The 57,671-nt window shown below is 45.2% G+C and carries 50 protein-coding genes and 3 tRNA genes (2 of these 53 cut by a window edge); 19 read left to right on the top strand and 34 right to left on the bottom strand.

Features of this window, described 5'->3' with window-relative positions:
- A protein-coding gene (locus MY523_RS05525) for an IS110 family RNA-guided transposase (protein WP_250657799.1) crosses the window boundary here: on the top strand, positions 1-970 show its 3' portion. The gene continues 74 nt to the left of window position 1, outside the view; 970 of the gene's 1,044 nt are visible here — the last part of the coding sequence; the start codon falls outside the window, past its left edge; its stop codon occupies positions 968-970.
- A 485-nt stretch (positions 971-1,455) separates the two neighbouring features.
- On the opposite strand, the gene MY523_RS05520 is transcribed toward MY523_RS05525, so the two are convergent.
- The 4 genes from MY523_RS05520 to ltrA (MY523_RS05505) form a co-directional block, all read right to left on the bottom strand.
- Positions 1,456-1,818, bottom strand: a complete 363-nt coding sequence (locus MY523_RS05520) for a hypothetical protein (protein WP_250657798.1) — start codon at positions 1,816-1,818, stop codon at positions 1,456-1,458.
- Between the two features lie 143 nt (positions 1,819-1,961).
- Positions 1,962-2,684: a DKNYY domain-containing protein gene (locus tag MY523_RS05515; RefSeq protein ID WP_250657797.1), complete on the bottom strand. Its 723-nt coding sequence runs from the start codon at positions 2,682-2,684 to the stop codon at positions 1,962-1,964.
- Positions 2,685-2,774: 90 nt separating this feature from the next.
- A complete protein-coding gene (locus MY523_RS05510; RefSeq protein WP_250657796.1) occupies positions 2,775-3,485 on the bottom strand; it encodes a hypothetical protein in 711 nt (236 codons plus the stop codon).
- 124 nt (positions 3,486-3,609) lie between these two features.
- On the bottom strand, positions 3,610-4,899 hold the full coding sequence (gene ltrA / locus MY523_RS05505) for a group II intron reverse transcriptase/maturase (RefSeq protein ID WP_250657795.1): 1,290 nt from the start codon (positions 4,897-4,899) through the stop codon (positions 3,610-3,612).
- Between the two features lie 282 nt (positions 4,900-5,181).
- Between ltrA (MY523_RS05505) and MY523_RS05500 the strand changes: the two genes are divergently transcribed.
- Together MY523_RS05500 and ltrA (MY523_RS05495) are read left to right on the top strand one after the other, a co-directional pair.
- Complete coding sequence (locus tag MY523_RS05500) at positions 5,182-5,439, top strand: hypothetical protein (RefSeq protein WP_250657794.1); 258 nt, start codon at positions 5,182-5,184, stop codon at positions 5,437-5,439.
- Between the two features lie 645 nt (positions 5,440-6,084).
- Complete coding sequence (ltrA, locus tag MY523_RS05495; RefSeq protein WP_250657793.1) at positions 6,085-7,434, top strand: group II intron reverse transcriptase/maturase; 1,350 nt, start codon at positions 6,085-6,087, stop codon at positions 7,432-7,434.
- 68 nt (positions 7,435-7,502) lie between these two features.
- On the opposite strand, the gene MY523_RS05490 is transcribed toward ltrA (MY523_RS05495), so the two are convergent.
- The 7 genes from MY523_RS05490 to MY523_RS05460 all read right to left on the bottom strand — a co-directional run bounded on the left by MY523_RS05490 (position 7,503) and on the right by MY523_RS05460 (position 14,575).
- Positions 7,503-7,883, bottom strand: coding sequence for a hypothetical protein (locus MY523_RS05490; RefSeq protein ID WP_250657792.1), 381 nt, complete (start codon positions 7,881-7,883; stop codon positions 7,503-7,505).
- 111 nt (positions 7,884-7,994) lie between these two features.
- Positions 7,995-9,326: a group II intron reverse transcriptase/maturase gene (gene ltrA, locus MY523_RS05485; RefSeq protein ID WP_250654866.1), complete on the bottom strand. Its 1,332-nt coding sequence runs from the start codon at positions 9,324-9,326 to the stop codon at positions 7,995-7,997.
- 35 nt (positions 9,327-9,361) lie between these two features.
- On the bottom strand, positions 9,362-9,526 hold the full coding sequence (locus MY523_RS05480) for a hypothetical protein (protein ID WP_250655470.1): 165 nt from the start codon (positions 9,524-9,526) through the stop codon (positions 9,362-9,364).
- 368 nt (positions 9,527-9,894) lie between these two features.
- On the bottom strand, positions 9,895-10,305 hold the full coding sequence (locus MY523_RS05475; protein WP_250657791.1) for a hypothetical protein: 411 nt from the start codon (positions 10,303-10,305) through the stop codon (positions 9,895-9,897).
- A gap of 319 nt (positions 10,306-10,624) precedes the next feature.
- Positions 10,625-11,782, bottom strand: a complete 1,158-nt coding sequence (locus MY523_RS05470; RefSeq protein WP_250656289.1) for an IS91 family transposase — start codon at positions 11,780-11,782, stop codon at positions 10,625-10,627.
- Positions 11,769-12,626 (bottom strand): tyrosine-type recombinase/integrase, encoded by an 858-nt coding sequence (locus MY523_RS05465; protein WP_250656290.1) that lies wholly within the window; start codon positions 12,624-12,626, stop codon positions 11,769-11,771. Before MY523_RS05465 ends, MY523_RS05470 begins: the two co-directional genes overlap by 14 nt.
- A gap of 590 nt (positions 12,627-13,216) precedes the next feature.
- Complete coding sequence (locus tag MY523_RS05460; RefSeq protein WP_250657790.1) at positions 13,217-14,575, bottom strand: hypothetical protein; 1,359 nt, start codon at positions 14,573-14,575, stop codon at positions 13,217-13,219.
- Between the two features lie 171 nt (positions 14,576-14,746).
- Between MY523_RS05460 and MY523_RS05455 the strand changes: the two genes are divergently transcribed.
- The 4 genes from MY523_RS05455 to MY523_RS05440 are packed head-to-tail and all read left to right on the top strand — an operon-like array spanning position 14,747 to position 18,761.
- Positions 14,747-17,389, top strand: coding sequence for an intermembrane phospholipid transport YdbH family protein (locus MY523_RS05455; protein ID WP_250657789.1), 2,643 nt, complete (start codon positions 14,747-14,749; stop codon positions 17,387-17,389).
- Positions 17,390-17,428: 39 nt separating this feature from the next.
- The gene (locus MY523_RS05450) at positions 17,429-17,617 is read left to right on the top strand and encodes a YnbE family lipoprotein (RefSeq protein ID WP_370301384.1); all 189 of its coding nucleotides are present in this window, start codon (positions 17,429-17,431) and stop codon (positions 17,615-17,617) included.
- A 10-nt stretch (positions 17,618-17,627) separates the two neighbouring features.
- Entirely contained in the window at positions 17,628-17,948 is a 321-nt protein-coding gene (locus MY523_RS05445; RefSeq protein ID WP_250657787.1) for a YdbL family probable chaperone protein, read from the top strand.
- Positions 17,949-18,761, top strand: coding sequence for an enoyl-CoA hydratase-related protein (locus tag MY523_RS05440; protein WP_250657786.1), 813 nt, complete (start codon positions 17,949-17,951; stop codon positions 18,759-18,761).
- Between the two features lie 134 nt (positions 18,762-18,895).
- Here MY523_RS05440 and MY523_RS05435 read toward each other — a convergent pair whose 3' ends face one another.
- A complete protein-coding gene (locus tag MY523_RS05435; RefSeq protein WP_250657785.1) occupies positions 18,896-19,807 on the bottom strand; it encodes a hypothetical protein in 912 nt (303 codons plus the stop codon).
- 240 nt (positions 19,808-20,047) lie between these two features.
- Here MY523_RS05435 and MY523_RS05430 point away from each other — a divergent pair, with 240 nt between their 5' ends.
- Complete coding sequence (locus MY523_RS05430; RefSeq protein ID WP_250657784.1) at positions 20,048-20,584, top strand: hypothetical protein; 537 nt, start codon at positions 20,048-20,050, stop codon at positions 20,582-20,584.
- Positions 20,581-21,768, top strand: a complete 1,188-nt coding sequence (locus MY523_RS05425; protein ID WP_250657783.1) for an iron-containing alcohol dehydrogenase — start codon at positions 20,581-20,583, stop codon at positions 21,766-21,768. The genes MY523_RS05430 and MY523_RS05425 overlap by 4 nt, the downstream gene beginning before the upstream one ends.
- A gap of 134 nt (positions 21,769-21,902) precedes the next feature.
- Here MY523_RS05425 and MY523_RS05420 read toward each other — a convergent pair whose 3' ends face one another.
- From MY523_RS05420 to MY523_RS05405, 4 genes are all read right to left on the bottom strand, one after another.
- Positions 21,903-25,040 (bottom strand): efflux RND transporter permease subunit, encoded by a 3,138-nt coding sequence (locus MY523_RS05420; protein ID WP_250657782.1) that lies wholly within the window; start codon positions 25,038-25,040, stop codon positions 21,903-21,905.
- Between the two features lie 18 nt (positions 25,041-25,058).
- Positions 25,059-26,225, bottom strand: coding sequence for an efflux RND transporter periplasmic adaptor subunit (locus MY523_RS05415; RefSeq protein WP_250657781.1), 1,167 nt, complete (start codon positions 26,223-26,225; stop codon positions 25,059-25,061).
- Between the two features lie 100 nt (positions 26,226-26,325).
- Positions 26,326-28,842, bottom strand: coding sequence for an ABC transporter permease (locus MY523_RS05410; RefSeq protein ID WP_250657780.1), 2,517 nt, complete (start codon positions 28,840-28,842; stop codon positions 26,326-26,328).
- 37 nt (positions 28,843-28,879) lie between these two features.
- On the bottom strand, positions 28,880-29,554 hold the full coding sequence (locus tag MY523_RS05405; protein ID WP_250657779.1) for an ABC transporter ATP-binding protein: 675 nt from the start codon (positions 29,552-29,554) through the stop codon (positions 28,880-28,882).
- Between the two features lie 41 nt (positions 29,555-29,595).
- On the opposite strand from MY523_RS05405, the gene MY523_RS05400 reads away from it, so the two are divergent.
- Positions 29,596-30,321: an arylesterase gene (locus MY523_RS05400; protein ID WP_250657778.1), complete on the top strand. Its 726-nt coding sequence runs from the start codon at positions 29,596-29,598 to the stop codon at positions 30,319-30,321.
- An 84-nt stretch (positions 30,322-30,405) separates the two neighbouring features.
- Here MY523_RS05400 and MY523_RS05395 read toward each other — a convergent pair whose 3' ends face one another.
- Together MY523_RS05395 and MY523_RS05390 are read right to left on the bottom strand one after the other, a co-directional pair.
- On the bottom strand, positions 30,406-31,353 hold the full coding sequence (locus MY523_RS05395; protein ID WP_250657777.1) for a YheT family hydrolase: 948 nt from the start codon (positions 31,351-31,353) through the stop codon (positions 30,406-30,408).
- Positions 31,354-31,398: 45 nt separating this feature from the next.
- Positions 31,399-32,301, bottom strand: coding sequence for a universal stress protein (locus tag MY523_RS05390; RefSeq protein ID WP_250657776.1), 903 nt, complete (start codon positions 32,299-32,301; stop codon positions 31,399-31,401).
- A 224-nt stretch (positions 32,302-32,525) separates the two neighbouring features.
- On the opposite strand from MY523_RS05390, the gene MY523_RS05385 reads away from it, so the two are divergent.
- Positions 32,526-32,601, top strand: a tRNA-Asn gene (locus MY523_RS05385).
- A 105-nt stretch (positions 32,602-32,706) separates the two neighbouring features.
- Positions 32,707-32,783 (top strand) — tRNA-Pro (locus MY523_RS05380).
- Positions 32,784-32,862: 79 nt separating this feature from the next.
- Here MY523_RS05380 and MY523_RS05375 read toward each other — a convergent pair.
- On the bottom strand, positions 32,863-34,182 hold the full coding sequence (locus MY523_RS05375) for a M18 family aminopeptidase (protein WP_250657775.1): 1,320 nt from the start codon (positions 34,180-34,182) through the stop codon (positions 32,863-32,865).
- Positions 34,183-34,376: 194 nt separating this feature from the next.
- Between MY523_RS05375 and MY523_RS05370 the strand changes: the two genes are divergently transcribed.
- A complete protein-coding gene (locus MY523_RS05370) occupies positions 34,377-34,871 on the top strand; it encodes a hypothetical protein (RefSeq protein WP_250657774.1) in 495 nt (164 codons plus the stop codon).
- A 50-nt stretch (positions 34,872-34,921) separates the two neighbouring features.
- Here the strand turns inward: MY523_RS05370 and MY523_RS05365 are convergent, their stop codons facing one another.
- A complete protein-coding gene (locus tag MY523_RS05365; RefSeq protein ID WP_250657773.1) occupies positions 34,922-35,419 on the bottom strand; it encodes a hypothetical protein in 498 nt (165 codons plus the stop codon).
- A 393-nt stretch (positions 35,420-35,812) separates the two neighbouring features.
- Between MY523_RS05365 and MY523_RS05360 the strand changes: the two genes are divergently transcribed.
- Positions 35,813-36,463 carry an outer membrane beta-barrel protein gene (locus MY523_RS05360; RefSeq protein WP_250657772.1) on the top strand — a complete coding sequence of 217 codons (651 nt, stop codon included), beginning with the start codon at positions 35,813-35,815 and terminating at the stop codon, positions 36,461-36,463.
- Between the two features lie 106 nt (positions 36,464-36,569).
- Here MY523_RS05360 and MY523_RS05355 read toward each other — a convergent pair whose 3' ends face one another.
- A complete protein-coding gene (locus MY523_RS05355; RefSeq protein WP_250657771.1) occupies positions 36,570-37,634 on the bottom strand; it encodes an RNA-guided endonuclease InsQ/TnpB family protein in 1,065 nt (354 codons plus the stop codon).
- A gap of 21 nt (positions 37,635-37,655) precedes the next feature.
- Here MY523_RS05355 and tnpA point away from each other — a divergent pair, with 21 nt between their 5' ends.
- Positions 37,656-38,072 (top strand): IS200/IS605 family transposase, encoded by a 417-nt coding sequence (gene tnpA / locus MY523_RS05350; RefSeq protein WP_250657770.1) that lies wholly within the window; start codon positions 37,656-37,658, stop codon positions 38,070-38,072.
- A 76-nt stretch (positions 38,073-38,148) separates the two neighbouring features.
- Here the strand turns inward: tnpA and rlmKL are convergent, their stop codons facing one another.
- Entirely contained in the window at positions 38,149-40,389 is a 2,241-nt protein-coding gene (gene rlmKL / locus MY523_RS05345) for a bifunctional 23S rRNA (guanine(2069)-N(7))-methyltransferase RlmK/23S rRNA (guanine(2445)-N(2))-methyltransferase RlmL (protein ID WP_250657769.1), read from the bottom strand.
- A 387-nt stretch (positions 40,390-40,776) separates the two neighbouring features.
- Between rlmKL and rmf the strand changes: the two genes are divergently transcribed.
- Positions 40,777-40,986, top strand: a complete 210-nt coding sequence (gene rmf, locus MY523_RS05340) for a ribosome modulation factor (RefSeq protein ID WP_250657768.1) — start codon at positions 40,777-40,779, stop codon at positions 40,984-40,986.
- Between the two features lie 165 nt (positions 40,987-41,151).
- Here rmf and MY523_RS05335 read toward each other — a convergent pair whose 3' ends face one another.
- The gene (locus tag MY523_RS05335) at positions 41,152-42,177 is read right to left on the bottom strand and encodes a quinone-dependent dihydroorotate dehydrogenase (RefSeq protein WP_250657767.1); all 1,026 of its coding nucleotides are present in this window, start codon (positions 42,175-42,177) and stop codon (positions 41,152-41,154) included.
- Between the two features lie 476 nt (positions 42,178-42,653).
- Positions 42,654-42,926, bottom strand: coding sequence for a PilZ domain-containing protein (locus MY523_RS05330; protein WP_250658778.1), 273 nt, complete (start codon positions 42,924-42,926; stop codon positions 42,654-42,656).
- A 311-nt stretch (positions 42,927-43,237) separates the two neighbouring features.
- Here MY523_RS05330 and MY523_RS05325 point away from each other — a divergent pair, with 311 nt between their 5' ends.
- Positions 43,238-44,419, top strand: a complete 1,182-nt coding sequence (locus MY523_RS05325) for a cation diffusion facilitator family transporter (protein WP_250657766.1) — start codon at positions 43,238-43,240, stop codon at positions 44,417-44,419.
- 67 nt (positions 44,420-44,486) lie between these two features.
- Here the strand turns inward: MY523_RS05325 and uvrB are convergent, their stop codons facing one another.
- Complete coding sequence (gene uvrB / locus MY523_RS05320; protein ID WP_250657765.1) at positions 44,487-46,505, bottom strand: excinuclease ABC subunit UvrB; 2,019 nt, start codon at positions 46,503-46,505, stop codon at positions 44,487-44,489.
- A 244-nt stretch (positions 46,506-46,749) separates the two neighbouring features.
- Between uvrB and MY523_RS05315 the strand changes: the two genes are divergently transcribed.
- Positions 46,750-47,934 carry a pyridoxal phosphate-dependent aminotransferase gene (locus tag MY523_RS05315; protein ID WP_250657764.1) on the top strand — a complete coding sequence of 395 codons (1,185 nt, stop codon included), beginning with the start codon at positions 46,750-46,752 and terminating at the stop codon, positions 47,932-47,934.
- 140 nt (positions 47,935-48,074) lie between these two features.
- Positions 48,075-48,150 (top strand) — tRNA-Asn (locus tag MY523_RS05310).
- A 274-nt stretch (positions 48,151-48,424) separates the two neighbouring features.
- Here MY523_RS05310 and pyrF read toward each other — a convergent pair.
- The 9 genes from pyrF to pheA all read right to left on the bottom strand — a co-directional run.
- Positions 48,425-49,126, bottom strand: a complete 702-nt coding sequence (gene pyrF / locus MY523_RS05305) for an orotidine-5'-phosphate decarboxylase (protein WP_250657763.1) — start codon at positions 49,124-49,126, stop codon at positions 48,425-48,427.
- A gap of 75 nt (positions 49,127-49,201) precedes the next feature.
- The gene (gene lapB, locus MY523_RS05300) at positions 49,202-50,374 is read right to left on the bottom strand and encodes a lipopolysaccharide assembly protein LapB (protein ID WP_250657762.1); all 1,173 of its coding nucleotides are present in this window, start codon (positions 50,372-50,374) and stop codon (positions 49,202-49,204) included.
- A gap of 8 nt (positions 50,375-50,382) precedes the next feature.
- Positions 50,383-50,676: a lipopolysaccharide assembly protein LapA domain-containing protein gene (locus MY523_RS05295; protein ID WP_250657761.1), complete on the bottom strand. Its 294-nt coding sequence runs from the start codon at positions 50,674-50,676 to the stop codon at positions 50,383-50,385.
- Positions 50,677-50,815: 139 nt separating this feature from the next.
- Entirely contained in the window at positions 50,816-51,112 is a 297-nt protein-coding gene (locus tag MY523_RS05290; protein ID WP_250657760.1) for an integration host factor subunit beta, read from the bottom strand.
- Positions 51,113-51,251: 139 nt separating this feature from the next.
- A complete protein-coding gene (rpsA, locus tag MY523_RS05285) occupies positions 51,252-52,931 on the bottom strand; it encodes a 30S ribosomal protein S1 (RefSeq protein ID WP_250657759.1) in 1,680 nt (559 codons plus the stop codon).
- Positions 52,932-53,077: 146 nt separating this feature from the next.
- The gene (gene cmk, locus MY523_RS05280) at positions 53,078-53,782 is read right to left on the bottom strand and encodes a (d)CMP kinase (protein WP_250657758.1); all 705 of its coding nucleotides are present in this window, start codon (positions 53,780-53,782) and stop codon (positions 53,078-53,080) included.
- A gap of 123 nt (positions 53,783-53,905) precedes the next feature.
- On the bottom strand, positions 53,906-56,176 hold the full coding sequence (locus MY523_RS05275; RefSeq protein ID WP_250657757.1) for a bifunctional prephenate dehydrogenase/3-phosphoshikimate 1-carboxyvinyltransferase: 2,271 nt from the start codon (positions 56,174-56,176) through the stop codon (positions 53,906-53,908).
- A 1-nt stretch (position 56,177) separates the two neighbouring features.
- Positions 56,178-57,293 carry a histidinol-phosphate transaminase gene (gene hisC / locus MY523_RS05270; protein ID WP_250657756.1) on the bottom strand — a complete coding sequence of 372 codons (1,116 nt, stop codon included), beginning with the start codon at positions 57,291-57,293 and terminating at the stop codon, positions 56,178-56,180.
- Positions 57,294-57,429: 136 nt separating this feature from the next.
- Positions 57,430-57,671, bottom strand: partial view of a prephenate dehydratase gene (gene pheA / locus MY523_RS05265; protein ID WP_250657755.1) — the 3' end only. The gene runs 856 nt beyond the window's last position; only the last 242 of its 1,098 coding nucleotides appear in the window; its start codon lies off the right edge, out of view; its stop codon occupies positions 57,430-57,432.

The raw sequence follows: 57,671 nt of genomic DNA, 5'->3' as shown, positions 1-57,671 counted from the left end.
CCTTGATCAGAAGGCTAACATTCTGATTCACAAGAATATACCGACTGACGCCCAAACCTTCCTTGATTTAATTCAGCCCTATCGGGAAGACCTTGTAGTCGGCGTTGAGTGTATTTTCTCCTGGTACTGGATTGCTGATGTCTGTCATCAACAGGGAATTAAATTTATCCTCGGTCATGCTCTTTATATGAAGTGCATTCATGGCGGTAAAACTAAGAATGACAAAATCGACTCCGAGAAGATTGCCCGCATTATGTTGGGCAAGAACTTTCCTATGGCATATGTCTACCCGCCTGAAGCTCGCCCTATCCGTGATCTGATGCGCCGTCGTTGCTACCTGGTTCATCTAAAAGGTGAAGTGCAGGCTCATATCTCCATCACCAACTATCAGTACAATTTACCGCCGTTCGAAAAGCAGATTAGTAAGAAAGGCAACCGCCTTCATATTATCGAACGCTTTAAAGACCCCGCGGTACGAATGAATGTTGAGACTGATATCGGCACGATGGATATCTTGCAAGAGAAAATCGTCGCCATTGAGCGCTTTATCGTTAAACATGCCAAGCAGTACGACCCTCGCGCGTTCTATCGTTTGCAAACTGTGCCGGGAATTGGATTAGTTCTCGCGTTAACCATTCTATATGAGATTCAGGACATTCATCGATTTCCTACCGTGCAGGACTTCTGTTCATACTCTCGTCTGGTTAAGTGCGCCAAAGAATCTGCAGGTAAAAACTACGGTTATTCCGGTGGTAAAATTGGCAATGCTCATCTCAAGTGGGCCTTCAGCGAAGCGGCTGTGCTGTTGATACGAGAAAGCCCTCAGGCAAAAAAGTTTATTGAAAAGAACTCTCGAAAACACGGTAAAGGCAAGGCAATCTCCATGCTAGCCCACAAGCTCGGTCGTGCGGTTTATTTTATTCTCAAGAGGAATGACGCTTTCGATATTAAATATTTTTTTAACGCTTAGTTTAGGTACAACATACTGAGCCCCAACGTATAACTGTTGGTGTCAAGCGTGAGCCAGAGTATAAGGGGTTAACGTCCTAAGTCTTGAACTTCACGCCTCTTAATTGGACGATACGCGAACCACCTCTGCCTTGAATGGACAGTATGTTGTACCGCCCTGATTTGTTTTGGAACTGCCCCTTGACCGAGTGAGCTGTAACTGGACGCAGGTTGTAAAGCGAGCCCGACTTTTGAAGCGCCGGAACCAAGGGTAACCGATTGATTTCTAGGGTATCGCCTTGGCTTCAAGGTAGGTACATACTGAAGGGAAACCTTCAGCAGAACCTCGATAGATGTTTGTGAGCAGTTCTTCTGAGCTGACTACGGTGATGAAAGAATCGACAGCAGTAGAAAAAACAGGACTCAGGGGACAGTTAAAATTCCGAGTCCTTTTCCTTGGGGGCCTACGGAGATTTGTGCCCTTGACAAACACCGGTCATATAGATGTTAGGCATTTTTCTTTGCCGGTTCTACTGAACCAATACATTGTACTTTACCATCAAACTCGGTAAATACATCTCCCGAAAACTCATTATTAAGTTTAAATGTAATTACGGGTAAATCAGTTGGTTCTACACAGATATCTATACCTGACTCATTTAAACTAATTGAAAAGTCATGTTCGCCCTGCTCTTTTAATTCTGAAACAACGATACCCATTTGACTTTCAATACCTTCAATTGAAGATGGGGAAAGCATAAACACACATTCTCCCTTTTGTATGCCTTGCTCAATTGATAACAACATAAAACCAGCATGGTCATTTTGTTTTGACCATAACACTAATGCCTTTGGGAGTTCTAAATTCATTTATTGTGCTTTCCTTGTGAATTCACATTGCCTAACGCCAAGCACAACGGCGGAATAATTTGGCGGGGCTTTTTGCGTTTCTTTGCAAAAACCGCGACAGATTATGGAGTCCGTTGCTGCTTTTGGTTAGGCCTTTATTGGCACTATGTTCGGGATTTAATACGGACATAGTCGGCCTCTGATATTTCATTGTCATTTCGATAGAAATGAACATGGTCTTTAGCTAGGAAATTAAATAATGGGTCTACTTCGAAAGTATCAATAATTGCATTTTTGACTACACGATTGCCGGAGAATACCTTTTTCTGATCCTTGCTGTAATGGCCATCTAATTTTACCCACGAATCTAATTTAGCACCAACAAGACGAAAAGAACCAAAAAATACTGACTTGTCATCTTTTCCAAAGAGTCCATCGTTTAGTGACATGAAAGTATCTGGATTCGCTTTTGCCAGCTTTTTTGGTTTACCCTGAAAATTAAAATAGTAAACGCAATTTTTATCTTTGGCATAGCCAAATGGTACTTTACCACCGCCACTTAGTTGCTTATAACCATCATCACAAACCATCAAACTCTCAGCGTCAGCATCTTTTATTTGGCCTCCTAGAGTCCAAACTCCTTGGCCATCTGTAACGTAGCAATAATTTAAAACCTTTAAGGAATCAGAAATCGCGCCACGTAATTTACGCCCCATGCAATAACAATTTTTCCTATCTCTTGCGAAGCCATTTTCAAAATACCTAAAGCTTGGCAAATGCGCACCTTTAACAGTTTCTCCTGCACATACTATTGCATCTCCTCTATCCCAATAGTCATCACTACCTCTTCGAGGAGATGATTGGCTAGGTATTTTTTCATGGAGCATACTCTAGAGCTTCCTTTCTTTTAGGGCCTAACGCCTGCAGCAGAGGCAAAATGCGAGCTTGCGAGTATTTTGTCCTGCTGCCTGCACTTGTTAGCCTCCCAACACCACAGCGAGTAACAGCGCCAAAAAAATCACAGCAACCGCTACCCATTTGGTGCTTTTACTATTTTTGCGGGTGTTAGATGGCTCTGGAAGAGCGTGTTTAGCATTAGCACCCATGCCAATACTATTTAGAAACTCCTTTTCTCTTTGCTTTCTCTTACCTTTCAGTTTCAATTCATATTCAACCCAAACATCATTATGCATTTTATGAAGTGTTGTATGCTCATCTGGCTCTCCCCAGCTTTCGGTAAGCCACTTGATGTCTGTTTTATTCAATAATGCTAGTTTTTCATAGCCAAGTGATTTGTAGGAAAAAGGAAGTCCTTTCAGTTTCTTTCCAGGAATTGACTCGATCACATTATAACCAGGCTCTTTGAGCACTTCTGAATAGGGGATTGAAAAAGAGTTAATGGCGGCCAGCCAATACAAAAGAGCGAGCTCTTCATCATAGGAGGCTTTTTGCTTTCTTTTGTCCCGTATTAAAGCTCTTGTAGCAATCGCTGCCTCTCTAAAAGAAGCGGGTAAGGGCATATTTTCTAAAGCAACTGCCAGTCTCTTTACAGGCTCTCCTCGTAGCTGTTTGATTCTGTCGGCCCAGAACTCACCCGATTGCAATTCGTCACGATGGCGAGACCAAAAATCACCAACATGTTTTTCTGCGTCTAAATCTGTTTCAGTTTTATGCCAAGACTCGCTCATAGTTTCCTTGGGAGGCGTAGTGGTAGAACGGCCGGTTACCCAAGCCGCCCCCACGCAGATCCGGACGTGCGGAACTACCGCATCCGGCTCCTCAGTTATATATTCGCTCGTGTAATTCACGTGCCTAATACCAATCTACAAGTGTCATTCTCTTGCTCACTCGTATTGGTTCAACTTGAAAATATCCTAACATATCTTTGAAACTACTCCAGTTATAGCTTCTTCGCTGACTTCGCCTGTTTAGCCATTTATACAAACTATGCAAAACATAAGTGTATAAACGGGCAAGGCTCCGACTGTTTGAAGGTAAGCCAAAGTAGTTCCGAAAGCCCATCAGTTTTCGTCTCAAGACAGGCATAATCTCACGTAGCGGCTTAGAGCGATTATATTTTATCCACCGGTAAAACTCACTCATTGCACCCTTCTGTTTCTTCGGTGCTGTTCGCCTTCGCAAACGCGGTTTGCCATTCACATCTTGACTCCAGTAGAACTCAAAGCCAAGAAATTGAAAACTGCGCTTTCTTCCAGGGTGAAACCGACTGAAGTGCTTCAAATGTGTTTTATCTGGTGCCACTTCTAACCCAAATTTACTGAGTCGTGAAGGTAGATCCTGATAGAAACTCTCTGCGTCACACTTCCGTTGAAAGGCCACAACAAAGTCATCCGCGTAGCGGATCAACATAGCTCTGCCATGCAACTGAGGCTTCACTTTCTTTTCAAACCAAAGGTCAATCACGTAGTGAAGGTAGATGTTAGCTAACACTGGGCTGACGACACCACCTTGCGGTGTGCCCGCCACCGGTTTACTAAACACTCCATCCGGTGATTTCACTCGTGCCTTCAGCCACTGTTTAATCAGACTAAGAAGCGCTTTATCGTCAATCCGTTGTTCCAGCATTTGAATTAACCATGCATGATCCATATTATCGAAGAAGCCTTTGATATCAGCTTCAACGATATAACCATAACCCTGAAATTGCAGATTAAGGGCTAAGCTATTCACGGCTTGATGTGCGCTCTTGTTCGGTCGATAACCGTAGCTGTTTCGCAGAAAGTCTTGTTCCCAGATGCTTTGCAGTATCTGACTAACACTCTGCTGAACCACTTTATCATCAACTGTTGGCAGCCCTAGTGGCCTCTGTTTACCATTGGCTTTGGGAATAAAGACTCGCTTGATAGCTGATGCTCGGTACTGCTTATGTTTGAGCTGATCAGCTAGGCGATTAATATTTTCAGGCAAGTGCTTTTGGTAGTCTGGGATTGTGGCCCCATCAATACCGGCTGCTGTTTGCTTGTTAAGTTGCCCCCAACTTTGATACAGAAGATCAGCACTTAGCAATCCATATAAGTTCTGAAATCTGTGCTTGGGGTGGCTTTGTGCTTTAAATGCGATAGTGTGCAATGAGGTTGTCATAGTGATTCCAGCCCTACTTTGTCCGGACTATGTGTCTGTTGCACACTGTGATATAACTGTCAGTCCCTTCGCCATGTAGACGGTTTTCCCGCCCTCGGACTACTATGAACTGATCCGACTTCCGAGTCGCCATCGTTAGTCTTGCTTTTAAGCTTAACATCCCTACCTGTTCCTTCAGGAGCATACTCGGATCTCTCAAGTTCCTAATGCATCTCTTCATACATGCCACGGCTTGATAACCCCGCTGGCTCTCCACAACCTCACCACTAACGGTTGCTTTGCATGGACTTCGACGGCGTTACAAGCCTCATCAACCAGAACTTTATTAATTATCGGAGCGATACCAGCACTTCAGGAACACGCATTCCCTATGGCCTATATGATTCTCTGTGTACGCTTCACCTGCTTTGTTCGTCCAGTGGTCAGTGGACGCATCCACTGACAGGAAAGTACTTTCTCTCCCTGAACTCCGCGACCGGCGCAACACTCGATACGGGTGAGTGGCTAACCCTTACCCGGCAGGGACTTTCACCCTGCTAGATGCATCAAGCTTCGCTTGACGCACTAACGCCCGGCTCACCGAGCAAATTTTTGATGGCGGCTTTTGTGCGTCTTTTTGCACAAAAGATGACAGCAGAAATTTGTCCGGTGCAGCCGCTTGTGTACGCCCAGCATGGGCATGAACTAATGAGGTGAAAGTCCTCTGTAGGAAGGTCACCATCCTTAGCGATTAATATCGTTATTAGATGCTAACTACTAGCGAATGGCAAGGGCTTAACCGCGAGGTTTGGTCTGAAGGAAGCCGCTAGCAAAACTGCGAGCTGATGAACAAGAACATCATATGAGGCGTAGGCTGAAGGCGAGTTGGCACAAGACGACGAAGCCATGTGATCTAACGGCCACCGTAAATGATGCAGTTGCGCAGGGAAAGTTCATGTTCTTATCTGGGGAGATCTGCTTAACAAGCGATCGGTCAATAACCAGTAAGGCTCTGGTATAGAAGTGCCTTGGCTCTTTGGACTCATCAACCAAAGAGAGCGAACTAGATGAAAACCGATAGCGCCAGCAGGGGTAACCTTGTGGGTGATTAAGCAGAAGTCAGCAGACGGCATAGTAGCCCAACGCCCATCGTAATGGATGGGACATGGTGAAGGCCTGAACACTTAGTTGAATAAAGGAGGAGCCTTGTCAGACTTGAATACACGAACACCGACCGGTGAAGACGTGACTCAGCGTACTGGTATGAAGCCAGCCTTTAGCGAAAATCTACTTGAACAAGTACTACGCCCTGAGAACTTTCAGGCAGCATGGAAACGCGTTCGAGCTAATAAAGGGGCCGCTGGCATTGATGGTATGACCATCGATGAGTTCCCCGCTTGGGTTAAAGCAGGCAACTGGATTAAGGTGACAACTGATCTCGAAACAGGTCAATACTCACCCTCTCCGGTCAGGCGTGTTGAAATCGATAAACCAGATGGCGGTAAACGGCAATTAGGGATTCCCACGGTCACAGACCGTGTTATTCAGCAAGCCATTGCCCAAGTCCTAACACCCATTTTCGACCCAGACTTTTCGAACAATAGTTTCGGGTTTCGTCCAAATCGTAATGGGCAACAAGCGGTTAAGCAGGTTCAAGGCATCATCAAAACGGGACGCCGCTTTGCTGTTGATGTTGACCTGTCTAAGTTCTTTGATCGAGTTAACCACGATTTATTGATGACGCACCTTGGCTACAAAGTAAGGGACAAGCGTCTTCTCAAATTGATTAAGTGTTACCTCCGAGCTGGGCTGACCTTAAAATTGAATGGCGATAACCAGCTCTATAGTGAGAGTCAAGAAGGTGTTCCGCAAGGCGGGCCATTATCGCCGTTACTCGCTAACATCATGCTCGACCCGCTAGACAAAGAACTAGAGAAACGAGGCCACCAGTTCGCTCGTTATGCTGACGACTTTACGATTTTAGTGAAGAGTAAGCGTGCTGGCGAACGGGTTCTTCGGAGTATCAGTGGATACCTGCAACGCCGTTTGAAATTAGTCGTTAATACGACCAAAAGCCATGTCGTTAAAACCAGTGAAAGCAAATTCTTAGGGTTTACCTTCAAAGGAGGACGCATTCAATGGCACCCGAAAACGCTGCTGAAATTTAAGCAGCAAATACGGCAACTAACGAACCGTAACTGGGGCGTGTCGATGAAATACCAACTCTTCAAAATCAGCCAGTACTTACGAGGTTGGATTAATTACTTTGGTATCGCCAATTGCTATCAACTTTGTGTCGATCTGGATCATTGGATTCGACGCAGAGTGAGAATGGCTTATTGGCGACAGTGGCGAAAGCCACGAACCAAGGTACGAAGTCTGATGAGGCTAGGTGTTCATGTCCAGGCCGCAGTCGCGTGTGGCATTACCAGCAAAGGCCCATGGCGTAGCGCTAAGACCCCAGGGATCAATCAGGCTTTATCTCTGGATTACCTGAAATCTCAGGGGCTTTACTCGTTACGTGATGGTTGGATTAAGCTTCACTATCCTGAGTGAAACGCCCTGTGCGGACCCGCATGCAGGGTGTTGTGGGGGCTGAGGGTTAGAGACCCTCGGCTACCCGATTAAATTTTTCCAAGCACTTTGCCTGCATACTTACTAATTTTAAGTTTGTTTAAGAACAAAAGGATGTTTGGCATTAAAAAACCACCAAGCAATATATAAAACATGATTGCATATTCATTTGGCGGCGTTTCTATCATGAAACCTTTTATGTAGAAACTAATTAGAGCACCGACAAAGAATCCTAACATGGCACATGAAGATAAAAACCATAGTCTCTGCTGAACAGACCTTTTTGACCTTTTGAGTTCAGGCTCTTCTTGATCAATGGGAATCCACTCTAAAGGAGGGATTCGCGTTTCTCCAAATTCTTGCCATAACCCGACTAGTAATGCTGAACATGCAGACCACATTGCATGAATAACTATAAAGCCGATATCCATGGAATTACTCTCCTTTGAAATTTAATCGGGATAGGGAGACACCTCACGATGCCTCTCCCCCCACACCACCAGGCATACGGATCACGTACCATGGCGGTTCGGTTGATTGAGTTATTTGCGATCAACAAGTTCCGGTATACCCACTGCCACAAAGTACTTCGTTGGCAGTGCGTATCTTAACGCCGGACTCCCACTCAAACGCCACGGGCCATGCGCTGACTTCGCCGTGTTCCAGGCTAGCCATCTATCTATACCCCGTTTTCTTAACTGCCGGTAGCCTGATCGTCCCCATTGCTTCCAAAGATAGCATCTTAACTTCCTCCGTACCCATTTAGCTAGGTCTAATAAAGGAGACTTTACTTCCGCTATACCAAAGTAAGCCTTCCAGCCCCGCATGTACGCCGAAAGTTCTTTGTAGATTGCTTCTATGGAACGCCCACGGGTTCGCTTGGTTATTTGACGGACTCGATACTTAAAACGTTGTATTGACTCGTCGCTCACCTTTCGCTTTCTTCGTCGGCTAAACGTTAATCCCAGGAATGAGCGATTCCAAGGTCGATCAACTGCACTCTTTTCACTGTTTACTTTGAGCTTTAGCCGGTTTGATAAGTAGCGTGTGACCGAGGCCAACACGCGCTCGCCTGAACGAGCACTCTTCACATAGATGTTACAATCGTCCGCGTAGCGCACGAACCTGTGCCCTCTCGCTTCGAGCTCTTTATCAAATTCATCCAGGAGCACATTCGCTAACAGTGGTGAAAGGGGGCCTCCTTGGGGCGTACCCTCTGAAGCTGGAACCCAAACGTCTCCGCTTAGTGCTCCTGCCTTTAGGAAGCTATTGATCAGCTTAAGAACACGCTTATCTTGGGTTCGGCGTTTAATCAGGCTCATCAGCTTGTCATGGTTCACTCTGTCGAAGAACTTCTCCAGATCCATGTCCACCGTCCACTTATACCCTTCATTGATGAAGTGTTGCGATTGACGGATAGCCTGATGGGCCGACTTGCCCGGTCTAAAACCATAGCTAAAATGGGAGAAGCTTCCGTCCCACTCTGCTTGTAAGACCTGGAGCAATGCCTGTTGGATTAAGCGATCTAGTACCGTTGGTATACCCAATTTCCGAACACCGCCTTTGGGCTTGGGTATTTCTACCTGTCTGACCGGTTGTGGCCGGTAGTTACCTTCCAGAAGTTGTTGATGAATCTTGGGCCAGTGTTGATTGACAAAGGCGGTCAGGTCGTCAACGGTCATCCCGTCTATCCCCGCGCTTCCTTTGTTGCGTTTGACTTGACGGAAAGCACGTTGGAGGTTTTCACGTTCCAGCACCCGTTCCATCAGTTGATCATTGATAACCGGAGCGTCTTCTTTGAATAACCCAACCTGGGTTTCATCCTGTTCGGATGCCATACCTAGATCCATTGTTTCAATAACTACTCTCTTCATTTAAACCCGATAAAGGGCACCGTTCGGGCCTTCCCTTAGACATTCACTTCTGGAAAAAAAAATCCAGCCGAGTAATCACCGGTACTATGCCCTCTGCTGACTTCTCCTGTGCGGTCGGAGTCAATTGCTCGACCCTCAGCGGTTTTCAGCTGCACGCAGCGTCCCAGCGCAACATCAGGAGACCTCCCAGGGTAAGACACTTAACTTTCCTCGCGTAGACGCCCAATTTATAAAACGTATCCCGATTGCAGATGGAGGGCTTAATGGTCACGTGCCCACTGGCCCCGAATACGTCACACCTCTTATTGGGTTCTTGTTCATCGCCCCGCGAATTTGCCTTGAGCTTCCTTCAGACCGCCCCTCACGAGTTGGCCCTTGCCCTTTGGCTAACCTTCGGCTCTGCGAATACCTGGTATCGGGACTTTCACCCAACTAGTTAAGTGCCATGCCTGGCACACACGCCTAGCTCTGCGGCATGGTACAGTTGGCGACTTTTTTGAGTGTTTTTTCAAAAAAGGTGCCCACTGTACCATGTCCGTTGCAGCAACTTGTTATGTGAACGTTGAGATCAAGCTTGATATTCAGAATTCAACCACCTGTTTAAGTAAGAATTAACGATTCCACCACATATAGTCGTTGGAATCGCAATTAGTGCTAAAATCAACAACACTTTATCAGTAAAATCACCTCTTTCATTATTATCAAGCAATAGCACAGCAATCAATAACGAAGATGATATTATTCCGCTTAAAAAACCGACGGCATAACTAAAACTTTTAATTTTGTCGGGAAGAATTAAAAACAAAATAAAGTTGATTACGCAAGTAACAACAGCAGGAACCATCCCAATTATATAACCCCAAACAAAAATAATTAAATGAAAGTCTCCAGCCTTTACTAAAACTACTATCGTACCAACAATAGGACCAAGAAATAAAAATACTAACAGGGATAGTACAATAGATTTAAAAATATTCATTCACCCCCCCCCTGCACATAACATCTTAGCGTTTATGCGCTGTGCGAAGCATGGCGCATAAACGTCTGTTGGACTAAGCCGCCTAGCACGGCTTCTTTATATAGGGATTGTATGAGGTGAGGTATGTGAGAGACAAGCAATCTTCTTGCTGCTCTATGATTTTTGCTGGCTAATCATCATTTCATATAGTCTTCTTAACTCTAAATACACCGACTTTTAGTTGTTTAAGTGATAAGCACTGTTTTTGTTCCGCACTTCTCCCCAGAGACGACCTCTGACGATTTTTATATCATATATTACCTTGACTGCTTTCTTTGGTTTAGATCATTCTCGGGCGCTCCTTTAATAGTGCAATCCATGGCAATATTCGGGTATCTATCGACTTACAGCGACTGCAATACCACACGGATGCACTTTTTACCTTTATATCATTTTCTTCTGTATCCATTGCGGAACGGGTCGTAGCATCCCGACTGTTTGTGTTCATCAGTTTTTTCCTGATGGCCTCTAGTTTAATTTTCCGGTACCGGTTCGATAGAAAACCATAATGTCTAATGCGCATAAATGCTTTGGGTAACACATGCTGCAAAAATCGCCGCAAAAACTCTATGCCGGCTAGCTGCATTATTTTATGCTGGCCATCCCGGTAGTCCTTCCAGCGAAACCGCACAGACTCCTCTTTTAGCTCTAGCAGACGTGATTCACTGATGGCAATTCGATGGGTATAACGGGCCAGGTAATCCAGCACTCGTTCAGGATTTCCATGACATGTTTTGGTGTAAACAACCCAGTTTTTCCCCATTAACTCATTCAGCAGTTTATCGACCTCTCCCTTGCGCGTTATGCCCTCCAACTCCCCGTTTCCATACGCTTGCCGCAACAAACTCACCATACGGCCCCGGTATCCCCTGGATAGGGCCTTAACCGGAAACAGGTACGATGATCGAGCGGGGTGCCATTGCTGAGTTTCCTGATTCCAGGCGCCTGCGGGAATAAGACAATGCAAGTGGACATGTTGATCAAGCTGTTGCCCCCAAGTATGCAGCACTGCTGTCATACCCAACTGCCCATCCAGGCGTTTCGGATCACTGGCAAACTGCTTTAGTGTTTGCCAAACAGCATTGAAGAGTAACCCGTAGATCTCTCTCGGGTGCAGCCTTACCCACCCGTTGAGTGAATGCGGTAGCGTAAACACCAGGTGGAAGTATGGGACTGGCAATAGATCCTGCTGCCGCTGGTCACGCCAAGCTTGAGAAGCCTGCTGCTGACATTGAGGGCAGTGCCGGTTTCGGCATGAGTAATAGTGAGAACGCTCAAACCCACAATGGTTACAGTGTAGCTGCACACCGCCCAAAACTCCGGTGCGGCACTGCTTTATGCAAGTGACTACCTGTTGCTGCTCTGGGCGCAAAGGGTACTGTTTCGAATAGGATGCTCCAAATTGAGCTAATACGTCAGACATTTTAATCGGGAGCATGATAGCCTCCCTTGTCCAATAAGTCGGCAAAACAGCTCCGACCAGCTTGATAGTGCGGCACCCAGTGAACATAGCGCATCGTGGTATGGATATCCTTGTGCCCTAACCAACACTGGAGCAAGTGAATCGGCAATCCCGCTTCCAGTTGCTGGGTAGCAAAGGCATGGCGTAGTGCATGAATACCGCCTTTTTTCGTGACTCCCGCCTGCTTTTTACTGCGGGTGTAGACTCTTTGGACAGTTGAAACTCCAGTGGCATGACCAAGATGGTTTGAATCAAACAGGTGCTCTCGGGGACGGTAGTGTCTCCAATATTCTCGCAACTGTTCCAATAGCCTTGGCGACAGCGGAACAAACCGATCTTTAGCGCCTTTCCCTTGCTCGACCCGGAGCAACTGACGCTCGCCATCGATATCCTTAATCCGTACGGCCACCACTTCACTGACCCGTAAACCACAGCCATAACACAACTTCAACTGAGTTCGGTGTTTGAGGTTCTGCGGAGCATTCACAATACGCAACGCTTCACTACGACTTAATAGTTCCGGTATCTGTAGCGGGCGACGAGGATAATGCAGAACCAAATGATAAGGGGGTCGTTTTAACACATGGTGAAAGAAAAAACGGATGCCGTTCAGTTGCAAACGACAGCTGTTTGCCGCCAGATTCTTCTCTTTCACCAAGTAAATCAGATAACGCTGAATCTCATCCTGCCCCAGTTGATCCGGTGAGCAATGATAGTATTGTGCCAATGACTGGACACTATATAGGTAACTTTGCTGAGTGCGGGGAGAAAATCTCTTGACCAGCATAAGGTCAATCATTTTCTGACGTAATGGAGTCATCTCTTATCTCCTTTAGAATCAGCCGATATTGGCTGGAGATAAGTTTGGTCGAACAATGAGATCTTGCAGGATGTCTGAGGCTAACGAAAAGCTACCGCGAAGCGGTTTAGTTCAACAGTTTCTTATACAGTTGCTGTAATTTACCGTATTAGACAGCTGCTGTATAACATATTCAAGTGGTACTATGATTTGTACTGACTCAAACAGGGTTTATATCCTTCGCGCGCTGCGAGCTTTATTAACAAACCCATTATTAAACAGCAACATAGCCACACTAAATAACACCATACTAAGCGCTCAATATTCCGATGAGTTACCCATAATTCGTAATTTTCTTTCTGAATTATACGTCACCGTTTGACAAGGGAAAGACTCATAACAGCCTCTGTTAGTGAGCTGTGCTCGTACCCATAAATCACAAAATACTTCATAGGTCGCTTCAATTGGGCTATTTTTAGACTAGACGGTGCCCACTTCATTAGCCATGTGGTACACGCGTTATTCTACTCAAGTATCCCTCTCAAAATCTAACGCCCGTCCTTTGATGGGCAAATGCTGAGTGGGTCTATATGCGGCAAGGCTAAGTGATGCTAGACATTTTTAACATTGGCCAGCAGCTGAGCCGCCCTGCCTCTTAACGTAGGACTTATTCTTTCAGTGCACATCAACAGGGTTTGAAGAGGAATTGATGGATAAGCCTGATCTCTCAGGTAATGAACAAACTTGAGGATTTTAAACGCATCAAACCACGTATCCATCTGCCTAGAGAATTGGCTCTCATCGTTCGATTGTTTAACTGCGTGTTGCCATGCTGCGAAAAACCCTAAAGCGTCTAACACGTCAGCTTCTATTAAGCCTTGGAAGCCGAGCGCAGCCACAATATCTGCTGCCGAACTAAAAGATTGCATATCACGAACCTGCCAACTCTTTTTTATCACCGCAATGGCTGTTTTTAGCTGAGTGAATATTTCTGGATGATAAAAGAGGTATTCCGCAACAGGATCCGGGCTCTGAGCAATTTTATTAAGCGCTGGCCCTGTGCCAAAAGGCACCCTATGGCTTGGCCTGGCAGACACGGTGACAACCGGTGCTTTTAAACTCTCAACCACCCCTACTTTTGCGAGTTTATTGAGCAGATAAAAGTCTTCTCCTGCTGAGCGTTTTGGAAACCCTCTTACCTGAGCATAGGCTTCAAAGTGAACCGCAATTAAGCTGCCAATCGTATGGTACGCATAACGCGACCCTGCCCACTCTAGAGATTCAACATAATACCGTAGCGACCAATCATAAAGCTCGCAAGCCTCTTCATATCCCTCTTCCGGGCTGTGCCGAAAAGGATAAACAAGGGCAATAGGCTTGTCGCTCCCGGAGCTTAATCGATGAGCACCATTAAAGTAGTCTTCCGGTAAAACAACATCGGCATCGGTAGAGTGAATCCATGGCGAGTTAATCACACCTTTTGAAACTAGCAAACAGGCGATATCTGCACCTATTTTCCGAGCTAAACCAACACCTTGTTTGATAGGTATTCTCCGCTCAGCACTGCACCTATCAACAATGACGATACCATTGCCATTGTTATGTTTTCCATAAAGGATATTCTCAACGCTGTTTAAGGGCTCAATCAAATCGTTCAGGTGCTGAAATAATTCCAGGGTTCTATCAGTCGCACTTTCTTCGCCACCCTCAGGACAGTTAACAACCAATATATATAAAACGGGTTTGCAACGGTTCGGCTCGTTGTCAGAACATGCAAAACAACGATTCAGCAACCGCTCAACCTCAGAAAAAGGCTCGTCGTAAAGAGGTATAACCAATGAATGCGCATATCGTTTACCATTGGCAGTTAAGCAACTCAAAAGGTCGGTGTTATAAAACAACGATGTCTCTTCTTCCGAGTACTTGGCAAGGTATTTTCTCAGCGCTTGACTGTTTTTAGCAGAAGACAATGACATTCCTTAAAATTAACACTCTAAATACCGCATAGAAAAAGCGCTTTGAGCTCCAGTGAGCACTTAATTTATTGCTTGGAGCACCGGTCAAACGCGGCAGTTAGTTTACAAGCTATAGTTAATCAGGTGAAATAGTTTAATCATCGAGCAACGAGTCAGTCTCAAGTTATGAAACGATGGGCCATTGCCGCGCCACTCCTGCTAATAATAGCTTTATTAACAGCGCTACTAACAAGCTGGTATACGCTGCCTTACTGGCTGCCTCAGGCACTGAACGCAATCGTTGCGCCCTATCACTATCAGCTAGAGCGCTGGGCATATAGTCGCCCTTCTCTTTCCGGGTGGAATATTCAGCACGTTGATCTGTATAAAATCCCCAAGACCAAGCAAAGCCATAAGGCAACTCACGAAAATCCTGTGCTAGTTGCCAAGATAAACAATGTATCAATGGGTTACTCTCTTGAAAGCATTATTCGCAGAGAAGTTGAGCAGGTTGAGATCGATAGCATTGAGTGGTTTCACCCAAGCTATCACCAGTCGTCAAAGAGTACTCCAGCCACGCTAAGCACAACGCAAGTACATCATTTTTTTAAAAACTTCGAGCACCTTAAGGGCGCACCTTCGCTATCGATAAAAAGCATCAAAATAATCGAAACATCGGATGAGCATCCAAACATAACCACAGATCGCGATTCACTACTGCTGAACCAGGCCTCATTAACAATGACTGCAAGTAAAAACGCGGTAGATATATCGTTGGTGAGTAAAATAAAAACGCTAGACCTGAACCTAACGGCAACCTTTGGGGACGAGCACGTAATATCGGCAGCAATCAAAGATCAGCATGAGGTAACTTCCAGCGCCACGATTAAACTGCATTCAACTGAAGAAAAGTTAGATAGCTCAGGCCGTTTTGCTGTTGATTTGTCTCATATTCGCCACCTCCCCATTGTCGCAGACTTAGCATTTATTAAACAATTTCAGAAGGAAGGTAGTTCACTGAAGGGAGTATGGTCTGGTAACTGGCAAGGTAATTTTAACAGCGTCATCGAGTTACCGAGATTAACGCTAACCTCAGAACAAGGTCTGGAGGTTGAACTGAGCCTTAATCACAATAGAGTTACCACACGTCAGTCATTGCTCGTTGAGTTAGCTAATCAACAATTGAAAACGACCTTTTCACCCTCTCAGGCTTATTTGGAAGGCTCCCCCTTAATCAAAAAGAAGCTCACAGAATGGCTTAAGCCGCCTGACGACAGAACCTTTGAGCCATCTATGGTGCTCACTATTAGTCAACCCGTTGTTGCATCAACGCCTATTGCGGCGGCATCGAATATGAAGATAGCGTCTTCAATCCTGTCCCCTGTGAGCTTTTCCTTTAGTAACGGCCATAAAAAACAAACTCAACTCAGTGGCACCGGCAGATTATCTCTTAAACAGCTAAAGCCGCTCAAAGCAGCACTGGATGTAACGGGTTCCGTAGGGTCGTTTTACCGGCCATGGCCCAAACATTCGGACATTAGCTTATCAGCAGAGGTATCAAATAAAAATGACGCCTGGGTAGTCTCACTTCTTCAACCAATGAGATTAAGCTGGGCAGACTGGGCCATAAAAGACACCACCAGCGAAGAGCGAACGCAGGTCGGCCTCCCCCACGGCCATCTATTGTTGAGTATCAGCGATGCAATGACGTTAGACACACCTATACATGCAAGTGGTAAGTTAACGCTAAATACCGAGCCGTTTGTTGCAGCAACACAACTACCTGCTATGGAGCTTACCAGCCCATGGAGTATTACTGATGGTGTTATAGAACTCTCTAATTGGCATATCCAGTGGGAAAAAATGGTCGCAACAGGACAAATGACGATAACCCCCAGCGACCAAACCGGCACTCTGAAATGGCAGGCGCACCTGCCCAACGCATATGAATGGCTTACGCAATACAGCCCAAATATCCCGGATCCGCTAACACTTAAAGGGGGTACCTTTGATACCGAAGGCCAATTGGCATTACTAGGGGATGGTAAATTTAGCGCCGCAATACACAGCAATGCCTATAACTGGTCTGGAGCGTGGAATGAAATGTTTTTCGAAGGATTGTCTGTATTAAGCGACACTGACATTACCGAGGACATGACAGTGACAGGAACGAACGCTGTCGCAACCATCGATTACTTTGACCCAGGTTTCCCTATTGAAGAAATAAAAAGTCACTTTACCTGGGCTATTGGTGACTTCGACCTTGCACTGCTACAACTCAACATTACAGACCTTTCTGCAACCCTGCTGTCTGGCACCGTTTCTAGCTCGGCCCCATTTGTTATTCAGCCCTCTAACATCGATACGTCTGTCAATATGAACGTCAGAGGCGTCTCGCTTAAAGACCTTCTGGCGCTGGAAAAAGAAACGGTCACAGGAGAAGGCACGATAGACGGCTCTATTCCATTGGAGTTTCATAACAGTGACGTTGTTGTAAACAATGGTTATCTCAGTGCTCGCCCACCTGGCGGCTGGATTAAATTTAAGCAGTCTGACGCATTCAAAAGCATGGCACGGAACAATGAGAACCTGCTTCTAGCGTTTTCAACACTGGAGGACTTTCACTATCAAAAGCTTGAGAGCAACGTCGATTATCAGACGAATGGAGACTTACTATTAGGCGTTTCGTTAGCTGGAAAGAACCCCAACTTCAGACAGGGACAAGCGTTCGACTTTAATATTAATATAGAAAATAACCTAAAAGCACTGTTTAAAAGTCTTCAGTTGAGCGAAGATATCAATAAACGAATAAGTGAAAGATACCAATAACAGGCGTTAAATAATAACCAGATCATCATGGAGACCTGCATGGTAAAGCATACGTTATTCCTGGCATCATCCGTTTTTCTGTTAACGGCATGCACGCCGAAGGTAGAAGTAGCGGCACCCGAAAAGCCAATCACAATAAACCTTAACGTAAAAATTGAGCATGAAATAAAGATTAAAGTTGAGAAAGAGCTGGATAATCTATTCGATGAGAAAAGCGATATATTCTAAGGAGCCCTTCATGAAGAACCGTTTACTAATAGCAATATTAAGCCTAATCATCAGTTTGCCTGCTTTCGCCCTGGATTTGGGTGACGCAAAATCTCAGGGGCTGGTTGGTGAAAAAATAAATGGCTATATCGGGCTTATTAAAGAGTCAGATGAAGTTAAGGCCCTCATTGATGAAGTGAATGCCAAACGAAAAGCGGCCTATGCAAAAGTGGCTGCAAAAAATAACCTGCCAATCAAAGATGTCGAGCTATTGGCTGGTAAAAAGCTCATTGAAAAAGCTCAGTCAGGCGAAATTGTTGAAACTCAAACTGGCAAATGGGTGAAAAAATAGATGCAACGACCTGCTTTGGTTGATTCAACCCTGGACATCAGTTCAAATATCGCCACTCTGACGTTTAACCGAAACGACGTGCGAAACGCACTAACTGGCACACGGCTGATCGACGATATCGTTGCTACGGTAGACTGGGTCAACCACACACCGAATGTATCTGTGTTGATTTTCACCGGCCAGGGGGCTGCTTTTTCTGCCGGGGGCAATATTAAGGATATGCAAAGCCGGAGTCACGACTTCAGTGGTGATGTACAAACCTTAGAGCGAACGTATCGTGAAGGCATTCAGAGAATCCCATTAGCACTGGACACGCTTGAGGTTCCCTCTATCGCACTGGTTAATGGGCCAGCCATAGGCGCAGGCCTTGATCTTACATGCATGTGTGACATCAGACTTGCATCAGACAAGGCCAAATTTGGCGAAACATTTATTAACCTCGGCATCATTCCCGGAGATGGAGGAGCCTGGTATCTACAAAAATTAATCGGCTACCAAAAAGCGGCGGAGCTGACATTTACCGGACGAATTATCGATGCAAAAGAGGCATTAGACATTGGCCTGGTATTGGAGGTTCTATCCGCAAGCGAGTTGCTGAGCCGAGGGCAGGCATTTGCTCAGCAAATTGCTTCTAAACCGCCTCATGCAGTGAGATACACCAAGCGCCTCATGAAAAAGGCACAGCGAATGCAGTTGCGAGATTTTTTAGATGTGTGCGCGGGTTTTCAGGGAATTAGTCACAATACCGCTGATCACCAGGAAGCGGTTAACGCATTTATCGAGAAGCGCGCTCCGCACTTTGCAGGAAAATAGCGTTGCGAAAAGTTGTTGAGTTATTGATGACACGATCAACAACTCAACGCCCAGACCTCAGCCAACCTTTCTAGTTGGCCTTTGCCAAAGGTCGTTTAAGGCGCTTTTAACAAAGCGCCGCATGTCGACCATAATTAGTTGAGCGTAATATTTTCCAGCCGGATGGTGACATCACCAACATACTCAACTGCACCTGAAATTTCCAAAATGGCATTGAGCTTTGGATCAATCAACAACCGAACATCGTCTTTGTAACCTAAGAATTTAAACTTCTCCAAGTTACCGCCTTCCTTAATCGACTTCGCATCAACAACAGCTTCAAGTGCTACCACTTTCTTTCTTACCCTGGTTGTCTCGCCATCCTTATTTATACGGTAGTCAACAAATACGCGCTTCGCACCAATAACATTCACCACCGCTTTAATGACACCCCCTCTGTCATACATATTCAACTCTGCGGAGTCACCTGTTTTTTTAAGCCCAGCCGTGCCGATTAAATAAAAAAGGGCTTCCGACTCGCTAATGGTGGCTTTTTGTTCTGTGTCATCAAGTTTGAAAAATCCCTGAGCAATGTCAGTCCAGGCACTCCATGGCTGGTCTTTTTCATCACCATTCGCAGGTTTACGCTTGTCAGAATAAACTTTATCCGTCATAAAACGATACGTTCTGTACCACTTTTTTATTCCACCGTATATCGATGTCCGCTGAAGCACAGTGGTGTCAGGTTCCATCCAAACTGTAAAGTCGGTATCACTCCCTACTACGCTATTTTTGACATTAATTTTTACTATCTTGTCCGATATCGGCGCTTTCCCCTCTCCTTCTTTTGGTGTAATCAGCTCTCCCTTCGCTTGCTCTTTACTGATCATCTCAACATTAACCTCAGTATCCAGGCTAATAAAAAACTTGGAACCCGCATATTTTAAGCTCTTCCATGTTAGATCTTCCGGCGTGCCCTCAGAAGCCTGTACAGATGATGTACATAAAATGGCAAAAAGAAGGGTAAAACAGCTCCCCCCGAGTCTCCAGAACCCTTTTAAACTCATAATTGAACCTTACAGAATGTAGATAAATAGCCGAACAAAAATAACGGACTTCATTCAAAGCCGTACCACAACCAGGCAGAGATATGCTTAAAGCCTATTTAATATTAAAGCCTTAGAACAAGTAAACATCAATAAGTATTCCCAGCTTAAATCAAAGCATTTTATAGGCTTGACTCATTAGAGCGTTTACTCTATTAATAGAACATGCGTTAATTAATACGCCTTATATCCGGAGCGCTTATGGTATTACCCTCCCCTATCTCCAAGGCTAAACGCCTATACGTAAAACTGATGATGAATGTCATCGGTCGGGCTTTACAAGCGATTAGCCAGGTTGACGATACGATAAAAAAAGAAGTCAACATGTTGCCTGATGGCTTCTCGTTTCAGATGACAGTGCTACCTAACGGCCCGAGCTTTTCGGCAAAAAAAACAACTAACGGAGAGCTTGTTTTTTTAAGCAGCAATCCTGAGGAAAAGGTAGATCTTAGTATCGGTTTCAAACATTTAACTCATAGTTTTCTGGTACTCTCATTTCAGGAAAGCACCTCTGAAGCCTTCGCCAATGACCGTATGATGGTGAATGGCGATATTAGTTATGCTCTGCGGGTAACACGAATACTGAACAGAGTAGAAGCGTTTATATTACCCAAGCTTCTGGCTGAGCGCGCATTAAAAGAGTACCCACACGAAGTAAAGCTTCCTGAAAAACTCCTTCATGGTGCTCGAATATATTATCAAATGGCCTCCAACCTCATCACGGTGAACAAATCATGAGCCAGGATTTTTACGAATTTTTTTGCCCCGTAAAAGTGATTGCGGGTAATGCAGCACTCGAACATATCCCTTTTGAACTAAGATCACTCGGTGCTTCCAAGTCCATTATCATTACTGACCAAGGGGTTCGAGGCGCGGGATTAGTAGACTATGTATTAACCGCCTGTGAAGAGAGCGAGCTAAACGTTGTCGATATATACGATGATGTGCCGGCTGATTCATCTAAAGAGGTGGTCACTCAAATAGCCAAACTCTATAGAAAGAAAAAGTGCGACTCTATTATAGCCATTGGTGGGGGTTCTGTTATTGATACCTGCAAAGGCGTCAATATCTTGGTATCAGAAGGTGGTGATGACATTGGCGACTATTCTGGTGCGGGCAACCTTAAAAAAGCCCTTAAGCCCTTTTTTGTCGTCCCTACAACCGCGGGAACGGGCTCTGAAGTCACTTCCGTTGCGGTCATCTCTGACACTCAAAAGGGCGTAAAGCTTCCCTTCGCCTCTCCGTTTTTGTTGCCGAATGCAGCCATAATAGACCCAAGGATGACGCTCACGCTGCCAGCCCATATTACAGCCATGACTGCGATGGATGCGATGACTCACGCTATTGAAGCGTTTACCTGCACCGCGAAAAACCCAATCAGCGACGCTTATGCTTCTGCGGCAGTGCGTAAAATTAGTGATAACCTCTTAAAGGTTATCGATAACCCAAATAATAAAACAGCCCGGCTTGAGCTTGCCCAAGCCTCTACAATGGCAGGCATCGCCTTCTCAAATTCTATGTGCGGTATGGTTCACTCGCTTGGGCACAGCGCGGGTGCTGCGTGCCATCTTCCTCATGGTCTCTGCATGAACTTGTTCCTTCCCTACGTACTTGAGTTTAACCTTGAGGAGATTCGAGCACCGTTAGGTGAGTTGCTGCTTTCATTAGGCGGAGCCGATATCTATGCAGCCACACCGGCAAACCTGCGGGCTGAAAAGTCTATCGAACTTATTAAGCAGATACGGGATGAGCTGTATAAATGCTGCAAGCTACCCCGCACACTAAAAGAGACAGGCAAAGTTGCAAAAACTGACCTTTCAAAAATTGCCGATATGACCATCAACGATGGCTCCATCATGTTTAACCCTAAAGAGGTTAACTATGATGACGCACGAACCGTGCTTGATATCGCCTGGGCGTAAAGCCAGACCATGAGAAATGGCATAGAGTTAGATAGAAAACTCTTTAGCAGCGGTTTAAGACAGGCTCTGAAATAGCTCACGCCTTAATCTGATATAGCTCACGCCTTAAACCACGCTAAAATAGATGAGCAGGTTTATGCCTGCTCAGCCTGCTCCTTTTGCTTAAACCGCTCGCGGGTTCTTTGCAAAATAACATAAAACGCAGGAACAAGAAGGGTAGCAACGATGACCGACAACAACATCCCCCCTAGAACAGCAAAACCAAGAGACAACCGGCTCACGGCACCAGCCCCTGTTGAAAGCACCAGCGGAATAACGCCCAGTACAAACGACAAACCAGTCATCAGAACAGCTCTAAACCTTAACTCCGCTGCTTTTATGGCCGACTCCCATACTGACAGCCCTTCTTCTTCCCGTAAGTTCTTAGCAAACTCCACAATCAGAATTGCGCTCTTGGTGGATAAGCCTATGAGCAATACCAGCCCGATTTGAGTATATAAGTTCACAGCCATACCAACGACACCTACCGCCAGTAACGCACCAAGCACCGCTATAGGCACTGCAAACATAACACTCAGCGGAATAGACCAGCTCTCATACTGAGCAACCAGGAACAAGTAAACGAATATAATCGCTAACGAGAATAGCAGCGGTGCAAGGTTACCAGCCGCCAGCTCCTGGTAGGTCATGCCAGTCCATTCAAATGCGTACCCTGAAGGCAGTTCCTCGGCTGCAATTCGTTCCATCGCTTCAATCGCCTGACCTGAGCTATATCCGGGTGCAGCGCTACCATTAATATTTGCCGATGCAAACAAGTTGTATCGAGTGACCACCTCAGGCCCTAATATAGGCTTGGTTTCAATCAACGTGCCCAGTGGAACCATCTCATTATTTTGGCTTCGCACGTAGAACCGGTCAATATCTCTAACATCACTGCGGTATTCAGCATCAGCCATCATCATTACACGATATACCTTGCCGAATTTATTAAAGTCATTGATGTAAAGCGAACCTAACAGCGTTTGCATGGTGAGAAATACATCATTCAAAGGAATACCAAGGTTTCGAGCCTTAACACGGTCAACATCAATAAATATTTGTGGCACATCGGCTCTAAAAGAGCTAAATGCTTTATCTATTTCCGGGGCTTCATTGGCCTTTAAAATAAGCGAGCGCATGACACCCGCCAACTCCGATGGGGACCGCCCCAACGTGTCTTCCAGAACAAACTCAAAGCCACCAGTCGCACCTATACCTGGAATGGCAGGCAAAGGAAACGCAAATATATTGGCATCAGGAAGTGCAAATAGCTTTCCCTGGATTCGTTGCAAAATACTAAACATATGGAGCTCTGAACCCGGTCTCTCATCCCAGGGGTCTAATATCACAATCGCCAAACCTGCGTTTGAAGAAGCAGCACCTTTCAATATACTGTAACCACTTACCGTCATCGCGTTAGCAACACCGGCTTCTTCATTAATTATATTGGTAACCTGCTCCAGCACCGCTTCTGTTCTTTGAAGTGAAGCGCCGTCCGGTAACGCAATATCAATCATAAATGCGCCCTTGTCTTCCGGTGGAATAAACCCTGTGGGCAACGTTTTAAGCAAGAAGCCTGTGCTACCTATTATCAACCCCAATAGCAGCGACACTAGTACCAACCGGCGAACCAGGACACGAACCCAACTTACGTACCCCCCAGTGAGTTTACTAAACACCTTCTCAAACTTGGTAAAGAACCAGCCGGATTTCTTTTCGCCTTTAGCCGCTGGGGGGCGCAGAAGCGTTGCACATAATGCAGGACTCAGCGTCAGCGCATTAACCGATGAGATCAACACAGCAATCGATATTGTTACCGCAAACTGGGCATACATCTGACCGGTAATACCAGGCATCAGTGCAACAGGGACAAAAACAGCAAGCAGCACCAACGTCGTTGCAATGACAGGCCCGAACACCTCTTTCATTGCTTGCCGAGTGGCATCTTTAGGAGACAACCCCTCTCCCATATGCCGTTGGACATTTTCAATCACTACTATCGCATCATCAACCACGACACCAATCGCAAGAATCAGTGCAAATAAGGTGACGGTGTTGATGCTCATTCCGGTCAGTAACAGAACAGCAAACGTACCTATGAGTGATACAGGTATCGCAATAGCGGGGATAAGGGTAGATCTCACATCCTGCAAGAAGATGTAAACCACCAACACAACTAATAACAGCGCTTGAAACAGCGTAATTGCTACTTCTTTTATAGACTCATCAACAAACTTGGTCGTGTCATACAGAATTCCATATTCTATGCCATCCGGGAAATCTTCCTTAAGCTTCTCCATTTCGGCGTTCACGGCTTCAGAGATATCCAGTGCATTGGCCTCCGGTAACTGATAAATAGCAATCACCGTACTCGGCTTGTTATCCAGTTTACCGAAAGAAGCGTAGCTCTGAGAGCCAAGCTCCAGTCGGGCAACATCCTTAAGTTTGACAGACGAACCGTCCTCTCGTGCAATCAATATAATATTTTCAAAATCTTCAACACTGGTTAGTCGGCCTGTCGTTCTAAGCGTATATTGGAACTGCTGATAACTGGGTGCTGGCGGCGCACCAACCTGACCCGCGGCCACTTGAATGTTCTGTTCTTTTACCGAATTCAATACATCCTGTACAGTCAAATTCAGACTCGCCAACCTGTCAGGGTTGAGCCATATTCGCATGCCGTAATCCAGTGCCCCCATTATGGTCACTTCACTCACGCCATTAATACGGGCTAACGCGTCAGTAATGCTCAGGCTGGAGTAGTTTGAAAGGAAAAGCGCATCATGAGTGTCGTCTGGCGAGTATAAATTAACAATCATGGTCATGGAGGTTGATTGCTTATTAACATTCACACCTTGCTTTGTCGTTTCTTCAGGCAGCTTTGGGATCGCCTGCTGAACCAGATTTTGCACCCTGACCTGTGCCATGTCCGGGTCAGAACCCACTTCAAAAGTAATATTAAGTGAATAACTGCCATCATTCGCGCTGTTGGAGGACATATAAAGAGCCCCCTCAACACCATTAAGTTCTGCCTCAATAGGTGTTGCAATGGTATCGCGAACGGTTTCGGCGTCAGCGCCAGGATAACTAGTAGATACATTAACAACAGGGGGGGTTACGTCAGGGAATTCCGCGATAGGCAACAACGGAATCGAAAGCAGCCCCGCCAACGTGATAACAATTGATATGACAAATGCAAATTTTGGGCGATCAATAAAAAATAGACTAAACATAGATCAGGCTCCCTGCCACTATTTACTATTCGTTTCGTCAAACGCTTTAACAGTCTGATCGACAGGGTTAACCTGCTGCCCTTTCTTTACTTTTTGAAGCCCTTCTACAATCACCTTATCGCCTTCAGAAAGCCCTTTATCCACCACCCAGCTGACTTCAACTCGATCTCCCATTTCAACCCGGCGAACTTGCACAGTATTTTTGTCATCAACCACCATGGCAAAATAGCCTTGCTGATCTTCAGAAACTGCGGCTTGTGGAATAAGGATAGCATTCTGCGCTTCACTGGCAGTTACCACAGCCGTTACATATTGGCCCGGAATAAGTAGCCCTTTTTCATTCGGAAAGACGGCTCTGACTTTTACTGTGCCTGTTGCGGGGTCAACCCGATTATCAATAAAATCAAACTTTCCTTTATGAGGATACATATCACCATTCGGGAGCTCTATACTCGGGATTGGCAGTTTCTTTACCTTATCTGAAGATGGGTTGTTTTTTTGATTCTCTGATGTAAGTAATTTCTCTGAAACATCAAATGTGACATACATAGGGTCGACCGTCACAATGGTAACCAAGACACCAGATTCAGGGCTGACCAAGTCACCAATACTAAGAGACTTTCGGCCAATGCGCCCGGATATAGGTGCCACAATTTTGGTATAAGACAGGTTTAGTTTAGCTGTTTCCAATGCCGCCTCGCTCGACTCCAGAGACGCCTTGGCCTGATCTCTTCGTGAAATGAGATCATCCATCTCCATGGCACTAATAAAACCTTTTTCTATGAGTTCGTTACCCCTTCGGAAGTTACGCTTGGCATTGGTTAGGCTGGCTTGCTGTCGACTGACCTCTGCGGATAAACGGGATACCTCAGTCTGATAGGGTTTAGGGTCAATCTCAAATAGCAGATCGCCTTTTTTAACGTCCTGTCCTTCGGCAAAGTTCATCGAAAGTAAATATCCACTTACGCGCGCTTTAATTTGAACATCTTCAACCGCTTCTGTTCGACCGATGAAACGTCGGGAAGGGTTTATTGACTCACTGCTCACTGTTGTTACCACGACGGATGGCAGCGGTGCACTCTTGTCAGGCTGGCTGCTGGCTGAGTTATCCCCACACCCGGTAACCGTTAAGCACGCGAATACCAAAGGTGCGATCCATGAACGATTACATATCCTTTTTTTCATATTATTATCCGTTATCCATATCCAATGTTTATAAGTGCATAAGTTACTATAATAATAATTTTAAATGGTTCTTAAGGGGTTTAACAGCAATAACCTCCATTTAACCAATGTCTTGCCTCAGTATAGCCAATGGAGATGATCGGGTGACCTTTCTTACAAGGTAATAACCTGCACACCCGATCACTATTCCGCTTGCGACGGGGAGCCACAGCCAGATACTCGTATGCACCACAAAGTCGGAGTTGAACAGCTTGCTTTGTATGGCCCAAACAACAAACTCCGCACCAACAACAGCAATAAGGCCTGATAGCAAGCCAATCACTGTGAACTCTACAAACTGGCTGCCTAAAACCAACCTTGAGTTTGCCCCAAGTGTTCTCATCAGAGCCCCCTCTCGATAACGCTCGCTCATTGATATATTAATCAATGCCATTACAACCAAGAACGAGGCCGCCAAAATCAGATACATTATCAGCTCAATCACTGTCGATACCTGATAGATAATATGCCTGACTTTTCCTATCAGCTGGTCAATTTCCAAAATGGTGATCGTGGGGTACTTTCTCGAAAGCGCATTAAGCAAACTTTTTTGTTCTGAAGTGAGATAGACACTGGTAATAAACGTAGAGGGAAAGCGATCCAATACGCCTTCTGGGAAAATCATATAGAAATTAGGTCGCATACTATCCCATTCAACCGTTCGGATACTCTGAATATCGACATCAACCTGCCGATCACCAATTGTAAACGTCAGTTGATCACCAAGTTTCAATCCTAATTTTTCGGCCAGGGTTGACTCAACCGACACTCTATTTGCCTCTTGCTCTCGGCTTTCATACCACCACTCCCCCTTTTTGAGGGTGTTATCGGACGGCAGCCGGTCGCTCCAGGTCAAATTCAGTTCTCTATTCAGGGCGTTAAAGTCCTTTTCCTTACTAACAGCCATTTTGACCGGCGTGGAATTGATATGGCTCAGCCGCCCCCTAACCATTGGGTACAAACCACTTGTTCTTACCCCTTCGCGATCAAAATAGGACGCGATATCTTCGACCTGCTCTTGGCTAATATTGATAAGAAAGTGGTTCGGAGCGTCCTCCGGTAATTGAGCCTGCCAGTCACCGAGCAGTGCCGTTCGAGTTAGATAAATGACCGCTAACAGTAGAAGCGCCAATGAAAAAACCTGTATTTGAAATACAGTTTGCCAACGTCGCCTGACTATCGATGATACGCCCAAACGCCAGTAGGTACTGGCCCCTGTTCCTATAATGCTTACAGTCTTCAGCAGCACAAAAGAGACCAATAACAACAGCGCCGAAAGCACCGCAAATGATGACATTAAAATGGCAACCAATATCCAGTCCTGGCTATACAGGTACAGTAACAATAACGTACCGCACCCCCCCGCAACGCCTATCAACCAGTTGAAACGATTAACCCCAGCCGTCTCTCTTCTTAGAACCTTCATCGGAGGAACGAGCTTAAGATTAATAATCGGCGGCAGAGCAAACGTTAACATGACCACTGCGCCTGTCGCCCACCCCACAAACAGTGTAGTTAACTTAAAATCATACCAGTTCAATGAGTAACTTAGTTCAGGGAACAAACTCCCAAGGCTGCTAATACCTAACGCATAACCAGCCAGCCCAAGTGCCGTGCCAGCAAACCCGGCAATCAGAAAGATAAATGTAATCTGCAATGCAAAAATACTTACAACCTGCGAGCCACTCAGGCCGAGTGTTTTTAATAGAGCAACAGCATCAACTTGTTTCGTCGAATACTGTCGTGAAGACATGGCGATAGCGACGCAGGCTAACAGCACGGCCAAGCTGCCACCCAGCAATAAATAAGTTTCAGCTTTCTCAATAGAGCTGGCAATTGCAGGCCTACCCTCCTTGACTCCAACCCACTTGTGGCTTCCACTCAACTTTGGCTTAAGCCAAAAATCCAGGGCCGTTAATGCAGAGTCGCTTCCAGCAAAAAGGTAGGTCCAGCTGAGACGGCTTCCTGGCTGAACAACGCCGGTCGCATCAATATCAGCGATGTTAATCATCGCACGCGGAGCGACAGCCGACATCCCGAACCCGACATCAGGCTCTCGATTGATAACCTGTGTGACCTTAAACTCTTTGTCACCGATAGAGACTATTGAGCCCTTACTAACAGACATTAGAGAAAAAAGACGAGGGTTTAGCCAAATTGTTCCAGGGCTTGGTATCTCATTGGTCGTTTTCGCGGGTGAAAATGGTTGCTCTGACGTTTCCAGCGCCCCCTTTAAAGGATAACCATCCGATACCGCTTTCACGCTCACCAACTGCATTTCATCACCGGCAAAAAGCATAGAAGCAAAATTTAGCGTATGTGCGGTCTCTAAATTGAGAGACTTCGCCGTTTCTATCCAGCCGCTTGGTACTGTTCTTGGACTCTTTAATTGCCGGTCTGCCGCAATAAACTGACTTGAAGTCTGAACAATGAGCTTTTGCAGATGATCTCCAAGAAGCGAAATAAGTGATACGGTAGCGACAGAAATGACGGTCGCCAGGAACAATATTTTGAGCTCCCGGTGGCGAAACTCTTTTCGCAATAATTTGCTGCTTATTTTTATGACACGCTGCCGCATTGTTAATTACTCTCGTTAAGCATTATTCCAATAGCTATCAGGTCAACACCCTACCGTTTTCCAGTCGCAGTGTAGAATTACATTTTGCTGCGAGCGAGTCGTCATGAGTCACCATCACCAGTGTTGTTTGCTCGACCCGGTTGAGGTCAAACAGGAGTTCAATAATGGTCTGCCCTGTAACGGTATCCAAATTACCGGTAGGCTCGTCGGCAAACAAAATTGAAGGTTTACAGGCAAAGGCTCTCGCAATAGCAACTCTTTGCTGCTCGCCACCTGATAGCTGGTGAGGGTAGTGCCCAGCACGCTCCGCCAGCCCTACTCTGGCTAAAAACTGCTCTGCCTCTTGTCTGGCATGCTGATCACCTCTCAGCTCTAAGGGCAACATTACATTTTCCAAGGCACTTAATGATGACAACAACTGAAAAGACTGGAAGACAAAACCAATATATTCAGCCCGTAACGCTGCCCGCTCTTCTTCACTCATATTAGACAGATCTCGACCTAATATAAAAATTGATCCGTCTGATGCGGAGTCAAGTCCGGCCAACAACCCAAGCAGGGTTGTTTTACCCGACCCGGAGCGACCCACGATGGCTAAAGAGTCTCCCTTCTTGATTTCCAGATCAATAGCGCTCAATATTTCAAGTGTCTGGTCAGCTAACGGAACTCGTTTGGATACATTTTGCACTTTTATTATCAAAGGTTCGTCCACAACACCTTCCCTTTTAATTTACCGGTGGATATTTAAACACTATGCATTTGTCTATTGAACGTTTCAACCTAAAGTCGCAATTACGCGCCATAGTCTATGGCTCTACAACAATAAGCGGGTGCTTTAACCTGTTACAGTTCGGGCAACGGCTGAAAACCATTTACCTTGTTATCACACTATCGATAGCCGCTATACTTTTCACAACGGCTGCTCACGGGGCCAACAATACCATCGTGGTGCTAGGCGATAGCATCAGCGCCGCCTATGGAGTGCCCACCGAAAAGGGGTGGGTATCACTATTCGAAAACAGATTGAAACAGGAAAACAAGTCCTACAACGTTATCAACGCCAGCATCAGCGGTGAAACGACTGATGGCGGCGTTAAGCGCCTGCCTGAAATAATTCGTCGGCATAACCCCTCAATACTGCTTATTGAACTGGGAGGTAATGACGGCCTTCGAGGATTTCCTCTCAATATCATCAAGGCAAACCTTCAAACACTTATCGACCAAGCAAAAGAGAACAATATAACGCCAGTCCTAATTGCCATGCGCATCCCTCCGAATTATGGGCGTCGCTATACATCAGGATTTTTCGATATATTCACAACGGTCGCTGAAGAAAACAATGTTTCACTGGTGCCCTTCTTGCTGGAAGATATCGCGTTAAAACCCGGGCTGATGCAGTCAGATGGAATACACCCTACTGAAAGCGCACAACCCATCCTTTTAGATCATATCTGGGAAACACTCACACCACTACTCTAAAAGGCGGTTGATGACCGGTGACCAAGCGCCGCACTCGACCTTGCAGCGACCCTTTATACTTACAGTTAGCCTTTATACTTACAGTTAGCCCTTGTTAAGAAATGCAATTGCACGCTGCTCCGACCAATATAGATTGTTTTTGTTGAAACTAACAAAGCCGACATGCCCACCCGTCTCAGGCGTTTCTAAATGCACCTGCGGATTAGCATCGACTTCATCATGGGGGTAGCAGGCGCTTGCTAAAAACGGATCATCCTTTGCGTTAACAATTAATGTTGGTACCTGTATATTTCTTATATAGCGTCGACTGCTGCAGTGAGTCCAGTAATGCTCTGCATCTCTAAAGCCATGAATAGGCGCGGTATACCGGTCATCAAATTGCCGGAAATTTTTTATTTCATCATAGTCGGTTAAATCCAGCAGCTCAGGAAACAACTTTTTTTTTGCCTGCATTTTGGCTTTAAGCTCTTTTAGAAAGCGCCTCATATAAATCCTGTTTTGAGGTTGCGCCAGCTGTTCAGCACTTGCACTTAGGTCGCATGGCACGGAGTATACGACAGCTTTATTTACTAAAGGATTTGGCTGTATTGTCTGCTGGCCCAAGTAAACGAGCGACAAGTTCCCTCCCATACTAAAACCAATAAGCGCTACCTCATCATAGCCACCAGACTCAAGTGCGTAATCAATAACACGGTGCAGGTCTTCTGTCGCTCCACTATGATAGAAGCGCAAGTGACGATTCATTGAACCTCCGCAAGAGCGAAAATTCCACGCCAAGGCATCCCAGCCATTATCGATTGCGGCCTTTGCCATACCGATGATATAGGGACGACGACTATGCCCCTCCAACCCATGGCTAATAACCACTAGACGCCGTGCCCCAATGCGAGCCCAGTCCAGATCTAAAAAATCACCATCTTCGATATCAACCCGTTCCCGCACCATAAATTGATCATTCAGTTTACGAAAAAGTGACGGGTAAATGCTTTGGATATGCCCATTTTTAAAAAAATACGGGGCTCTGTACTCCATTAAATCAAACCTCGATAAGTGCCTCGAATATGTATTCGTCTCATGTTATTTCAAAATCAAGATATCACACATTAAATTGTCTAGAACTCTTTCAGCTGTGCTGCCGATAAAAATTTTATCCAAACCACTCCGCGAAACAGCCCCCATTACAATTATATCGATACCCGACTCATTGACGACATGAGGAAGCACTCTTTCAGGAATGCCTTCTTCAAAATGAACAATCGTTGTTGACTCTACATTTCTTTTCAGCAGCTCATCCAGACTTTCACGATGCCGACTCCTGACTTTTTCTCGATAAAACTCATAGTCTGCAATCACTGCGTCAAACTCTGCAATAGCGCCAGTTGGAATCGGCTCATAAACATGAACAACATGAAGCTCTGCCGGTAGTTTACACGCTAAGTCATGCGCCGACTGTAATAGCTTATCATCCAGGTCTTCAGGTTTAGAATGTATATGGAGTGGGTCAACGGCTGCTGCAACACTTAAATGACTCCCCCATTCATTCTCGTGCACAAACAAAAGTGGTGTCTTGCTTTCCCGTATCAAGTGCCAATCCGTATTGGTAAACAGTGCTTTAACCATTACAGAGTGGTGATCTGCTTGCTTTAGAATCAAGCTGGTATCTGTGCAATCCGCTCTTTCAAGCACTGCACGGTGTAGCGGTTTTGCCCACTCAACGTAACCTGTGGCCTTGACACCTTCAGCCTCAAGGGACTCTACAAGATTGGCTAACCACGCCTGTTTAGCGTGAATATACCCTGCATGCGCCGAATTCAAACCTTCTTTATCAAACCAGTGGCTTCCTTCAATCGCAGAACTATAAGCCGCAATATAAAGCTCAACTGACGCATCGTAAATTATCGCTAGTCGACGGGAACGTTCAAGAAGTATTCGATTATCTCTCTTTGGATCTATGACGACTAATATCTTGGATACACCCACAACGTCCTCCTTAATGATCTCTCCGAAAAATTGAACGTGCCGAACGCAGTTATGACCTCTTAAAGTATGGATGAATATTCTAAAACTGCTAATCGGGGCTCTTCACAGAAAAACTGAGGATGATACAAGCCGAAATACGCTTCAGATAAATTTTCATATTTTTAACGATTTGCAGTTGACGATAATTAAGCTTATCTATATTATTCGCGCCTCAACTGATTTGTTCCTCGATAGCTCAGTTGGTAGAGCAACGGACTGTTAATCCGTGGGTCGCTGGTTCGAGCCCAGCTCGAGGAGCCAATTCTTTATTGATGTCAATTTTTGACTTCAACTCTAAAGAAATTTCTTGCTAGTATTCAGCATAAAACACTATTAGTACGTTTACTATTGCTTACTATAGTACCTCGGGGTATAGCGCAGTCTGGTAGCGCGCCTGCTTTGGGAGCAGGATGTCGGGAGTTCGAATCTCTCTACCCCGACCACTATTTATCTAAAATCCCAAACCGCCGACTTAAACTGAGCTGAAGACCGACAGTCACCCTGTCAGCCTCCCTTCAATAGTTATATACGATCAACCTTAAGACTTTTTTCCGCAAAAAACTGGGCGAGCACCTTATAAAGCGTAAACGCATCCTTACTTCCAATCATCTCTCTTATGGAGTGCATTGCAAATTGAGGCACTCCAATATCCAGCGTCCTTACACCAATATTGCCCGCCGTAATAGGGCCAATTGTGCTACCGCACGCCATATCGCTCCTCACAACAAAACTCTGATATGGCAATGCAAGCTTTTCGCTCAAATGCCTATATAATGAGCTCGTCTCACTGTTGGTAGCATATCGCTGGTTAGCGTTAATTTTAATAACCGGCCCCTCATTGATTAGCGGCCCGTGATTATTGTCGTGTTTATCAGAAAAGTTAGGGTGCACCCCGTGCGCGTTATCAGCAGATATCATCATTGATGCATTGATCACTTTCGCTCTTTGCTGCGAGTCAGGGTAAATGCGCTCCAACACATTCATCAAAAACGGGCCTTGAGCACCTTCTGCGGACTGACTACCAACCTCCTCGTGATCACTGCACACAAGCATCGTTGTTGGCAACCCATTCTCACCATCATTAGCAGCATTCAACAGGCTGGATAAGCCCACATAACAGCTGAGCAAATTATCGAGTCGCGCAGAGGCAATAAACTCACTGTTAAGACCGAGATAGGATGGGGGCTGAACATCATACAGACACAAGTCATAATCCAACACTTTTTTAACGGCTGCACCTGCATAGGCCTTCTGCAATTCTGATTTGAGTATTTCCCGAAACGAAATATCTTCATTCTCTCCCAGCTGAGTCAGAATGACCGGTAAATCCTTTTGCGCGTTAATCGTTCGATTGTTATTGGCTTCTCTATCAAGATGAATCGCTAAGCTGGGAATAACCGCAACCGGCCTCTTAAAATCCACCAACCCACTTGCCAACCTGCCCTCCGTATCAACGAACGTAACTCTACCAGCAATAGATAGGTCACGATCAAACCATGGATTAAGCAAGGCACCACCATAAACTTCTACACCCAATTGGAAAAAACCTTTCTGCTTAACCTCAGGGGTAGGTTTTACTTTAAGGCACGGGCTATCTGTGTGAGCGCCAACCATGCGAACACCATCTTCTGGTTCAGCCCCTACAGTAAAGGCGATGAGTGAAGAGCCATTGCGAGTAACAAAATAGCGACCATTGGCTTTGAATGTCCACTCCGCGGACTCATCAAGTGAAATAAAGCCAGCCTTTATAAGCTCTGACTCCATGTTAGAGACTGCGTGAAAAGGTGTTGGCGAATGTTGCAAAAACGACATTAACCCTTGATTAAAAAAATCTAACTGCATTGCTTCCTCGACTCATATACATTAACTGCACGGCTTTCCCCAGAGAGTAACGTAAATCCCCTAAATCTAACAGTATTCTCGGCCTATTGCAGTGAAAACACGCCAACTGGAGGGGTTGCGTACTCGACATTCAACAATTGACCAGTATAATCCCCGACCAGCACTCACAGCAGGAATAGGCAGCACAACTAAACATGTCCAGCAACGCACTCAACCGCCAGCCACAGTTTTTAGACATCGAAAGCAGCAGCTACGATGAAGATTGCTTCCCAATCTGTATCGCATGGTCTCTTCCTGATGGACAAATCAAAAATGTGCTCGTAATGCCTGACGATGATTGGAGCCCCCATAACTCAACCCTGCCTGAGGAAACCCTTCAGCATTTATATGATAATGGCGTATCCGGTATTGATATTATCAGAGAAATGAATGGCGATCTGGATGGAATTCCCGTCTATATAGATGGCATTGACTATGATACCGAGTTACTCGAGAAGCTATACGAAACGTTTGACGAAGAGCCCACTTTTGAGCTTACTCCTGTAACAAGCCTATTCACCAACAAAAGCTTTGAGGAAATTATAGACAACAAAAACCAGATCATTCAGGACAATAATTTCAACACTGAGCAGGCTGAACACAATGTGCTCTCTCTGCTAATAATGGCTCGTGAAGACGGCCTTATTTAGCAAGACCAATAAGACCGATGCTCCAAAGGAGTGACGTTCAATTTAAATTGCTACAAAAACTCCCTTCTTCCCAGGTAAGCATCGACAGTTCTTACAAGTCGATTATTGATAACGTCATGCGTACTGTCTTCATTTAGCTGTCGATCAATTAACAGCTCATTCAAGTTGACCACCAACTGAGCAACAAACGCCATTTTTTCTTCCAAAATGTTCACCGCTTGCTCAGCGCCACTTCCACCAAAGAGAGACCGTCCAAAATCAAAATAAAAGTGATGCAACAACCAGTTACGGTCAATCAGTGCTTGATGCAGCACAGGCATTAGATAGGGTGGCAAGTCCAACTGCAGAAATAACGATTCCAGTTTTTTCAAAATCTGGTTTGACTCCCTGTCATCCAGAAGAGCCTGGAGTCCAGGCCGCCAGTCCACCTCATGGCACTCATGAGCAACACCTGCAAACAGGTTAACCAATACCGCTTCGAGTGACTGTGCTTCAAAAAGCGCTTCCCCCAGTTTTTCAAATACCTGCTTATTGCTCCATGTTTCCATAGCACTACCCCATACATCCATACGACAATTAACATCCCTATTACAACTAACATCCCTAGTACAACTCAACACACCGTGTTGTGGCATACCGCTTCGAAATCAGCTTTATATGTCTTACTATTTACACGCCTTACTAGTTTGACTATTTCAAATCTTTAGAGCGCTATCGGCCTGACACTCAGCGAACCTTGTACATATTAACCAATATTAGTAACAAATATATACGAAACTTCAATAATTTGTGACACTATTCAGCGAATTGCCTTATCCTAATGCGGCACAATTCAGCATCATAAATATACAAATAAATCATTAGCTTCGGTGATACATCTACACCTAAACATGTACGCCAGTTATAGATACTATCTACTTAACATGGGATTCCAACTAATAATGAAGTTTCTAGCTCGTACCCTTGCCCTATTTTCGCTTTTATCACTAAACCTAGCCGCAGCGGAAGCCGATGACAGCCCCAAAAAGGCAGGCCTGGACTACATAGCCATCAACACCATGCTGATAGATTTTCGCTCAATCGGTAGTAGCTCAACCGCGAAAAACTGGGCAACATCATTTACCATGGGAACCTATATTACCGACTACGTTAAGACAGAAGCGCGTTTTGGCTTTGGGTTGACTGATGACACCGTTCCGGGCACTAAGATATTAAGAGACGAAAATGGCGATATCGTTAAAAACTCAAGTGGCCAAAACACAATTGTGGCATCTGATGCAACGATCGCGCTAAACCACTTCGCAAGCTGGTATATGGGCATACACTACCCTCTCGCAGAGTGGTCTTCTGCCTACGTTCAACTGGGAATGTCCTATGTTAATGCCGACGCAACAGCCGAGGAAAAGTCAACCTGGGAAGACCTGCCTGACGATTTCCCAGGCTCAAAGTTCAGTATGAGCTGGCTTGCAGGTTTTGATTTTAACGTAGTCGAAAATTGGTATGTTACCGCAGAAGCCGGGCGGCTCCATCGTAGTACTGCATCAGACATTCATACACTTCATTTTGGTTTGGGGTTAAAGTACGAATTTTAAGTCCAAACTAATACCAAGGTGCCTAACGGCACTGAGGTATTATTGACTTCTCCCCTCCGTAAACGAAGGGATTCTTAGGGCCATTACAGCCCTAAGACTAGGGCGACTACAGAGTAGTCGCTACCTTTCCTTCCGCAAGACGGTGTAGCCCCACCGCAAGAATGTTCTTGGCTGCATTAATATCTCGATCATGCGTAGTGTTACAAGCACTACAAGTCCATTCTCTTATTCCAAGTCCTGTCCTACCTTTCGGACTGCTGTCGGGTATGACCGCGCAGCACGAACAGGCTTGGGTTGTATATGCCTCGTTAACTTCATCAAAAACAATACCTGCGTGATCGCACTTGTATTCCAGTATTGTTTTCATCATGCCCCAGCCAGCATCTAGCACTGACTTGGCTAATTTTGTCTTAGCGAGACCCTTACTTGATACATTCCCGACAAAGACGGCTGCATTCTCTTGTACAAGTTTCGAGGTGTACTTATGAATACCATCTTTACGGCGGTTTACTATTTTGGCGTGGATCGCCTTCACCCGCTTTTTGTTACGAGCGCGTTGAGCTAGACCCAGCTTCGCTTCAAGGGTGCGATAGTTACGACCAAGCAGCTTGTCGCCGTGGGAAGACGTAGCCGCTTCTTTACAGCCCAAGTCGATACCAACAGCTTGTGTGCCTGTTGATTGCTCCGCTTCAACATCGACTACGACATTGAAGTACCAGCGTCCACGAGCGTCTTCGCTGAAACTGGCCGAACGGAACTTGTATTTCGACAGGTCGTAGCTGTCCCAAATCTTGAAGTGGTGGCCGTTGTGGAATACTTGGCCGTTTTTCCATTTAGACGCGCCCGTCTTGATCGGTATCCAGCCGAGTGAGCGGCGAACACCACCAGACTTGCGCCAGTTCAGCTTGGCCTTTTTGAATTGCTTACGACGGGTAACGTATTCTTTGCCAATCTCTTGAACCGTGTGGCTGTGCAAGCCTAACAGCTTGCCAGCGCCATCGGTGTACTTCTGCAAGTCATAGGCTGACATAAAGACACCACGCTCTTTGACCGAGCGGAGGCTTAGTTCGTTGAGAAAATTCCACACATAGTTAACTTGCCGAGCCATTTGGCCTAGCAAGTATGCGTGGTTATCTCTTACACGAACTCGGAGTGTCTTTGTCTTTTTCATAGAGTTGAGTATAATTGGTCTATGAAAGAAAACAAGCCTTATCGAACAGGTAGAAACTGTGTTTTTATGCTCCATGCACACTTGGTCTTCGTGACCAAGTATCGGCATGTTGTCTTTAATTCCGCTCATTTAGAAACGCTGCATGAACTGTTTTTAGTCGTATGCAAAGAGTTCGATGTTGAGCTGGCAGAGTTCAATGGTGAAGGAGACCATGTTCACTTGTTAGTGAACTTCCCGCCCAAAGTCTGCTTATCAAAATTGGTTAATAGCTTGAAGGGGGTATCCAGTAGGAAATTGAAATTGCATCACCCCGAGCTAATAAAATCAGCCTACATGAAAAATGCTCTTTGGAGTCCCAGCTACTTTGCGGGAAGTGTCGGTGGTGCACCTATCAGTGTGGTTAGGCAATACATCGAGCAACAAAACAGACCCCATTAAACCGCTTCGCGGTTTCCGCTATCCTTCCCCGTCCTTTAGGGCGGGGCATGGCGCGGATTTTGGTCAAAGTAAAAAATCAACTGAGCCCGAGCGTTTTATGCTCAATGCGCCAGCACTGATGGATTCTGCTATTTCTTTCGAAATCCTTATCTATTGTAGACTTTGATATATCTACTATTTTAAAACCGGACAGTGCTGCTTCATCTAATTTAAAGCGCCTTAGATTATTAGAAAATATCAGCACACCACCTTTTCTAAGCAACCTCATCGCTTTATTAATCATATCTACATGGTCGCGCTGTATATCCAATACCCCATCCATTCTTTTGGAATTGGAAAATGTTGGCGGGTCGAGAAAAATCATATCAAACTTATCGCTAGACACATCTAACCAGCGCATACAGTCTGCCTGAACAAACGAATGCTTCTGCTCAGAAAAGCCATTCAATGCCAGGTTTTCCTTCCCCCACTTGAGATAGGTATTCGACATATCAACACTAACCGTTTCACTTGCCCCACCTTTAATGGCATGCATGGTTGCAGCAGCAGTGTAACAGAAGAGATTAAGGAAGCTTTTACCTGAAGCATTTTGCTGAATCCAGTTTCTGACAGGCCGGTGATCAAGGAATAAACCCGTATCAATATAATCAATTAAGTTTACATAAAACTTACATCCTGACTCATCGACAACCATGCGCTGGGATTCATGGTCATGTTTTTCATACTGGGAATCCCCCTTTTGTCGGCGCCGCTGCTTAATTACCACTTGCTCGGCGGGAACTTGCAAGACATCCGGTATAACACTCAACGCCTCGCTCAAGCGCTCTTTGGCGGATTTCTCATCAATAGACGCTGGGGCCGCATACTCCTGAACATGAACCCAGTCTCGATAGATATCAACCGCCAACGAAAACTCAGGCATATCAGCATCATAAACACGATAACACTCAAGCTTATTCTTTTTAGCCCACTTCCCGATAGTTCTAAGGTTTTTCTTGACCCGATTCGCAAACATCGCAGCTCGCTCTGGGTTTGCAACAACCAATCGACGGCGACTAAGCAAAACCCGGGACTCAATACTGTCATCCGTTTTTACATAATTCTCGGGCAATACATCAATTAAGATTAGCTGACTTGGCAGGCTGCCATTAAACAGTTTGTATTGCTTATAACTTCTAAGCCCAACCCGCCGTCCCAGATCCACATTCCCGGTAAATATGCCCGCTTTCCACCCTTCAAATTCACTTTTTAATTTATCACCAAGGCTACGATAGAGCCCTTTTAGCGACTCTAGCTCGCCAAGGCGCTCTCCATATGGAGGATTTGTAAGCACCAGCCCAGGAACATAGGCACTAGTACTATCCGATGCCTCTGCTTTCGCAATTCCCTGTAACGCTGACAGGCTTTGCGTCTCCACACAGATAACTTGCTCAAGCCCTGCCCGCTTAATGTTGTTACGCGCCACAGCAATAACAGAGTCATCAGCATCAAACCCTAGCATACGGTTACAACCATCTGCCTGCCGGACAATGCACCTATTCAAACCGCACTCAAACCGCTCAATCGCCTCATCAATTAGCGTCTTCCATGTCTGATCATCATGTTGACGCCATTTCAAGAAGCCGAATTCCGCCCGGTCAAGCGCAGGCGCCTTGTCACACTGAATCATTGCTGCTTCAACCAGCAGCGTTGCAGACCCACACATAGGGTCTACAATAGATGCGCCGTTTTGACTTAGTTCTGCCCAGTTACAGCGTTGCAGCAGAGCCGCTCCAAGGTTCTCTTTAATCGGGGCTTTACCCGCCTCAGTTCGATACCCACGCCGGTGCAAGCTTTCACCAGACAGATCTAACGCAACAACAGCGGAACCTTTCGCAAGCTTGACGTTGACACGAATATCGGGCGAGTCTCGTGTAACACTCGGCCGCTCACCAACCCGATCCCGAAACTGATCGACAATCGCATCTTTTACTTTTACAGCGCCAAAAGCAGTATTATTTATATTTTTTGACTGACCAGAGAAATCAACGACCAACGTATTCTCGGCCCCCATATGCGCTTGCCAGTCAATACTGTATACAAGGTCATACAGCTGCTCAGCGGTGTGCACAGTTGATTTCGCAAGCTCGAGAAGAACCCTGTTTGCGGTGCGCGACCACAGAATAAAGCGATAAATTTCTGGCAGCGATGCTTCAAAAGCAACACCTGCTGGCCTTACCTTTGCCGGCCTATGGAGCAGTTCATCAAGCTCTTTTTCAAGCACATATTCCAGCCCCTTCGGGCAGGTAGCGAATACAGGTAGTAGTTTATTCATCATAAATAGATACAAACGCAAGGAATAATTGGTTACAAATAAGGTTACAAAATTTTAACCCGCTTAGAGATCTTTCCAGGCTATTAGCACTCGCTCTCAACTGCAACTAAAACAGTGCCTTAATGCTTCATATAATAAAATGCAATATAAGATTATTTTTATAGATCGATTAATTCGTATACAAGCTGTTTTTATTTCTGCTTTACTAAATATTGACCTCTAGGCGAAATAGCCATTTTAGGTAAGCCAAGTCAAATGGAGTGGCTTGAGTTGAGAGGTCTAGTCATATTGATTTTTTCGAGCACTTTATAGGAGGTTAGACGTTAATTAGGTGTTTTTCACTTAAGCTTAATCGTTATCACCATAAATAAATATCGAGGTCATATAAGAATGAGAAGACAAAAACGTGATGTTAGTGATCGTGCATACAAGCGCGGTTATCATGCAGGCCTAAGCGGTAAATCAAAATCTCAATGCCCTACAGAAACCCCTACAGCCAAACAGCAATGGATGAATGGATGGCGGGATGGTCGAATCGATAACTGGGACGGAATGACCGGAGTCTCAGGGATTCATAAAATACCAGGCATTACCACATAATCAGGCACAATTTATTTCAAACGCTTTCATCATCACGTGTGTAACTAAACAAATTCACCTACCGTTGATGATACTCAATACTTATATAAAACATAAAAGCGGGCACTCCGCCCGCTCTTTCCAGGCCCTTCATAGGGCCTGGACTCGATAACCACCCTATTCATTTCACCTTTTTACAGATGCAATAGCTTGGGCGGCCTCTCTAATCAATGACGGCCCGTGATATACAAACCCTGAATAAATTTGCACTAATTTGGCACCCGCTTCAATTTTGTCCGCTGCAGATGCACCATCAATGATTCCCCCAACACCTATAATAGGTATTTCATCCCCGAGTTCAGAATAAAGCGCTTTCACTACATCCGTGGACACGTGCGTCAACGGAGCGCCGCTTAATCCTCCTGTCTCATCTGCATATTGACAACCTTCAACCCCCACACGACTGATCGTGGTGTTGGTTGCAATAACACCATCGACTTCAAACTGCTTGAAGGCATCGGAGACCAATCGAATCTCTTCACTTTTCATATCAGGCGCAATTTTGATCGCAATAGGCACTAATTTGCCATGTTCAATGCTCAGCTTTTGTTGCTCTTCCTTAATGGCTTCAAGGAGCTGTTTTAGGGAGTCCCCAAACTGAAGATCCCTAAGCCCTGGTGTATTTGGTGAAGATACATTGACCGTTATATAGGTAGCAAAAGGGTATACTTTACGAATTCCAATTAGATAGTCATTTGTCGCTTGTTCAACAGGTGTATCAAAATTTTTGCCTACATTTATTCCTAACACACCTTTGTATCGGGCATTTTTTACATTTTCTATTAGGTAGTCGACCCCTAAATTGTTAAACCCCATTCGGTTGATTATTGCTTCACGCTCTTTAATGCGAAATAGCCGAGGTTTTGGGTTCCCCGGTTGTGGTCTTGGGGTCACGGTTCCAATTTCTATAGAGCCAAACCCTAAAGCAGCCAACCCGTCAATATGATCGCCATTCTTATCCAGGCCCGCGGCCAAACCTACCGGGTTATTAAATGTCACCCCCATTACTTCAATCGGTTCAATCTGGGGGGGCTTGATAAAGGGTCTAAGAATCCCCATCCGCTCAGAGGCACTAATCAAATCCAAAGAAGCTTCGTGAGCCACCTCTGGAGATAGTTGAAAAAGGAGGTTTCGAACTAATTTATATGCCATCGTCTAAAATCTCTCGGATAAGGTATCTTCAGAATCGTCGCGAATTATAACAAACCAGTCCTAAACTAACCTTAGTTATTCAATTTTTTATTAAGTCCAGAGAATTATTACGATTGAATAGCAGGAACATGAACTTTTTGTCATTTATCCACTGTTTCTGTGGATAACTTTGTTGAAAACCACAAAAAAACTTCTCAGATCCCCCTAAACTACTCCATTATCATTAGATTGGTTATTTTTTAACCAATTATAATTTACTTTATAATCAATGACTTAGATTAATTAAAGATAAAAGGATCATTTATGACGGTTTTATTGCGCTTTTCTACAACTCCGTACCAATGTGCACAAATAAGTCAACATTATGACAGTTAACGTACCTCACTACTTACCATGTAAGTCGCTATACCCAGTAAATAGATAAAACTTCGTGATATGAGTGGTCACTCGGAAGGCGCTAACTGTTTTTAGCCAAACTATACAAATGACAATCCATTACCATCCACTGTGTGCCTGACAACTCTCATGTCTAGATTCATAGGTTCAAAAAAGTCTGCTGTCTCGATTTTCACTCGAACAATCTGGCCTTTTTCAAGAGCACTCCATGATGTGTCACCCACTATAAATATCCCTGTATTTGAGATATCACGAGTTTGAAAGCGCCTCCACCCTTTGGCGGGGTGCACAATTTCCACATCATAAGACACTTTTATTCTTGGGTGTTTACGTTTTTCTGGGCTGGACTTCATCACAGTCACTATCCATTTGTGCAATCTTATGTAATTTTGACTATCGTATAGTCATACGGAATGAGCCTGGCACTTCATACCGTGTATATCGCTATATAATAGATATATCCCCTTTTAATTCAACAACTTTCAGCAATTACCAGATTATAGTTAGTGCTTTAATATAGTATAGCCTTACAAAGCAGTGCTACAATTTGGATTTACCCCAAAAAGTAGCTGCCTTATCGTGTACAAGCAATTAATGAACACTTTCAGGTAAAAAGGCACTCGCTACGTATATGCTCAACTAAGTTCGATATAATCAAACCATTATGCACAATCACGACATAGCTCACCAAACGCCAACTCACGACAATAAGTCAGCGACGTTTCAGAAGCAGGCCCAAAAGGTGACGTTGATTGGCATGGTAATCGATATCTCTTTAGGCGTACTGAAAATACTATTTGGTTTCGTATCACATTCATACGCCCTTATTGCCGATGGCCTTCATTCGTTCTCTGATGCGCTAACCGATGTGCTGGTCATTGCAATTACAAAATATTCTCGTTTGGAACCGGATGAGGATCATCCGTATGGCCACGAACGGTTTGAGACCCTCGGCACAGTCTTTCTCGGCTGCCTATTGGTCGCTGTAGCAGGCGCAATGGCTTGGGATAGTGTTATGCGATTGATTTCTCAAAGCGTAATAGAAATACCCACTTGGCCTGCATTGGTGGTCGCCTTCATATCAATACTCGCGAAAGAGCTGATTTTTAGATACACGTACCATATCGGAAAACAAGTTAAGTCAGATTTAATCATTGCAAACGCGTGGCATAGCCGCACAGATGCCCTTTCTTCCATTGTTGTTTTTATTGGAATAGCAGGCGCAATGAGCGGCATTAGCTGGCTAGATACTACGGCCGCGATTATTGTTGCCCTAATGATAGCTAAAGTAGGGTGGGATTTGTCGTGGGATAGTATTAAGGAGCTTGTAGATACCGCGCTGTCAGCCGAAGAAACCAACGAGTTACGAGAGTTTATTAAAGAAACACCGGGCATTAAAAATGTCCATGAGCTTCGCAGCCGCCACATGGGCCCAGACGTTATAGTTGATGTCCATTTGCAGGTTCGTCCCTCAATAAGTGTATCAGAAGGGCATCAAATTGGGTTACACGTAACTCGCCGCCTAAAAAAACAGTATTCTCACATTAGAGACGTTACATTTCATATTGATGCAGAGGATGACGATCATAATGGAGAACATGCTACCTCTGCATCTTTACCATTGAGAGATGAAGTCATAAAAACCCTGAAGCATGCCTGGCAAGGTCTGATTTCTATTGAGAACGAACAGAAAATTAACCTTCATTACCTTAACAACAAGGTATCCGTAGAACTTTTCATTAACGCCAGTAGCAAAACACCACCTAACTTGATCAATAAATTAAGAGAGTCAGCCGCTGGGATTCCATGGTTAGGTGACTTGACCCTATGGCACTCCAATACCTGAAGAACTTCACTCAAGCACAAAAGAACAATAGCGTAAAACACAGGGGATCATGGGCAAAGCCCTCCCTCTATCTGTGACCTAAAACAGCCTCTTTCAAGGCGGCCACGTCATCTCTCAACTGAGCTGCTTTTTCAAAATCCAGGTCACTTGCGGCACGGTACATTTCATCTTCCAGCCTCGAAATTTCTTTCGACAGTTCTTCCGGCGTTCTGGACTTAATATCAACACTATAACGCGCACCCTTTTCAGCAACCTTTTTAGATGGCCCTACCTTACGGCCTGGTATCACAGCCCCTTCCATTATGTCCGTAACCTTTTTATCAAGGCCTTTTGGCGTAATTCCGTGCTTGGCGTTAAATTCTTGCTGAACTTTTCGTCTTCGCTCCGTTTCATCAATGGCGCGCCGCATAGACCCTGTTATTTTATCTGCATACAGTATTGCCGCTCCATTTAAGTTTCTCGCCGCACGGCCAATGGTTTGAACCAGGGAGCGCTCTGAGCGTAAAAATCCTTCTTTATCGGCATCGAGTATCGCAACCAATGATACCTCGGGCATATCCAGCCCCTCTCTGAGCAGGTTAATCCCAACAAGTACATCAAACTCCCCCAACCTCAGGTCGCGAATAATTTCAACCCGCTCTACCGTATCTATATCAGAGTGGAGATATCGAACACGTACACCGTGCTCCATTAGAAAATCGGTCAAATCTTCAGCCATTCGTTTGGTTAACGTAGTTACCAGAATACGGTCACCGCTGGACACACGTTTGTGGATCTCTGAGAGTAAGTCATCAACCTGGGTCGTCGCTGGCCGGACTTCAATCAATGGATCTAAAAGACCGGTAGGCCTCACGAGCTGCTCAACCGTTCTACCTGAGTGCTCAGCCTCATAGTCCCCCGGTGTCGCTGACACAAAAACCGTTTGCGGCGAAATTCTCTCCCACTCATCGAAACGCATAGGTCTATTATCCAAAGCCGACGGCAACCTAAATCCATATTCGACCAAAGTTTCCTTTCGCGACCGATCCCCTCGATACATCCCTCCTATTTGAGAAACCGTTACATGGGATTCGTCAACAACCAACATAGCGTTCGCCGGAAGGTAATCAAACAAGGTTGGCGGTGCCTCCCCATTCCCACGGCCAGAGAGGTATCTTGAGTAGTTTTCGATACCGTTGCAGTAGCCCAACTCATTCATCATCTCAATATCATAGCGGGTTCGCTCTTCCAGTCTCTGGGCTTCGACAAGCTTATTGTTACCTTTCAACTGAGCTAATCGCTCTGCAAGTTCAAGCTTAATATCCTCTATTGCGTCAAGAATTTTTTGCCGTGGAGTAACGTAATGAGACTTGGGGTAAATAGTAATACGGGGTACTCGCCGCAGAACCTCACCAGTTAATGGGTCAAAATGCGCAAGACTCTCAACTTCGTCATCGAATAGCTCAATGCGCACAGCCTCTTTCTCTGACTCAGCAGGATATATATCAATCACGTCCCCACGCACACGATAGGTTGCTCGATGGAGCTCAACATCGTTGCGCGTGTATTGCAAATCAGCCAAGCGACTCACTATCTTGCGCTGATCAATTCTGTCACCCCGATCGAGGTGAAGCATCATTTTCAGGTAAGAGTTAGGATCACCCAGGCCATAGATTGCTGATACAGTCGCAACGATTATTGCGTCCTCTCTTTCTAGCAATGCCTTGGTCGCAGATAGCCGCATCTGTTCAATATGTTCGTTAACCGCAGCATCTTTTTGTATAAATGTATCTGAAGATGGAACATAGGCTTCAGGTTGATAATAGTCGTAATATGAAACGAAGTACTCGACTGCATTTTCAGGGAAAAACTCTTTGAACTCCCCATACAGCTGGGCAGCAAGCGTCTTATTGTGCGCCATAATTATCGTCGGCCGCTTAACCGCAGCGATAACATTTGCAATGGTAAATGTTTTACCTGAGCCGGTAACGCCCAATAGGGTTTGATGTGAAAGCCCTGCCTCAATACCTTCAACCAGATCTTTTATTGCATCAGGCTGATCTCCTGACGGCTTAAAATTCGAGTGTACTTTAAATTCTTTCGTCATATCACATCTCAACAAAAAAGCCACTTTATTCTAAGTAGCTCTTGAAAAAACCATTATCACAAGCGGTTATAAAATGCTATTATTGGCTCGTTTTGGGTGACTAAAACACCAAAAACGACGTATTGATACCCTATTTATTGTCTATACATGAAGTATGGTCGAATGATTAGCTAATCAAGGTAAATTCGTCAATTCGGGCGATTTATTATTAACATCTGAACACTCCTTATCGAGGATAGCAAGCTTGGACGTTCAACTTTCTAATCGTGTACAACAAATCAAACCTTCTCCTACTCTTGCAGTAACGAACAAAGCAGCCGAATTACGGGCAGCGGGACAAGATATTATTGGTCTTGGTGCAGGCGAGCCTGACTTTGACACCCCTAGCCATATTAAAGACGCCGCTATTGCAGCAATTAATGAAGGTAAAACCAAATACACAGCAGTTGACGGTACACCAAGCCTTAAAGCAGCAATTATTAACAAGTTTAAGCGCGACAATAACCTTTCTTATGAGCCCGCCCAGATTTTGGTTTCGTCTGGCGGCAAGCAAAGCTTTTTCAATCTCGCCCTAGCGCTTTTGAACCCGGGCGATGAAGTAATAATCCCTGCCCCGTACTGGGTTTCTTACCCAGACATGGTTCTTGTTGCAGAAGGCACCCCTGTCGTTATTGAAACCTCGCAGGAACAGAGATTTAAAATAACAGCTGAGCAGTTAGAAAACGCCATTACCCCAAAGACTAAACTTGTTGTGCTTAACAGCCCTTCAAACCCAACAGGCGTTGCCTATTCGCGACAGGAGCTAAGCGAAATTGCGAGCGTACTGAAAAAGCATCCCAACATCTATATCGCAACTGATGATATGTACGAGCACATCATCTGGGGCGATGAACCATTTTGCAATATTGTAAACACGTGCCCAGAGCTTTACGACAGAACATTCGTATTAAACGGTGTATCAAAGGCTTACTCAATGACAGGCTGGCGCATAGGATATGCTGCCGGCCCACAAAAAGTCATTGCAGCAATGAAGAAAATTCAATCCCAGAGCACCTCTAACCCAGCCTCTATTTCACAGGCAGCAGCAGAAGCGGCTTTAAATGGCCCACAGGACTGTGTCGCCTCAATGGTTAGCGAGTTTAAAAAGCGGCATGATTACCTTGTTGATGCTCTTAATGAAATACCTGGCGTCAGCTGTATTGACGGAGACGGAACATTTTATGTTTTCCCGAGCTTTCAGGGCGCTATCGATGCAACAGAAGGCGTATCAACCGATGTAGAGCTTGCCGAGCAACTACTTTCTACTGTAGGAGTTGCTCTGGTGCCAGGGTCTGCTTTTGGCACACCTGGGCATATGCGACTGAGCTTTGCTACCAGCATGGAAGTGCTTGAGTCTGCTATCGAAAGAATCAAAAAAGCGCTAGGGTAAACTCTGTAACTCTAAAATAGTCAATATACTCAAGCCTTTAGGAACCTGTAACTGCTCTTGCTAACTTTTTAAGGTTTTATTTGATAAAGGCTTGACGAAACAACACAAGATTATTAGTATACGCGCCTCAACTGATTTGTTCCTCGATAGCTCAGTTGGTAGAGCAACGGACTGTTAATCCGTGGGTCGCTGGTTCGAGCCCAGCTCGAGGAGCCAAGTATTCTAAAAGCCTGAAATATATCTGAAAATGATAAATTATTTCAGGCTTTTTTTTGCTTTAAATTTGAGAGGAGGCCGTATACCCACAAAAGGCCTTCCCCCCCCAAAAAAATGCCACTTACTTAATCTTGTCATCCTCGCGAATGCGGGGGCCCATAAGGCCTTAGACTCCGCTCCAAATGGATTCCCGCCTGCGCGGGAATGACTATACCGGGTCACAGTGTCTTAAGAAAGTGCCATTTGCCCCCCCCTTCACAAACACCCGCAAAATCTAGCCAAGCGCTTTTATAATGTCCTCAAGTGCAGCAGCGGGATCAGCTGCCAGAGTGATTGGACGACCTATTACTAGATAGTCCGACCCTGCAGCAATCGCCTCCTCTGGAGTCATCACTCTTTTTTGATCCCCTTTCGCTGAACTCAAAGGTCGAATTCCTGGCGTCACCAAATTAAAATCACCCGGACACAATTCACGCAAGGCCGTCACTTCCTGAGCGGAGCAGACAACACCATCAAGCCCTGAATCTGACGCTAATTTAGCAAGCCTCCTCACATGATCAATAGGCTCAACATCCAACCCAATATCGCTAAGGTCTTGCTTTTCCATACTCGTAAGTACGGTAACAGCAATTAGCTTTGGGGGGGTACGATATTTCGCTAAGCCATTACAACATGACTCCATCATTCTGCGCCCACCTGAGGCATGAACATTAACCATCCAAACCCCCAAATCAGCTGCCGCCTGAACAGCCTTAGTTGTAGTGTTAGGAATATCATGGAATTTTAAGTCCAGAAACACCTCAAAGTCTCTCTTATGAAGCTCTTCAAGTATTTCCGGGCCACACAACGTAAACAACTCTTTACCAACCTTAACCCTGCACTGCCTAGGGTTAAGTTTATCAGCCATCGCCAGTGCACCCTGTTTAGAGTGATAGTCCAGAGCCACAATCACTGGTGACAAATTCTCAGCATCCATTTAATATCAACCCACCTAAGTAAAAAACAAAAAATTCTCGCTTACAAAGCTACTCTACAGTCAATCCCATCAGCATTATTCACCGTGAACCCCTTCAATCGGCGCAATCAATTCCCACCCCTTACAGCTTGGGCACTGCCAATGAAGCACCTCTCCGGAAAAGCCACACCCTTCACACTGATATACAGGCCTATCGACCAATAGCAGCTGGGTCACCTGCTTAACAATACTCAAGTCCCTTTGCTTTCCTTCAGAATCAACCAGAAGAGACCTGTAATCCATTAGCCGATCCAACCCTTTTAAACTGGGCTTTTTTATGAGGCTTTCTGACAAAAAGCTTTCAGCTTTTGACACCCCCTTCTCTCGCCTATAACTCTCTGCAATCGCTAGAACAATACTGGATAACTCATTTCTATCAGACAACTTTTCCAGGTACTGGCGAAACCTCTCTTCCGTCTTAAGTTGCTGCGAGCACTCAAAAAGGACGGGGACAATCTCAGGAATAAAGCGATAGTTCTGCCCTTCAACCTTTCGAAGCACTGCCACCGCCTCAGCATAATGCCCCTCACTAACATGCATCTCTGCCAACAGCAGTGTCGCCCTAACACAATTTTTGTTTAGCGCTAGAGCCTCTCTTAGCTTATTTCGAGCATCCCAGTAATCATGCTCTTTAATCAACAATTCGGCTAACTCACATAAAAAATGAGAGAGCATTACTGAAATATCCTCCCCCTTACTCGAATGATAAGTTAAACCACAATTTAACGCCTTCCCCCACTCTTTCTCTTGCTGATATATGTCAACCAGACACATTAAGCTTTTTTGACCAAACTCTCTTGAGTCTTTCAGCTGGAGAAATAGAGATTCCGCCCGATCCAGCAAGCCAGCAACCATATAGTCTTTTGCCAGCTCAAAGATAACTTCACTCGAGTAGTGACTGGGCACCTCAGGCCTAGACATCAGATTTTGATGAACAAGTAACGCCTTTTCGACCTCTCCATTCTTGCGGAAGTGTTTTCCGATAGACAAATGCATCCCTATTGTCTCTCCATTAACCTCAAGAGACTGCACAAACGAATCAACAGCCTCATCCGAGTAGGCTTCAAATAGGAGTTTAAGACGATCTTTTAAATTTGAAGAAGGTGGAGAGTCACTGCCTGAGAACAGCTTGCTTCGCGTTGCGTACCCTAAAGCCCAACCAATACCAATTGCAACAACAAGCATTAGCCACTGAAAAACCGTCTCCATCAGAATCCCTAGGCGGCACCACCTTTAATGCGACTTAACTCAACCTCGGTGTTTTTTGCCTTTTTTTCGCTACGTTTTTTCTGAGTCTTTAATTTTAGAATTGCAGAGCTGCTAGCAAAGACCCCAAGAAGCCCACCCAGCACAAAAGAGGAAATTAACCAAAATGCGAGATAGTACTCGTCAGACCTTCCAATAAGGTAATCAATAGATACTAACTGATTATTGCGGGAAGTAAAAAGAACGCCAATCAATAAAACGATAACGGCGAAAATAATGTAAGTAATTCGTCGTATTAACGACATAGCTTTTTCCGATATATCAGTAAGTGGAACTGCCCACCAGCTAAGAACACACTGCAGACGCTAAGCCCCCACATAATAACACATCAAACTTGAAATGCTTTAGCATTAAACGACATGTTTTTAGCCAGCTACAGCCAGACTAATAACCCGCCTTCAAACTGTCATTCACCTGATCCCTAAGCTCTTTCCCAGGCTTGAAATGAGGTACATACTTTGCTGACAACTGAACAGACTCTCCAGTTTTTGGATTTCTTCCCGAACGGGGAGCCCTATAATGCAGTGAAAAGCTTCCAAAACCTCTAATCTCAATACGCTGCCCCTGAGAGAGTGTTTGAGACATAAGGTCAATTATCGTTTTTACGGCTAACTCAACATCTTTGACAGATAACTGTGTTTGCTTTGACGCAATAATTTCGACTAATTCAGACTTGGTCATTGACGATCCCTTTCCTTTTTTATTGTCTTTAGTGTAGCCGAACAAGAAAAAAATACCAAAAAAAACGGGCAATTAGCCCGTTTTTTTTATTTTCTCAGCTTATCACCTCTACCCTCAGAAGTGACAACAATAAAGGAGATTAGTCCTTGTTTTGCATCTGAGCTTTGATCAAATCGCCGATCGTTGTAGGACCCGCTGACTCAACCTGCTTTTCGCGAACTTCTTTCATCGCTACCTTCTCGTCGTCTACATCCTTAGACTTAACAGACAAGTTGATTACGCGATTTTTGCGATCCACATGAATGATCTTAGCTTCGATTTTATCGCCTTCGTTGATGACGTTACGAGCATCCTCAACTTTATCACGACTAATTTCAGACGCCTTAAGAACAGCCTCAACTTCATCAGTTAAAGCAACAGTTGCCGCTTTAGCATCAACAGAAGTTACGGTTCCCGTAAGAACTGTACCCTTGTCATTATCTTGAACAAACTCAGCAAATGGATCGCTGTCCAGCTGCTTGATACCTAGAGAAATACGCTCACGCTCTGGATCTACAGACAAGATAACCGTTTCAATTTCGTCACCTTTCTTGTAGCTGCGAACCGCTTCTTCTCCAGTTTCGTTCCAAGAGATATCAGACAAGTGAACTAGACCATCAATACCGCCATCCAAACCAATGAAGATACCGAAGTCAGTGATAGACTTAATCTTGCCGGAAATCTTGTCACCCTTATTGAAGTTACCCGAGAAATCTTCCCATGGGTTTGAATGACACTGCTTGATACCTAGAGAGATACGACGACGCTCTTCATCAATATCAAGAACCATAACTTCAATTTCATCACCAACATTAACAACCTTGGATGGGTGAATATTCTTGTTAGTCCAATCCATTTCTGAAACGTGAACCAGACCTTCAACGCCTTCTTCAAGCTCTGCGAAGCAACCGTAGTCAGTCAAGTTAGTAACACGTGCAGTTACACGAGTGTTCTCAGGGTAACGTGCTTTGATAGCAACCCATGGATCTTCACCCAACTGCTTAAGACCTAATGATACACGGTTACGCTCACGATCAAACTTAAGTACTTTAACGTCGATTTCATCACCAACGTTTACGATTTCACTTGGGTGCTTAATACGCTTCCAAGCCATATCGGTAATGTGTAGAAGACCGTCAACACCACCAAGATCTACGAATGCACCGTAGTCAGTAAGGTTCTTAACGATACCCTTAATAGCCATACCTTCTGCAAGGTTTTCCAGCAACTGATCACGCTCAGCACTGTTTTCAGCTTCAAGAACAGAACGACGAGAAACAACCACGTTGTTACGCTTCTGATCAAGCTTGATAACTTTAAATTCCAGTTCTTTACCTTCCAAGTGCAGAGTGTCACGCACTGGACGAACATCAACCAAAGAACCAGGCAGGAACGCACGAATGCTCTTAACGTCGACAGTGAAACCGCCTTTAACCTTACCGTTAATAACACCAGTAACCACTTCTTCTGCTTCAAACGCTTTCTCAAGCTCAGTCCAGGCTTCAGCACGTTTAGCTTTTTCACGAGAAAGTTTAGTTTCACCGAAACCGTCTTCGACTGCATCCAAGGCTACATCAACTTCGTCCCCAATGCTTAACTCTAGCTCACCAGCATCGTTATAAAATTGAGAAACAGGTATAACGCCTTCAGATTTCAGCCCCGCAAAGACTGTTACCCAGTCGCTATCAATATCTACTACCGTGCCCTTAATAATAGAGCCGGGTTTCATATCGATTTCTTTTAAACTTTCTTCAAATAGATCCGCAAAGCTTTCGCTCATTATGAGTCCTATGCGATTTAACGCTTAATTCCGTATTACCAGCCAATACGGTCAGTTTTAAGTTACTCAAAGCATCAATTGCTGGCGATTACAGCTTTGAGTGGTTATAAATTCTTTCTATCTAATTTTGCTTCTTTTATAGCGGGTTAACCCTGTGCAGAGTTGATTACTCTTTCGTCAACTAACTTGAGCACCTGACTAAGCACTTGCTCTATCCCCAAGCCTGTTGTATCGATGATTACAGCGTCTTCAGCAGGCTTAAGTGGAGCTGTTTCACGCCCACTATCTCGGGCATCACGCTCTTGTATCTCGCTTAAAAGGGTCGCGATTTTAACACCTTCCACCTTGTCTTTCAACTGTCGATATCTCCGCTCGGCTCTTTCCTGGGCGCTTGCGGTCATATAGATTTTTACAGGTGCCTGAGGGAAAACAACCGTTCCCATATCTCGCCCATCAGCTACAAGGCCAGGCGGCTGCTGAAAGTCCCTTTGGCGTTGCAGAAGCGCAGCCCTAACACCAGAAAGAGGAGCCACTTTTGACGCGTTATTACCGCAGGTTTCAGTGCGAATATCGAGCGTGACATCCTTGCCGTTTAACAGTACGTCGACAGGCTCCCCATCAGCCCCAGGCACAAACTCCACATCCAGCGAGCACGCCACTTCACTCAACTTACCCTCATTATCCAAAGCCACACCTGCCGTTTCTGCTGCCAGTGCGGTCAAGCGATACAGTGCCCCACTATCCAGCAGGCTCCAGCCAAGCTTCTTGGCGACCAACTGAGCAATAGTTCCTTTCCCTGCACCGCTCGGGCCGTCTATTGCAATGACCGGGGCCGATAAATTTTGTTTCATTCTTTCACCTTGATACAAATCGGTGCGCAAGCGCACCCTATAGGTTCTGCTTCATGCTTCTACTGCCGCACAACAAACAACCATATGATAGGGCGCGCTCGCGCACCATGAGGTATATAACGGTTATTCGTGCTCCACTGATATCTGCATACCCACTTGCTTAGCCAGCGCTTCGAAATTTGGAAATGAAGTCGCTACATTAGCACAGTCATTAATGGTTATTTCGCCTTTCGACCGAAGAGACGCCACAGCAAACGCCATTGCAATTCGATGGTCACCATGACTATCAACAACACCACCGGCTATTTCCGAACCGTTGATTTCAATTCCGTCTGGCGTCACCTGCGTGTCTACTCCAACCGCTTTAAGCCCATCAGCCATGACCTGAATACGATCGCTCTCTTTAACACGAAGCTCTTCTGCCCCCGTTAAAACAGTTTTACCCTCTGCACAGACAGCTGCAATAAACAGAACAGGAAATTCATCAATGGCTAAGGGAACCTGATCTTCTGGAATATTTATGCCTTTAAGTTGACTATACCGCACTGTTAGGTCTGCTACCGGTTCTCCACCCACTACAGACTCATTCGAGACTTCAATATCCCCTCCCATTGCGCGCAGAATATTTATAACCCCAACCCTTGTTGGATTCATCCCGACATGTTTCAGCGTAAGATTTGCACCCGGCGTAATTGACGCGGCAACCAAGAAAAATGCAGCTGACGAAATATCCGCAGGCACATCGATTTTAGTGGCCGTCAACGACCCTCCACCGATTAACGATGCAGTATCCCCAGCCCTATTCACCGGATACCCGAAGCCATTGAGCATTCTCTCGGTATGATCCCGTGTTGGCGCAGGCTCTGTAACGGACGTTTCGCCATCAGCGTATAGCCCAGCCAACAAAAGACACGACTTAACCTGAGCGCTTGCCATAGGCATATCGTAATGCATACCTTTTAACCGGCAGTTACCTTTTATTTTCATTGGCGGACGACCATGCTCCGCTGTTTCGATAACCGCCCCCATTTCCCTGAGAGGCGCAGCCACTCTCTCCATAGGGCGTTTTGATAAAGACTCATCTCCTGTTAGCTCTGTATCAAATGCCTGCCCGGCTAACAAGCCAGCAAACAATCTCATCGCTGTACCGGAGTTCCCTAGGTACAACGGTCCAGGCGGCTGCTTTAAGCCATTAACCCCAACACCATATATCTTGACTCGTCCTTCGTCCGGGCCTTCGATAACAACACCCATATCCCTAAAGGCCTGAAGCGTCGCTAAACTATCCTCCCCTTCAAGAAAGCCTTCCACCTCAGTCACCCCATCAGCCAAAGAACCCAGCATAATTGAGCGATGGGACATGGATTTATCACCCGCAACTCTAATAACACCGTTTACATCGCCGCCAGGCTTTAATTTAAAAATTACATTCTTGCTATTCATAATGGTCGTGTATGCCTGCCCTGATAATATCTTGCTAAAATGATCTCGCGCTGCTTTTGCTCGAGTAAAAACTCCAAGCAGCGTTTTACTATCCTGAGTTGCTATTGCTTCTCTTAATATTGCCAAATCGTCAGCAAAGTGATCTAACACCTTTAAGGTTGACGCACTATTTGAAAGAAAAATATCACTCCACATAACAGGGTCACTTGAAGCAATTCGCGTGAAATCCCTAAAACCACCTGCTGCATATTTGAAAATCTCTTTACTGTCACCTTCTCCTGCCAGCGTATCAACCAACGAAAAAGCGATTAGGTGGGGTAAATGGCTCGTTGCGGCAAGAACATCATCATGATGGTCGACCCCCATTTCCAAAACAGTAGCACCACATCTCACCCACAATGCACTCACTAGTTTTAGTGCTTCACATCCCATCTGAGGCAATGGCGTCAGAATTACTTTATGGTTCACAAACAAAGAAGAGTTCGCAGCCGACACACCGCTCTTTTCAGAGCCCGCAATAGGGTGACCAGGTATTACTGCAGGCCTGGCGCTTAACTCGACATCGGAAAAAACTCGCTCAACAGCTTTAACAAAACTACCTTTAACACTGCCAACGTCAGTTAACACAGCCCCCGGCTTGAATTCTGTTTTTATCTCATCAAGAACCGCCTCAACAGCCCTTACCGGCACCGCCAGTACAACCACATCAGCATTTTTTACAGCGCTTACCAAAGAGTCCGCAGCTTCATCTATAACACCAAGCGATAGCCCTGCTTGCAGCTCATTCGGGTTTCTATCAAAACCTACAATACGCCTGGCACCGTCATTTTCCTTCAAGGCCTTGGCAAATGAACCACCAATTAAACCAAGACCAATGACCGCGACCGTATCAGTAATAGAATTTTCACTACCGACACCTTTCTTACCAACAAACAAACTAGAATCAGACACGTTAATGACCCAAAATCTTTTCTAGTGCATTCAAAAAACGCTCGTTTTCTTCCTGCAAGCCAATAGAGACCCTTAAGTGCCTGGGCATACCATAGTTCGCAACGGGCCGGACAATGACGCCTTCCTGCAGTAATGATTGATATACAGGCATAGCGTTCTGACCGGTATCAAACGTAACAAAATTTCCAACAGAAGGGATGTAACTCAACGATAGTCGATCAAACCCAGCTGTGAGTTGAGTCATGCCCTCTTTATTAACCTTGCGCGATTCGTTCAAGTAATCTTCGTCACTCAACACCGCAACAGCCGCTTCCAATGCGAAGGTATCAACATTAAATGGCTGTCTGACTCTATTTAACAAGTTTGCTACATCTGGGTGCGACATGGCATAACCTACTCTTAATGATGCCAGCCCCCAAGCTTTTGAAAATGTTCTAGTCACAATCAGGTTAGGGTATTTAGTCAGCAACTCAACACCATCCGGAAAATCTACCCCCCCATTCCTGCTATCAATATATTCGCAGTAGGCTTCATCCAATACTACAATGACGCTTTCAGGCACATCATCCAAAAACTGAATGAGCTGGTGTTGGTTAACATAAGTTCCGGTAGGGTTATTTGGATTAGCAATAAACACCAGCTTGGTTTTATCATTAATCGCCTTTGCCATCTCAACCAAATCGTGCCCCCAGTCAACAGCAGGCACCTCAACAGCTTTTGCCCCGATTGCTTGGGTTACAAGGGGGTAAACAGCAAATGCATATTGAGAATAGACAATCTCTGACGATGAATCAGCAAAAGTGCGGGCGATTATTTCAAGTAGGTCGTTAGAGCCATTTCCCAGAGTAATCTGATCGACTGACACCCCATAGCGTTCTGCCAATACGTCTTTAAGTTTAAAACCACTTCCATCGGGGTATCGGCATAGCTCCTGAAATGAAGATTCGATAGCTTTTAACGCCTTATTACTTGGCCCTAAAGGGTTTTCATTGCTCGCAAGCTTTATAATATTCTTGATACCCAGCTCACGTTCAAGCTCATCAACGGGCTTACCGGGCTGATATGGATGCAGCCCTTGTACTCCTTTTGTAGCCAACGAGATTAAGTCACACCCCATTACAATCCCTCATTCAAGACTCTATGTTATTTCAAAGTAGCGTTATTTCAAGGTAGCGTTATTTCAACGTACTGTTATTTCAAGACGCTTAACTATTAACAGTTAAGCGAACTCGCTTTTAAGCAGCCTATACACTCTACAGAACACCGACTGGATAAGAACCTAAATGCTTGATTTCAACAGCTTCCTTAGAGATTTCATCAATTACTTTTTGCACATTCTCATCAGTATAGTGGCCTTCAAAATCGATATAAAATACATAAGCCCAGGTTCCAGATGTCGATGGCCGGGTCTCAATTCGGGTTAAGCTAATACCATGCTTATGAAATGGTTCAAGAAGGTGATACAACGCACCAGGGCAGTTTTTCATTGAAACCA

Source organism: Alkalimarinus coralli, assembly GCF_023650515.1.
In the GTDB taxonomy this organism is placed as follows: Bacteria; Pseudomonadota; Gammaproteobacteria; order Pseudomonadales; family Oleiphilaceae; genus Alkalimarinus; species Alkalimarinus coralli.
This window is presented reverse-complemented; position numbering and strand designations above follow the sequence as displayed.

Coding starts and splice junctions, on each gene's coding strand:
- MY523_RS05365 (WP_250657773.1), bottom strand. CDS start 35,419: ATGGAAACATGGAGCAATAAGCAGGTATTTGAAAAACTGGGGGAAGCG.
- MY523_RS05470 (WP_250656289.1), bottom strand. CDS start 11,782: ATGCTCCCGATTAAAATGTCTGACGTATTAGCTCAATTTGGAGCATCC.
- ltrA (WP_250654866.1), bottom strand. CDS start 9,326: ATGAAGAGAGTAGTTATTGAAACAATGGATCTAGGTATGGCATCCGAA.
- MY523_RS05435 (WP_250657785.1), bottom strand. CDS start 19,807: ATGAGTTTAAAAGGGTTCTGGAGACTCGGGGGGAGCTGTTTTACCCTT.
- MY523_RS05425 (WP_250657783.1), top strand. CDS start 20,581: ATGAGCCAGGATTTTTACGAATTTTTTTGCCCCGTAAAAGTGATTGCG.
- MY523_RS05395 (WP_250657777.1), bottom strand. CDS start 31,353: ATGGAGTACAGAGCCCCGTATTTTTTTAAAAATGGGCATATCCAAAGC.
- pyrF (WP_250657763.1), bottom strand. CDS start 49,126: ATGGATGCTGAGAATTTGTCACCAGTGATTGTGGCTCTGGACTATCAC.
- MY523_RS05420 (WP_250657782.1), bottom strand. CDS start 25,040: ATGTTTAGTCTATTTTTTATTGATCGCCCAAAATTTGCATTTGTCATA.
- MY523_RS05515 (WP_250657797.1), bottom strand. CDS start 2,684: ATGCTCCATGAAAAAATACCTAGCCAATCATCTCCTCGAAGAGGTAGT.
- uvrB (WP_250657765.1), bottom strand. CDS start 46,505: ATGACGAAAGAATTTAAAGTACACTCGAATTTTAAGCCGTCAGGAGAT.
- MY523_RS05400 (WP_250657778.1), top strand. CDS start 29,596: ATGCATTTGTCTATTGAACGTTTCAACCTAAAGTCGCAATTACGCGCC.
- rpsA (WP_250657759.1), bottom strand. CDS start 52,931: ATGAGCGAAAGCTTTGCGGATCTATTTGAAGAAAGTTTAAAAGAAATC.
- hisC (WP_250657756.1), bottom strand. CDS start 57,293: ATGGGGTGTGACTTAATCTCGTTGGCTACAAAAGGAGTACAAGGGCTG.
- MY523_RS05335 (WP_250657767.1), bottom strand. CDS start 42,177: ATGGCATATAAATTAGTTCGAAACCTCCTTTTTCAACTATCTCCAGAG.
- rmf (WP_250657768.1), top strand. CDS start 40,777: ATGAGAAGACAAAAACGTGATGTTAGTGATCGTGCATACAAGCGCGGT.
- MY523_RS05355 (WP_250657771.1), bottom strand. CDS start 37,634: ATGAAAAAGACAAAGACACTCCGAGTTCGTGTAAGAGATAACCACGCA.
- MY523_RS05415 (WP_250657781.1), bottom strand. CDS start 26,225: ATGAAAAAAAGGATATGTAATCGTTCATGGATCGCACCTTTGGTATTC.
- MY523_RS05325 (WP_250657766.1), top strand. CDS start 43,238: ATGCACAATCACGACATAGCTCACCAAACGCCAACTCACGACAATAAG.
- MY523_RS05375 (WP_250657775.1), bottom strand. CDS start 34,182: ATGCAGTTAGATTTTTTTAATCAAGGGTTAATGTCGTTTTTGCAACAT.
- MY523_RS05410 (WP_250657780.1), bottom strand. CDS start 28,842: ATGCGGCAGCGTGTCATAAAAATAAGCAGCAAATTATTGCGAAAAGAG.
- ltrA (WP_250657795.1), bottom strand. CDS start 4,899: ATGACAACCTCATTGCACACTATCGCATTTAAAGCACAAAGCCACCCC.
- MY523_RS05370 (WP_250657774.1), top strand. CDS start 34,377: ATGTCCAGCAACGCACTCAACCGCCAGCCACAGTTTTTAGACATCGAA.
- MY523_RS05290 (WP_250657760.1), bottom strand. CDS start 51,112: ATGACCAAGTCTGAATTAGTCGAAATTATTGCGTCAAAGCAAACACAG.
- MY523_RS05330 (WP_250658778.1), bottom strand. CDS start 42,926: ATGAAGTCCAGCCCAGAAAAACGTAAACACCCAAGAATAAAAGTGTCT.
- MY523_RS05450 (WP_370301384.1), top strand. CDS start 17,429: ATGGTAAAGCATACGTTATTCCTGGCATCATCCGTTTTTCTGTTAACG.
- MY523_RS05465 (WP_250656290.1), bottom strand. CDS start 12,626: ATGACTCCATTACGTCAGAAAATGATTGACCTTATGCTGGTCAAGAGA.
- MY523_RS05520 (WP_250657798.1), bottom strand. CDS start 1,818: ATGAATTTAGAACTCCCAAAGGCATTAGTGTTATGGTCAAAACAAAAT.
- MY523_RS05455 (WP_250657789.1), top strand. CDS start 14,747: ATGAAACGATGGGCCATTGCCGCGCCACTCCTGCTAATAATAGCTTTA.
- rlmKL (WP_250657769.1), bottom strand. CDS start 40,389: ATGATGAATAAACTACTACCTGTATTCGCTACCTGCCCGAAGGGGCTG.
- MY523_RS05445 (WP_250657787.1), top strand. CDS start 17,628: ATGAAGAACCGTTTACTAATAGCAATATTAAGCCTAATCATCAGTTTG.
- MY523_RS05500 (WP_250657794.1), top strand. CDS start 5,182: ATGGACTTCGACGGCGTTACAAGCCTCATCAACCAGAACTTTATTAAT.
- cmk (WP_250657758.1), bottom strand. CDS start 53,782: ATGAAACAAAATTTATCGGCCCCGGTCATTGCAATAGACGGCCCGAGC.
- MY523_RS05440 (WP_250657786.1), top strand. CDS start 17,949: ATGCAACGACCTGCTTTGGTTGATTCAACCCTGGACATCAGTTCAAAT.
- tnpA (WP_250657770.1), top strand. CDS start 37,656: ATGAAAGAAAACAAGCCTTATCGAACAGGTAGAAACTGTGTTTTTATG.
- MY523_RS05490 (WP_250657792.1), bottom strand. CDS start 7,883: ATGGATATCGGCTTTATAGTTATTCATGCAATGTGGTCTGCATGTTCA.
- MY523_RS05295 (WP_250657761.1), bottom strand. CDS start 50,676: ATGTCGTTAATACGACGAATTACTTACATTATTTTCGCCGTTATCGTT.
- MY523_RS05475 (WP_250657791.1), bottom strand. CDS start 10,305: ATGAATATTTTTAAATCTATTGTACTATCCCTGTTAGTATTTTTATTT.
- MY523_RS05510 (WP_250657796.1), bottom strand. CDS start 3,485: ATGAGCGAGTCTTGGCATAAAACTGAAACAGATTTAGACGCAGAAAAA.
- MY523_RS05430 (WP_250657784.1), top strand. CDS start 20,048: ATGGTATTACCCTCCCCTATCTCCAAGGCTAAACGCCTATACGTAAAA.
- MY523_RS05360 (WP_250657772.1), top strand. CDS start 35,813: ATGAAGTTTCTAGCTCGTACCCTTGCCCTATTTTCGCTTTTATCACTA.
- lapB (WP_250657762.1), bottom strand. CDS start 50,374: ATGGAGACGGTTTTTCAGTGGCTAATGCTTGTTGTTGCAATTGGTATT.